Origin of the sequence: Bacteroides stercorirosoris (assembly GCF_900142015.1) — a bacterium.
Classification (GTDB): domain Bacteria; phylum Bacteroidota; class Bacteroidia; order Bacteroidales; family Bacteroidaceae; genus Bacteroides; species Bacteroides stercorirosoris.
Genome location: NZ_FQZN01000002.1, coordinates 115,343 through 173,013, shown reverse-complemented (window position 1 = coordinate 173,013; position 57,671 = coordinate 115,343). Strand labels below are relative to the sequence as shown.

At 44.0% G+C, this 57,671-nt stretch carries 43 protein-coding genes and 1 pseudogene (2 of these 44 running past the window's edge); 18 read left to right on the top strand and 26 right to left on the bottom strand.

What is annotated here, in order from left to right; translation table 11 throughout:
• Positions 1-1,370 carry the 3' portion of a RagB/SusD family nutrient uptake outer membrane protein gene (locus tag BUC01_RS02235; protein WP_073312588.1) on the top strand. It extends 712 nt beyond the left edge of the window, so the window shows 1,370 of its 2,082 coding nt (coding positions 713-2,082); its start codon lies off the left edge, out of view; its stop codon occupies positions 1,368-1,370.
• A 27-nt stretch (positions 1,371-1,397) separates the two neighbouring features.
• Positions 1,398-3,026, top strand: coding sequence for a DUF5123 domain-containing protein (locus BUC01_RS02230; protein WP_073312587.1), 1,629 nt, complete (start codon positions 1,398-1,400; stop codon positions 3,024-3,026).
• A 662-nt stretch (positions 3,027-3,688) separates the two neighbouring features.
• Here BUC01_RS02230 and BUC01_RS02225 read toward each other — a convergent pair.
• Positions 3,689-8,098 carry a hybrid sensor histidine kinase/response regulator transcription factor gene (locus tag BUC01_RS02225; protein WP_073312585.1) on the bottom strand — a complete coding sequence of 1,470 codons (4,410 nt, stop codon included), beginning with the start codon at positions 8,096-8,098 and terminating at the stop codon, positions 3,689-3,691.
• A 491-nt stretch (positions 8,099-8,589) separates the two neighbouring features.
• Here BUC01_RS02225 and BUC01_RS02220 point away from each other — a divergent pair, with 491 nt between their 5' ends.
• The 4 genes from BUC01_RS02220 (at position 8,590) to BUC01_RS02205 (ending at position 17,055) form a co-directional block, all read left to right on the top strand.
• A complete protein-coding gene (locus tag BUC01_RS02220; RefSeq protein ID WP_025830892.1) occupies positions 8,590-9,303 on the top strand; it encodes a hypothetical protein in 714 nt (237 codons plus the stop codon).
• Positions 9,304-9,367: 64 nt separating this feature from the next.
• Positions 9,368-12,679, top strand: a complete 3,312-nt coding sequence (locus BUC01_RS02215) for a SusC/RagA family TonB-linked outer membrane protein (RefSeq protein WP_244895725.1) — start codon at positions 9,368-9,370, stop codon at positions 12,677-12,679.
• Positions 12,680-12,693: 14 nt separating this feature from the next.
• Positions 12,694-14,730 carry a RagB/SusD family nutrient uptake outer membrane protein gene (locus BUC01_RS02210; RefSeq protein WP_025830893.1) on the top strand — a complete coding sequence of 679 codons (2,037 nt, stop codon included), beginning with the start codon at positions 12,694-12,696 and terminating at the stop codon, positions 14,728-14,730.
• A 21-nt stretch (positions 14,731-14,751) separates the two neighbouring features.
• Positions 14,752-17,055, top strand: coding sequence for a hypothetical protein (locus BUC01_RS02205; protein ID WP_025830894.1), 2,304 nt, complete (start codon positions 14,752-14,754; stop codon positions 17,053-17,055).
• Between the two features lie 1,452 nt (positions 17,056-18,507).
• On the opposite strand, the pseudogene BUC01_RS02200 reads toward BUC01_RS02205, so the two are convergent.
• The 3 genes and pseudogenes from BUC01_RS02200 to BUC01_RS02190 form a co-directional block, all read right to left on the bottom strand.
• A pseudogene (locus BUC01_RS02200) lies at positions 18,508-19,170 on the bottom strand (nucleoside hydrolase-like domain-containing protein); the annotation flags it as partial.
• 86 nt (positions 19,171-19,256) lie between these two features.
• Complete coding sequence (locus BUC01_RS02195) at positions 19,257-19,574, bottom strand: two-component regulator propeller domain-containing protein (protein ID WP_139261785.1); 318 nt, start codon at positions 19,572-19,574, stop codon at positions 19,257-19,259.
• Positions 19,575-19,667: 93 nt separating this feature from the next.
• Positions 19,668-24,032 carry a hybrid sensor histidine kinase/response regulator transcription factor gene (locus tag BUC01_RS02190; protein WP_073312581.1) on the bottom strand — a complete coding sequence of 1,455 codons (4,365 nt, stop codon included), beginning with the start codon at positions 24,030-24,032 and terminating at the stop codon, positions 19,668-19,670.
• 172 nt (positions 24,033-24,204) lie between these two features.
• Here BUC01_RS02190 and BUC01_RS02185 point away from each other — a divergent pair, with 172 nt between their 5' ends.
• From BUC01_RS02185 to BUC01_RS02170, 4 genes are read left to right on the top strand one after another with little or no spacing between them, the layout of a single operon-like run.
• Positions 24,205-25,161, top strand: a complete 957-nt coding sequence (locus BUC01_RS02185) for an SPFH domain-containing protein (RefSeq protein WP_073312579.1) — start codon at positions 24,205-24,207, stop codon at positions 25,159-25,161.
• Between the two features lie 10 nt (positions 25,162-25,171).
• Positions 25,172-26,512: an alpha/beta hydrolase gene (locus BUC01_RS02180; protein ID WP_025830897.1), complete on the top strand. Its 1,341-nt coding sequence runs from the start codon at positions 25,172-25,174 to the stop codon at positions 26,510-26,512.
• A 48-nt stretch (positions 26,513-26,560) separates the two neighbouring features.
• The gene (locus BUC01_RS02175) at positions 26,561-26,761 is read left to right on the top strand and encodes a type II toxin-antitoxin system antitoxin (RefSeq protein ID WP_025830898.1); all 201 of its coding nucleotides are present in this window, start codon (positions 26,561-26,563) and stop codon (positions 26,759-26,761) included.
• A 25-nt stretch (positions 26,762-26,786) separates the two neighbouring features.
• Positions 26,787-27,269, top strand: a complete 483-nt coding sequence (locus tag BUC01_RS02170; RefSeq protein ID WP_025830899.1) for a hypothetical protein — start codon at positions 26,787-26,789, stop codon at positions 27,267-27,269.
• Between the two features lie 530 nt (positions 27,270-27,799).
• Here BUC01_RS02170 and BUC01_RS02165 read toward each other — a convergent pair.
• Entirely contained in the window at positions 27,800-28,417 is a 618-nt protein-coding gene (locus tag BUC01_RS02165) for a response regulator transcription factor (protein ID WP_025830900.1), read from the bottom strand.
• Positions 28,407-29,117 (bottom strand): hemerythrin domain-containing protein, encoded by a 711-nt coding sequence (locus BUC01_RS02160; RefSeq protein WP_073312577.1) that lies wholly within the window; start codon positions 29,115-29,117, stop codon positions 28,407-28,409. Before BUC01_RS02160 ends, BUC01_RS02165 begins: the two co-directional genes overlap by 11 nt.
• 167 nt (positions 29,118-29,284) lie before the next feature.
• Here BUC01_RS02160 and BUC01_RS02155 point away from each other — a divergent pair, with 167 nt between their 5' ends.
• From BUC01_RS02155 to BUC01_RS02130, 6 genes are all read left to right on the top strand, one after another.
• Positions 29,285-29,647 carry a BlaI/MecI/CopY family transcriptional regulator gene (locus tag BUC01_RS02155; protein WP_025830901.1) on the top strand — a complete coding sequence of 121 codons (363 nt, stop codon included), beginning with the start codon at positions 29,285-29,287 and terminating at the stop codon, positions 29,645-29,647.
• A 21-nt stretch (positions 29,648-29,668) separates the two neighbouring features.
• Positions 29,669-31,513 carry a TlpA family protein disulfide reductase gene (locus tag BUC01_RS02150; RefSeq protein WP_073312661.1) on the top strand — a complete coding sequence of 615 codons (1,845 nt, stop codon included), beginning with the start codon at positions 29,669-29,671 and terminating at the stop codon, positions 31,511-31,513.
• A gap of 14 nt (positions 31,514-31,527) precedes the next feature.
• On the top strand, positions 31,528-33,720 hold the full coding sequence (locus BUC01_RS02145; RefSeq protein ID WP_073312575.1) for a M56 family metallopeptidase: 2,193 nt from the start codon (positions 31,528-31,530) through the stop codon (positions 33,718-33,720).
• 15 nt (positions 33,721-33,735) lie between these two features.
• The gene (locus tag BUC01_RS02140) at positions 33,736-34,503 is read left to right on the top strand and encodes a TlpA family protein disulfide reductase (protein ID WP_025832314.1); all 768 of its coding nucleotides are present in this window, start codon (positions 33,736-33,738) and stop codon (positions 34,501-34,503) included.
• 92 nt (positions 34,504-34,595) lie between these two features.
• On the top strand, positions 34,596-35,201 hold the full coding sequence (locus BUC01_RS02135; RefSeq protein ID WP_025832315.1) for a TonB-dependent receptor plug domain-containing protein: 606 nt from the start codon (positions 34,596-34,598) through the stop codon (positions 35,199-35,201).
• A gap of 20 nt (positions 35,202-35,221) precedes the next feature.
• Complete coding sequence (locus BUC01_RS02130) at positions 35,222-36,466, top strand: carcinine hydrolase/isopenicillin-N N-acyltransferase family protein (RefSeq protein ID WP_025832316.1); 1,245 nt, start codon at positions 35,222-35,224, stop codon at positions 36,464-36,466.
• 3 nt (positions 36,467-36,469) lie between these two features.
• Here the strand turns inward: BUC01_RS02130 and miaA are convergent, their stop codons facing one another.
• The 10 genes from miaA to BUC01_RS02080 all read right to left on the bottom strand — a co-directional run bounded on the left by miaA (position 36,470) and on the right by BUC01_RS02080 (position 47,774).
• Positions 36,470-37,366: a tRNA (adenosine(37)-N6)-dimethylallyltransferase MiaA gene (gene miaA / locus BUC01_RS02125; RefSeq protein ID WP_025832318.1), complete on the bottom strand. Its 897-nt coding sequence runs from the start codon at positions 37,364-37,366 to the stop codon at positions 36,470-36,472.
• A gap of 166 nt (positions 37,367-37,532) precedes the next feature.
• Positions 37,533-38,093 (bottom strand): IS1096 element passenger TnpR family protein, encoded by a 561-nt coding sequence (locus tag BUC01_RS02120; protein WP_025832320.1) that lies wholly within the window; start codon positions 38,091-38,093, stop codon positions 37,533-37,535.
• A gap of 70 nt (positions 38,094-38,163) precedes the next feature.
• Positions 38,164-38,931, bottom strand: a complete 768-nt coding sequence (lpxA, locus tag BUC01_RS02115) for an acyl-ACP--UDP-N-acetylglucosamine O-acyltransferase (protein WP_073312573.1) — start codon at positions 38,929-38,931, stop codon at positions 38,164-38,166.
• A gap of 98 nt (positions 38,932-39,029) precedes the next feature.
• Positions 39,030-40,415, bottom strand: a complete 1,386-nt coding sequence (locus BUC01_RS02110; RefSeq protein WP_025832322.1) for a bifunctional UDP-3-O-[3-hydroxymyristoyl] N-acetylglucosamine deacetylase/3-hydroxyacyl-ACP dehydratase — start codon at positions 40,413-40,415, stop codon at positions 39,030-39,032.
• A gap of 3 nt (positions 40,416-40,418) precedes the next feature.
• Entirely contained in the window at positions 40,419-41,459 is a 1,041-nt protein-coding gene (gene lpxD / locus BUC01_RS02105) for a UDP-3-O-(3-hydroxymyristoyl)glucosamine N-acyltransferase (protein WP_025832324.1), read from the bottom strand.
• Positions 41,460-41,544: 85 nt separating this feature from the next.
• Positions 41,545-42,771, bottom strand: coding sequence for an HD domain-containing protein (locus BUC01_RS02100; RefSeq protein ID WP_025832325.1), 1,227 nt, complete (start codon positions 42,769-42,771; stop codon positions 41,545-41,547).
• Between the two features lie 31 nt (positions 42,772-42,802).
• Positions 42,803-43,624 (bottom strand): orotidine-5'-phosphate decarboxylase, encoded by an 822-nt coding sequence (pyrF, locus tag BUC01_RS02095; protein WP_073312571.1) that lies wholly within the window; start codon positions 43,622-43,624, stop codon positions 42,803-42,805.
• Positions 43,625-43,656: 32 nt separating this feature from the next.
• Complete coding sequence (locus BUC01_RS02090; RefSeq protein WP_073312569.1) at positions 43,657-45,441, bottom strand: DUF4153 domain-containing protein; 1,785 nt, start codon at positions 45,439-45,441, stop codon at positions 43,657-43,659.
• Positions 45,442-45,487: 46 nt separating this feature from the next.
• Positions 45,488-46,600: a peptide chain release factor 1 gene (prfA, locus tag BUC01_RS02085; RefSeq protein WP_025832327.1), complete on the bottom strand. Its 1,113-nt coding sequence runs from the start codon at positions 46,598-46,600 to the stop codon at positions 45,488-45,490.
• A gap of 4 nt (positions 46,601-46,604) precedes the next feature.
• Positions 46,605-47,774, bottom strand: coding sequence for an AIR synthase-related protein (locus BUC01_RS02080; RefSeq protein WP_073312567.1), 1,170 nt, complete (start codon positions 47,772-47,774; stop codon positions 46,605-46,607).
• Between the two features lie 1,006 nt (positions 47,775-48,780).
• Between BUC01_RS02080 and BUC01_RS02075 the strand changes: the two genes are divergently transcribed.
• Together BUC01_RS02075 and BUC01_RS02070 are read left to right on the top strand one after the other, a co-directional pair.
• Positions 48,781-49,269 carry an RNA polymerase sigma factor gene (locus tag BUC01_RS02075; RefSeq protein WP_025832329.1) on the top strand — a complete coding sequence of 163 codons (489 nt, stop codon included), beginning with the start codon at positions 48,781-48,783 and terminating at the stop codon, positions 49,267-49,269.
• Positions 49,270-49,281: 12 nt separating this feature from the next.
• Complete coding sequence (locus tag BUC01_RS02070) at positions 49,282-49,842, top strand: hypothetical protein (RefSeq protein ID WP_025832331.1); 561 nt, start codon at positions 49,282-49,284, stop codon at positions 49,840-49,842.
• 91 nt (positions 49,843-49,933) lie between these two features.
• Here BUC01_RS02070 and BUC01_RS02065 read toward each other — a convergent pair whose 3' ends face one another.
• The 10 genes from BUC01_RS02065 to pgeF all read right to left on the bottom strand — a co-directional run.
• A complete protein-coding gene (locus BUC01_RS02065; protein WP_025832333.1) occupies positions 49,934-50,515 on the bottom strand; it encodes a LemA family protein in 582 nt (193 codons plus the stop codon).
• 26 nt (positions 50,516-50,541) lie between these two features.
• Positions 50,542-51,450 carry a TPM domain-containing protein gene (locus BUC01_RS02060; RefSeq protein ID WP_073312565.1) on the bottom strand — a complete coding sequence of 303 codons (909 nt, stop codon included), beginning with the start codon at positions 51,448-51,450 and terminating at the stop codon, positions 50,542-50,544.
• A gap of 38 nt (positions 51,451-51,488) precedes the next feature.
• A complete protein-coding gene (locus BUC01_RS02055; RefSeq protein ID WP_025832335.1) occupies positions 51,489-52,439 on the bottom strand; it encodes an alpha/beta hydrolase in 951 nt (316 codons plus the stop codon).
• Positions 52,440-52,456: 17 nt separating this feature from the next.
• On the bottom strand, positions 52,457-53,203 hold the full coding sequence (locus BUC01_RS02050) for a shikimate dehydrogenase family protein (protein WP_025832337.1): 747 nt from the start codon (positions 53,201-53,203) through the stop codon (positions 52,457-52,459).
• Positions 53,204-53,243: 40 nt separating this feature from the next.
• A complete protein-coding gene (ubiE, locus tag BUC01_RS02045) occupies positions 53,244-53,981 on the bottom strand; it encodes a bifunctional demethylmenaquinone methyltransferase/2-methoxy-6-polyprenyl-1,4-benzoquinol methylase UbiE (RefSeq protein ID WP_073312562.1) in 738 nt (245 codons plus the stop codon).
• 15 nt (positions 53,982-53,996) lie between these two features.
• The gene (locus BUC01_RS02040) at positions 53,997-54,941 is read right to left on the bottom strand and encodes a phosphoribosylaminoimidazolesuccinocarboxamide synthase (protein WP_025832339.1); all 945 of its coding nucleotides are present in this window, start codon (positions 54,939-54,941) and stop codon (positions 53,997-53,999) included.
• A gap of 96 nt (positions 54,942-55,037) precedes the next feature.
• Positions 55,038-56,015, bottom strand: a complete 978-nt coding sequence (locus tag BUC01_RS02035; protein ID WP_025832340.1) for a PhoH family protein — start codon at positions 56,013-56,015, stop codon at positions 55,038-55,040.
• 69 nt (positions 56,016-56,084) lie between these two features.
• A complete protein-coding gene (locus BUC01_RS02030; protein ID WP_034524344.1) occupies positions 56,085-56,711 on the bottom strand; it encodes a M23 family metallopeptidase in 627 nt (208 codons plus the stop codon).
• Between the two features lie 17 nt (positions 56,712-56,728).
• Entirely contained in the window at positions 56,729-57,394 is a 666-nt protein-coding gene (locus BUC01_RS02025) for a B3/B4 domain-containing protein (RefSeq protein WP_073312560.1), read from the bottom strand.
• Between the two features lie 13 nt (positions 57,395-57,407).
• Positions 57,408-57,671: the end of a peptidoglycan editing factor PgeF gene (gene pgeF, locus BUC01_RS02020; protein WP_073312557.1), read on the bottom strand. The gene runs 546 nt beyond the window's last position; only the last 264 of its 810 coding nucleotides appear in the window; its start codon lies beyond the right edge, outside the window; it ends in the stop codon at positions 57,408-57,410.

Sequence of the window (57,671 nt, the reverse complement as noted above, 5' to 3'; positions counted from 1 at the left end):
TGCGTGATGGCAAAGAGTTTCCCGCCGGTGCTAATGTAGAACGCTATCCCAATACGGAACAGAATCCGGGTATGGAAGAAGTCGGAGAATATTATATAGGCCGTCCAAGCAACTGGAGGGACTATTACGAGATTGCCGAACAACAATGCGCCGAAATAATCGGTGATCCGGAGAACCCTCATAAGTTAGACCCTGATTACGGAGATATCTGGGAATCTGTATGTGGACTGAAAGCCAATACTTATAATGAGAATTTGTTTGAGGTGGCTAATGGTGTAGGTTATAGCGGTGACATCGGTACCTTGATGGGACGTGCTATGGACGGTAACCTGGGCTATGGACAGCGTGGTTTCGGCGGTACTTATGTAAGTACTAACGCTTACTATTTCTATTCGTTCGATCAGAATGACAAACGTCGTGACTATGCTTGCTACTGGCCGGTTTATAAGAAGGACGGTACGGTAAAAGAAGTGATGCAGAATGATATCATGTCCGTGAGACTGGGCAAATGGTCTTTCTTCTGGACTGCCGAATCTTATCGTTCCATTGCACTGACGGCTACAGCCCGTACTCCGACAGGCATCAACTGGATTGTGATGCGTTATCCTGATATCCTTCTGATGTTTGCTGAGGCCCGTTATATGCTGGGTAAAGGTGAGAATTCAGTAAACGAAAAAGCCGGTATAAGTGCAGCCAAGGCTTTGGAAATGGTTCGCGAACGTGCATTCGGTTCAGGTTCGGAAGCTGTTATGGATTATAAAAAGGTAGATTTCTTTGATGCTATCGTAAACGAACGTGCATGGGAGTTTGGCGGTGAAGGCATCCGTAAACTTGATTTGATACGTTGGGGATTGCTCGACTCTAAAATAGAAGAGATGAAAGTAGCCATGCTCTATATGTTGGATGGCACTCATCCCATACAAATATTCGATAAGACGTATCAACCGGAAGACTTCCCCAACAAGCTTTATTTTAAATATGACAATAATGGGGAATTCATGGATTTCTCTTCTATTAACTTCTATACGAAGAGAGCCGCCAATCCGGACGAGAAAGTATATACGGAAGTGAAGTGGTTCCCCGAAATCTATTGGAATGTGAAGGAAACCGATGTAAACAAGGATCACAACTTGATAAAGAATGCCACCAAAATATTGGTTTGTGCTTCAGGTTTGAGAAAGTCTTATGATTATAGCCAATTATTGAGTACATTGAAGTATGGCTCTCTGATTCAGGATAGATTGAATGGTTATAAGATAGGCAACGGGGTTTGTAATTATCGTCACTTGTTCTCTATCTATTATGATGATATCTATAAGTCCAAAGGATATTTGTCCAACTCTTACGGATATGATAATAGTGCTCAATAATATGCTAATTATTAAAAGAATAAACTTATGAAAATTAGAAATTTCTATTATATCCTGCTGGGAATTCTTACGTTCTCGGTAGTGGCATGCGAAGAAGCTAACGAGTGGGGGGTAGATACCAGTCATGACAGACTGTTCCGTTCTACAAAGTTCGAAGTGAAAGAAACGAATCCTACTTCCGCTCTTCTGAGTTTCAGAGGGGTGACAAACGCTACAAAGTATGTGTTTGATTTCAGTGAAGGGGACAGCTTGCTCTTTAACAATATAGTATTTACCACAAATATTTTAGCAGACACGCTGACTGCCTACAACAAGGAGACTTCTGAGGTAAAGACGGAGTATCACGTTCTCTTTTTGAACTTGAATGGAACTACACGTTATTCAGTGCGTTTGAAGGCTGTTGATGAAAATACAGGAATGGAGTCGGGTTATGTGCAGTTGTGCTTTGACACTACGGACGAGCAGATCTTTACTACAGTCACTCCGGGAACCACCAATGTCTCTCTGAACTGGCAAGCTGATAAGAAGGCTACGCGTATTGAGTATGGCGAGCTGGTGAAGACAGAGATAGAGGGCGAAGAAGCTAAGACAGATACCATCTGGGCTACTCCGCATGAGCTTACGTCAGCGGAGCAACAAGCCGGAGAATTGGTGATCAATGATCTTAAACCGGGAACTAATTATATTACGTATATCCTGAATGAAAAGGTTCGTAGAGGCTCCTATAAATTCAAGACGTTAGGTTCATCTAAAGGTACAACTATTTCTGTAGGTGTAAGCGATGATATCAATGCCTTGCTGGCAGCCGCTCCGGCTGGTGACGTTACATTGTCGTTCACTGGCGGACAGACTTATGAGGTTGGTGAATTTACAATTCCCGAGACAGTTACAAACCTGTATGTATCCGGTAATGTTGTAAGTGGCAGAATGCCAAAATTGAATATGACCAAGTTCGTATTCTCTGCTCTTATGGATAACTTCTATGTACAGTATATGGATGTTGTGAGTGATGGTAAATCACAGTTCCTGATTGAACTTGGCGGTAAGACCGGGTTTAAGAACGTGAGCTTTGAAGGATGCAATATCAGCGAGATTCCAAGAAGCCTTATCCGGACAAACTCCGGTGACCTTGAAGTTGGGGCAATTGCCATCAGCAACTGTTTCATCAAGAATGTAGGCTTGAGCGGATACGGACTTTTGAACATCGGTAAGTTGAAGTCACTGAGCACTATTTCCATTACCAATACTACCATGTTGAATATCGGCGACCAGATTATGGATTTGCGTGTACAGACAGATAAGGTTACATTTACTCAATCTATCTTCTGTAACTATGACATCAATATGCCTAAGTTACTGCGTCTGGATAAGCAGCCGAAAGAAATTACCGTAACAGGGGTGATTTTTACAGGAGACAACAAAGGTGGTAAGATGAATTCCGGTAATAGTGACTATTCCAAGTATCTGAGTTTTGCCGGATGTTACCTGACTTCCGACTTCCAGGAGAATGATAAGAAGTTTACCGATGCCCAAATATTGAAAATCTCATCTGAAGAACTATTTGTAGATCCTAAGAACGGTGACTTCCACTTCAAACCGGAAGCTAAGTTTGAGGGTGACGGTAAAGTAGGAGACCCAAGATGGTGGACAAAATAACTTGATAGGTATTATTAGTTTCAGGATCAACGATCCTTTCTGAAGAGAAGAGGCTGTCTCCAATAAAATGAGAGACGGCCTTTTCTCATTTTGACACTTTGCTTTTTATGCATAACGAGAATGTGGTATTTCCGTCCCGGTGCAGGGAAGTACGAAAAGAAACGAATGAAATTTGGTATTTTGTTAATTGATAGCGTGATACATAAATACGTACAACTCTAATAAAAGAAAAACAGATGGTCTGTGCAGTGAAAACAGATGGTCTGTTTCCCATCTATAGACCGTTTGTTTCCCATCTATAGATGGTTCGTCTTCCATATGTAGATCTTTCGCGTCCCATCTATAGATCTTTCGCGTCAGATATAGAGTTCCTTGGTGAAAGAACTATAGCTCCCTTGCATAAGTATTGCATATGCTGTCTGCCTTATGCAGAAATCATGCATTTATATTCCGTAGATTATGCAACCGGACTCTGTTTCGAGTGTTTTAAGAAAAGCTTCTGTTAGTAAAAGACTTGTTTTGGTGGCTTTCTGCTCAAAATCAGGCCTCTTTTTTTGTACACTTCTTTTTTGTAAAGCATTGCTTGATAAATGGTTGCAAAAAATAAGTGTACAAAAATTGATTTGCCATTCTGATACTTTTTACTGATTTCCCCCTGCTTTTCAATGCTGGGTCTTTTCTTTATATTCCGAAGGAGTCATTCCCATCTGCCTCTTGAAGCACTTGCCGAAGTATTTAGGGTCATTGAATCCTGTCATATAAGCCACTTGTGAGAAATTGTATTCTCCGCTGTCTATCAACTGTACGGCACGCTTTATCCTTATCTCGCGTATGAAATCTACGGGAGACAAACCGATAATGGATTTCAGCTTTTGGTAGAATATGCTGCGCCCTAAATTCATTAACCGGGCAAATTCTTCAATCGTCAGTTCAGAGTTCTCCATTTGCTCTTCCATAACCTGCATCACTTGTTGCATGAACAACTCGTCTTGTGAAACGATTTTAGGTTGTGAAGGAATCAGTTCTGTTGTAGCCTTCGGAGTCTTTTCTTGTTTTTCCGACCACTTCTTCCAGAAAATGGCTTGTAGTTCTTTGCGCTGTTGCAGCAAAGATTTGATGCGGGTTTTCAAGTATGTCGCACTGAAAGGCTTGGTTATATAATCGTCGATACCTTGCTCCAAGCCCGAAATTCGGTCGTCCAACGACGATTTGGCCGAAAGCAATATGATTGGAATATGGCATATCTCCCAATTCTCCTTGATGTTTTTCACCATATCGAGACCGTCCATAACGGGCATCATGATATCACTGATAATCAAGTCCGGAGCATACTCTTGCGCACGTTCCAGTCCCTCTTGCCCGTTTGTCGCTTCAATGATCCGATAACTGCTTGATAAAATGTCCGACAGGAAGCTCCTTAATTCTATATTATCTTCTACAATTAAGATCGATACAGGCTCTTCCTCATCCGGGGGAGTACTATCTTCCTCATCGGTAGTTTCAACAATGACTGTTTCATCTGCCGGACCGGTTTGAGATGCTTTATCTGTCTCACTTTCCGCAGAAGCGGAATTGCCGTCATCCAAAATGAACTCAGCGTCTTCCCTTCCTTCATATACCTTTTGGTTCATGGGCAATATGACGGTAAATTCACTGCCATACCCAGGTTGGCTGTTTACTTCGATGCTTCCGGAATGTAGTTCGATCAGCTCTTTGGCAAGCGACAATCCGATGCCCGACGAAGGTTGCAGGATGTTGGATTTTACTAAAGTTTCGAAGCGCTGGAAGAGCGTTTGCTGCTTTACCGGATCAATGCCGATACCTTCATCTTTCACCGAAACGAAAAGTTTTTCACTTTCCACCTTGACACTAACCGTAATCGATTTATTGTTCGGGGTATATTTGAAGGCGTTGGACAGCAGGTTGAAGACAATCTTCTCAAATTTGTCCTGATCTATCCAGGCGCATATCGCTTCCTGACTGGTTTGTAATTGATAAGTAATGTTTTTCTCTTCAGCGATAAGCCGGAAGTTATCCATTACTTTCTGTAACAGACTGAGTATGTCTGTCTTTTCCAGCAACACCTTCATCTTCTTATTCTCTATTTTCCGGAAATCGAGTATCTGGTTGACCAGATGCAACATCCGCTCCGTATTTTTGTGCACCAGCGTCAGGTGTTTGCGGACGTTGGCTGAGATTGCTTCGTGCTCCAATACTTCAGTCACCGGACTGGTGATGAGTGTCAACGGAGTGCGCAGCTCGTGCGAGATATCCGTAAAGAAGCGCAACTTGATATTGGTCAGTTGCTGTTCGAGGTTTATCCGGTGGCGCAATCGGTAGATATAAAGAATGATGTAGACAATGGTTGCCGTAGATAAAATGAATAATATGGTGTAAAGCATCCATGCCCAGTAAGTCTCCCAAAAAGTGGGAAGTACGGTGATAGTCAGGACGCGCGCTTTCTCCATCCACACTCCGTCGCTGTTGGTGGAGCGTATCTGAAGTTCGTATTCTCCCGGCGGAAGATTGATGTAACTGGCCGAACGGCTATTGTCCACTTCATTCCAATTCTCTTCCAACCCCTTCAGACGATAGGCGTAACTGATAGATTCCGAATCTACGTAATCCAAAGCGGCAAACTGGAAGGTTACATTCCGTTCGGATGGCTTCAACCGTAATTCATCCAGGTCATTGATATGCAAGTCTTGTGAAGCTCCCTGTATCTTGAATCCGGTGAATACGATAGGCGGGGCATAACTGCTCTTTTTAAAATGTTCGGGAGTGATTCTGAGAATGCCAATGTCTGTTCCTAACATCAGTTGATGATTTTGATCTTGGACAGGAGCGGCCTCTGTGAAATAGAGTTCCTGTCGCGTATATTTCTTGTCATAGTATTCGAATGTCTCTTTTTCCGGGTCGAAGCGGGTAAGTGCATTCTCTGAAACAACCCATAAGCTGCTATCATTACCTTCTATCATGGATAGCACAAGATCGGATGGCAAACCATCCTTTGTTGTATAAGGTTTAAATTCAATGTGATCGCTCAGCATACTCTCAGAAAGAACCTTGTTGACTCCTCCGGTAAAGGTGAGCACATAAGTTGTCTTTCTGCTGTCTGTATATGCATAGGTCACATCATTGCTGCTGAGGCTGGACACAGTGTCGGGCGTACGTTGATTCTGATAAAAATGAATTTTCTCCGGCTGGTTGAATTCGCTGGCGAATGTTAGCAGACCTTCGGTAGTGCAAACCAAGATGGCCTGGTTTACTTCCGTAATATGGCGTACTTTTGAGAAATGTTCTTTAGGATATCCCTTGAGTTGATTACCTGTGTGTATGAAGCGGATTTCTCCCTCAGAGGTTTTCTCTAATAGATTCAGTCCTCCACCGTAACAGCCTATCCAGATATGTTTCATCTGATCTTGATAGATGCTGTAGATACTGTTGTGACTTAAACTGTACGCGTCGTCTGGCTGGTGAGTAAATTGCCGTATCTGGAAACGGTCATCACCGATTTTTTCCATTTGGAATAGTCCGTCCAGCTTACTCCCCATCCAAATGATACCATCCGCATCTTCCATAAAACAATAAATGTTCTTTTGGAAAGGGACAGGCTCCCGGCTGATTGTGCCCTCGGGGGCCAGATATCCTTTTAAGCTACCGTCCGGCAGATAAATGCGCACATATCCTTTTTTGCTGGCTGTCCAAAGGTTATTCTCTTTGTCTATAAACAGGGAGCGTGTTTCAAAACCGCTTCCGGTATCCATTGCTTGCAGGGAACATGCAGATGAAAAGAACGAAATTCTGGTAACATCCCAGTGATTACACGTCCAGAGGTTTCCCTGCTGGTCTAAGAAAGAGTTCAAGATCACAGGGCTGAACTTACTGTCGGGATTATTGTAGTTTGTATAATATGGCTTTAACTGACGGCTTCTCCGGTCGTAATAGCAAAAACCACCTTTATGGGGAATCATCCATAGGGTTCCATGCTGGTCTTCGAATATGAGATCACGGTTTGCACGTTCTGCTTTCGGAAGGTCTTCTTTGGGAGTCATGTAATGTTGTTTATCTTCTGTTGCCAGATTATAGCGTACTACTCCTAAAGCATTGGAGTACAACCATAATTCTCCGAAGCTGTCTTTGAACACGGACAGTACTTCAGGAGATGGATGGGTTGGAGTACGGGGGTCTATCAGTCTGTACTTCTTCTCATTCGCAAGGTAAATATATAATCCCTCGTTGCTACAAAGTCCTATGCTGTCCTTTCCGAGGATATGGACGGAATTAATGTTATTAGAGGATGGAAAAGGCATTTCATGGAATTGAAGCTGCTGCGTTTTGGGCAGATAGATTACCATCTGATTATTATTGGATAGCAGATATATATTGCCGTTATTCTCTTTGATGTTTTTGAATGGAATGTCCGATTCGATTTTCTTCTTGCCTATAATAGATATGCCTTTATCCGTCAATACCCATTCATCACCGTCACTATCTTGATGTACAGCGATGATTCGGTCGCCTTTCAGGTTCTTTTCTTTAAGACTGTAGAAGGTTATGCCTTCTCCTTCTTGTTTCTTATACGCGAGTTCGTCAATACGGAATGCTTCATGCTCGCATACAATCCAGCTTACACCTTTGGGTAAGGTATAAACGGTACGTACAATGTAAGTTTGTTGTCTTTCCGCTTCGCAAGGACTGAGAATGTCTATAAATTTCTCTCTGCGGCTGTCAAACAGGTAAATCCGTTCATCATAGGTCTGGCACCAGATGTCACCGTCCTGTGTTTGCGCTATCTTTCCTAAGCGGTTGCTGGTCAGTGTGCATCCGTCTCCGGGAAATGCCTTGTAGTTTTTAAAGGTATACCCATCGAACTTATTTAAACCATTCCAGGTGGAAAACCACATGAATCCTTTGGAGTCTTGCAGGATATCGGTGACGGACCTTTGTGCCAATCCGTTGTAAGCGGAAAAACGCTGGATTTGACAAATGGGCTGCGCAGTAGCTATGCAGGGGATAAACAAGAAAAGCAACAATAAATAATTGATTGGCGCTATAATGTACTTTTTCATGGTATGGACTGATTTGTTACTGTTGCGCAAAGATACGAATTATCCATTTTATCACTATGCATTCCGGAAGGAAATATGGATGTGGAATTATTAGGCAGCTATGTGGAATATTTGTTTTTCCACCCTGGTTTATGTGGGCTACAGTTGATTAGAAAGCTGTTTTTAAGCATTGTGGACACTCGTTTCCACCTATTGCGATAAAAATTCCCCCTTTTATCATATGATATTTTTGAATTTTGCAAAAACATTTTAAAGATGTTGTTGATATGAAAAACATGATGTTTTATTGCTCTATTGTTTTGATTACCGAAATGATAGATAAATCATTTTTTTTATTTCGGAAAATATAAAGGAGATTACTCTGGCTTTTGCATTGGAGAATCTTAAAAGTTATATATGAACATGAAAAATGCATCGGTCAATTGAAATGAGTATTTTACTATATATAAAGAGGGTACGCCTATTATTAACCATTATAAATTAATATTTTTATGAAAAACAAAAAATTAAACTTTTGGGGCTTAAAGCAAATATGTTGCTATACTCTATCTTTGGTTTGTTTTGCATTTTGGGGATGTTCTAATGAACTTCTTCTGATTGAGGAGGATAATTCCACAACAGGTGGAGTAAATACTCGTACTGAAGTATCGGATACTATAACAGTTGGAGGCAAACAATATGAAGTTCTTGATTATTTTAGCTTTATAACCACTATCGGATGTGTCTATGCTACTACTACATCGCATTTGGACATTAGAATAAGCTATCCTACTGTAAATTCGCAAGGTTTAATGGTTTATAAGGAATCTCAAGATTACTATAATTACAATTTTAGCGGTACTAATATTTATGAATGGTGTAATCCCATTGTATCTATAGTGGAGGATCAATTAGATATAGATGATAAGATATGTGTACCTGTTGATGGGTCTGATACTTGTTTATATCTAGATATAACGGCAAATGATGGTCCCTATACTTGGGGAGGAGAAAAAGAACATATTTGGATTAGGTATTATTTTACACATAAAGATTACAAATATAAATATCTTATGTTAGAAAATAGCAAAGATGACCCACAGCATTACAAGGCTCGTCTTGCTGTACCATTCAATTCTGCTGACGCTTGTGGGTATATATATTTAGGTGATGTTCGGATTTCAGACAGCTATGGAAATTGGGGACCTATGTATTTAGATTATTGAAAAAAGAGGAAATTAATTTTATTGTTTAACCAAATATTCTATTATGAAACAAAATTTTAGAAGTATGAAAAGCAAATTAATCCTTTTGCTGGCACTACTTTCGTTTGTGCCGATTGGAGTGTTTGCTCAATCTGTTACTGTGAAAGGCACTGTACTCGATGGAACGGGTGAAACGATTATCGGTGCTACGGTAGTGGAAAAGGGTAATACCTCCAATGGTGTTACTACTAATTTGGACGGTCAGTTTACATTGACTCTTCCTAAAGGAAAGAAATTAGTGATTTCTTATGTCGGCATGGAAACTCAGGAGGTGGACGCTGTTGCCGGAAAAGACTTGAAAATTGTATTGAAAGATGATTCACAGGCACTTGAAGAGGTGGTGGTTATCGGTTACGGTGGCAGTAAGGCAAGAAAGGATTTGACAGGTTCTGTTGGATCTATTTCGGGTGCCAAGTTGGCGGCTGTTCCTGTTACATCTGCTGCAGTAGCTTTGCAGGGTAAAATTGCCGGTGTACAAGTAACTTCAGTCGATGGTGCACCGGGTGCGGATATCAACATCCGTGTCAGGGGAGGTACGTCGGTAACACAGAGTAACGAACCGCTTTATATTGTCGATGGTTTCCAAGTGGATAATATCAACGATATTCCTCCTACGGATATCGCCTCCATCGATGTATTGAAGGATGCCTCTATTACAGCTATTTATGGCGCTAAAGGTGGTAATGGTGTAGTCGTTGTAACTACTAAATCTGCTAAAGCCGGTAAGATACAGGTAAGTTTCAACGCGAATCTTTCAACAAGCCATTTATCTAAAAAACTTGATTTGATGGATTCTTACGATTTTGCACGCTATCAGTATGAATGGTCAGCATGTAACGGTAGCCGTTCTTCCCGTGCGAAATTTTTCCGTGCAAACTTTGGTAATCCGCAGGATCTTGACATGTATAGCACTTTGCCTACCCATGATTGGCAGGACGAAGTAATGGGCGAAAATCCTCTTAACTACTCTACTAACGTTACTGTTGGTGGTGGTACTGAAAAAATGCGTTTTAATCTTTCTCTTACTCAAAGTGAAGATAAAGGTATTATTATGGGTTCAGGGGTACGTCGTACTAACTTGAACATTAAAACCGCTATTGACATTACCAAGAATCTGACTTTGCAGATTAATCCCAAGTTCTCATTCCGTCGTGATGAAGGTGCAGGTGGAGACAACATCGGTACAGGTGGTATCATTGACGTGCTTCGTTATCGTCCTACTAATGGTTTGCGCGAATACGGATATGTTGATCCCTCGTATGCTGACCCGGATGAAGAGGAACTTTTCACATATACTAATCCTAAGAGTGACATCAGCATTAATCAACAGAATAAGTATTCGTACAATTATACCAATGCGTTCTCTTTGGAATGGAAACCTATTAAGGGGCTTGTACTTCGTACGGAAGCTACCATCGGTTTGCAATGGAAAGACCAATATCGTTTCTGGGGTGCACTGACAGGTGAAGGACAGAAAAATAATTCTTTGCCATTGGCAAAGATTCAAAAGGAGAAAGCATTTAAATACATTTGGACAAATACCGCTTCTTATGGCTTTGCGTTGAATGAACATGATTTCTCATTCCTTTTAGGACAGGAAGTCTATCATAGTCAAAACGAAAAGAGTGTTCAGGAAAACCGTTACTTCCCACGGGCTTTTGAAGCTGACCAAGCTTGGGCGAACATGGGATTTGGTACTCCGAAGGAGTCTACCACTTCGCTTTCTACACCTGACCGTACGGCGTCTTTCTTCGGACAGTTTAGTTATAACTATAGTCATAGGTATCTGCTTTCTTTAACCATGCGCGCTGACGGTTCCACAAAATTTGCTCCGGGTAATCAATGGGGGTATTTCCCATCTGTGGCGGGAGCATGGGTTCTTTCGGAAGAAAACTTCTTGGATGATATTGAATGGTTGGAACAGTTGAAGATTCGTGCTGCTGTAGGTTTGGCTGGTAACAACCGCATTGATAACGACATGTGGCGTTACCTGTACTCGATTAACTCAACAGGTGGTCCGGGCTTCGGTGAAGCAACACAATTTGGTGAACAATGGTATGGCAATCAAGGTGGTGACAAATTTGCCAATAAAGGTATCAAATGGGAAACTACATTGACCCGTAACATTGCTGCTGATATTGTTCTTTTCGACGGTCGCTTGACGATTACTCCGGAATTCTATTGGAACACAACCAAAGATTTGCTTTATAGATCGGACATTCCATCGGCAACCGGTTACGTAAGCCAGATGCAAAATATCGGTCAGGTAACCAATAAAGGTATTGAATTGAGTATATCAGGTGATATTCTTAGAGGAAAAGACTATGTACTCTCTGCAAACTTCTCTATGGGTATGAACAAGAGAAAGGTCGACAAGCTGAATGGTACGGATAATGTTATTTGGGACCAAAATAATCGTTGGAAGTCCTCCTATAGTGATTATTGTTTGAAAGTAGGCGACGAGGTAGGTTTGATCTACGGCTTTGTGTACGATGGCCTCTATTCGATGGATGAATTCTATTTTGATGCACCCCTTAACTATCAGGCACTTCCTTGGGGATCTTCCGCGGCTTATAACGGAAGCTCAAAAGACCAGCCTTTGGTTGACGCAAACGGTGTGGAACATCCCAGAACTGTAATTAATTTGGTTTCCGGTGATTCAAACTCTGGTATCGCAACACTTCCTGGTAAGGTTAAGTTTAAAGATTTGAATGGTGACGGATTTATTACAGAAGAAGACCGTACTGTTATTGGTAATACCAATCCTAAATTGCAGGGAGGTTTTGGATTGAGTGGACAATGGAAGAATCTGGACTTTGCCATGAACTTCAACTTTATGCTTGATTTCGATGTGAATAATGCTACGGCTTATCAGCTTTCATCTTCAGAAAGTAACAATAATAAGTTCTACAATGCTCTTTCCAAGTATGCTGATGCAGGGTGGCGTTATACCCGTGACGGTGATGGAGAATGTATGTATAAATGCTACTTCATTGACGGTTCGGTGGATATGTACCGCCAGTTGAACGAAGGGCGTACACTTTGGAATCCGACAGATGTAACCAAGAAGATAACCCACTCCTATTTCATTGAAGATGGTTCATTCTTGCGTTGCCAGGATTTGACGATTGGTTACACTTTACCAACACAATTGACTTCCAAATGGGGCATCTCAAAGGCTCGTTTCTATGTGTCTGCCTCCAATTTGTTCATCATCACAGGATATTCAGGTTACGACCCGGAAGTCGATGTTCAGACTGGCTTGACTTGCGGAATGGACTACAACCGTTATCCGCGTAGCCGTAGCTTTGTATTTGGTACTAATATCACATTCTAAAAAACTGAAAGAAAATGAAATTAAGAAATATCCTATTAACAGGCTTGGCTGCCATAACTTTGGCATCGTGCAACGACTTTCTCGATGTGGAGGCTCCGTCAAGCTATAGCGAGGACTTCGTATTTAGTCAAAAGACGGAGATAAATCGTGCGTTGAATGGCGTTTACGCTTCTATATTGGTAGGCGATCTCTATGGTAATGCTTATCAGAGAACCTTTATTCTCAATAGCGATGTCGATATGCAAGTAAATAGCAGTAATACAGCCTCTCACAATAGCTATGCGCGTTTTGATTGTGATGATCAAGGCGGTGAAATCGACAAATTCTGGAAAGCGGCTTACAAAGCTATCGAAGATGCCAATCGATTTCTGTACGGTATGGAAACCAGCCCGCTCTACGATGAGGACGATGCTGAATTTATGCAAATGATCGGTGAGGCTAAATGTCTTCGTGCTATGGTTTATCATGACTTGGTAGTGATGTTTGGTGATATTCCTTTCACCTTTACGGCAGCTGCACAGTTGGGTGATGGCTATGTGATTCCTGTAGTTAAACGTGAAGAGATCCAGAACCAATTGATTGAGGATTTGAAAGCTATTGCTCCAATGATGAGTTCTTCTTCCAATACAACGGTAGAGCGTGCGTCTAAAGAGTTCGCTTGGGCATTGATAGCCCGTATCGCTTTGACTGCAGGAGGATATTCTCTTCATCCGGAAGAGGGTAATGGTGCCAGTTATGGTGTGATGAAGCGTCCGCAGGATTATCAAAAATACTATCGTATCACGAAAACTTATGCTGACTCAGTCATCAGTCACAGTTCGCATGTCTTGGGAAATTCCTATCAAGATGTATTTATAAAGGAAAGTAATTTTGAATTGATAGCCAACGGTGATCCTATCTTTGAGATTCCTTTTGCAAAAGAGTCTACGGGTAATACCGGATATATTCAGGGACCTACGTCGACGGCTAACGAAGGACTGACTTTGGGAAAAAACGTTTGGGGAGCATCAAGCGGTAACGGTCGTTTAAGTGCTTTCTATCGCTACTCATTCGACGAGAACGACAAACGCCGTGATTTTATTAATGGACTCTGGTACTACGGTAACTCTTCAGGAAATGCAACGCAAGATTCTTGTTTAATCCGTGCCGATTATACCGTACACAATAATAAATGGTCGAAACTATGGTCTAATGCCGGGCAGTTTACCAATTTGAGTAGTGGTAGTACAGGTATTAATTATCCGTACATGCGTTTAGCTGACGTGCTGTTGATGCATGCGGAAGCGGTAAATGAGTTGGAAGGTCCCACAAGTGAAGCGCAAGAATCGCTCCGTAAAGTCCGCGTTCGTGCGTTTGATAACCAAGGTGCTGTTGATACATACATAGCCAATGCGGCTTCTTCTAAAGATGCATTCTTAAAAGCTGTGCTCGATGAACGCAAATGGGAATTTGCCGGCGAGAATATGCGTTGGCGTGATCTTGTCCGCAATAACCTTTACGGGCGTGAAGTGCTGTATAGCTTTCTTCGTTATTTGGCGACTGCGTTGGGGAATGCAGGCCTGAGCACAGGTTTTGAAGATGACATTGCCGCGCATGATGGCAGTGACTATTTGGATAATTTGCCTGAAGAAATGTATTACCATGTCCTGCCTCAAAATGCAGAGTGGAAAGTAGAGGCGGAGGACGTTTACGGTTATCCTTATCCTAATAAAACGCTCGACATGCTCTATATTTATAATCCTTACGAAAGCAAGTCTAAGCCAGCGACTGCTTCTGCGGGTATCGAAGGAAAAACATGGGAAACGGCAAATTTCTATCAGTGGCAAAGTGACTCTGAGCCGACTAATCAATGCAAATATTCGTTTTTTGGCTATGTTCGTCGTAACGATAGCGGTGTGATTGTATTAGTGAGAAATGGTGCTGAGGTTCCACTTGGCGAGACTATTCCGGAAGTTAGTGCTTTGCCTGTTGTACGCTACATTTTGCCTTATCCTAATTCGGCTATCCTGCGTTCGGCAGGTGCATACAAGAACTATTATGGTTACAAATAATTATAAGAAAGGAACTGACTTATGAAAAAATATTTTTTATATGCTCTGATGTTGTTGTCAGGATTTTCGTTCAGCTCATGTAGTGATGATGAGGATTCTGTAGCGGGGACAAACAGGGAATGGATGACGATGTTCATCTGCGATAACAATAGAGGCAAGGGGGATGATTATCCCTACAATTGCAAAAATGAAGGAGTGAATGGCAATGATATCCATCTCTATTGGTATGGTGTGGATGACTGTGCCGGTTACCAGATTCGCCAGGCGCTTCAACCGAACGTGTCAGGTGGAGCTGAGGCATGGGGATCATCGGCTGAAAAAGGCCTTTTGCTATTAGATACGATTGTAGGACCGGATGTGCTTGACTTGGTAATCAAAGATCAGCAGTATTCTACTGACTTCCGTTTCGCCATCCGCGTACTTTCAAAAAAGGATGATAATGTGACTGATTTTTCCCATGCTTCCAAATGGTATGGACATGGTGATGGCAGACAGTGGGCGGAATGGTTGGGTATAACTACAGCTGACCGTTACGCTACTCCGTTCTGTGTGTATGTGGATGCTTCCAAAACTACGGAAACCACTATGCGCGTAATGTTGAAACGTAATTTCAATGATGTCATCGAAGGTGTTTCGGATGAAGACAAAGTCGTCTATCGTGAAAGATTTGAGATGAATGGCGATAACTTCGTTTACCAATGGCTGGAAGTTGAGGCTTCGCCTAACAACCCGACGTCGACTGTTGGTGATAAATGGAAGAAATATAAGTTGACTGAAGAAGATTTCAATAGAGGCTATGTGGATATTGATGGTCTTCAAAAGAATTCTGTTTATGTGATTAACGTCCGTAATGAAAATGTGAAGATAAAATGGGATTCCTATTACAACACCTGTTCTGCTCGTTCGGACGGTGAACCGGGTGAACCTGTGCTTATCGAACACAAATTAGCGACCGCTCCTCCTGCAAAATTGGATGATGAGACAGACGAAAACTATGCCGCAGTGGTGAGCTCGCATGAGGCTGCGATATCAAAATATAATGCTATGCAGATTGATGATATTCTGACCGATTTTATTTCAGACGTGAACTTTGCGGAAGGGCAGGAATTCTATCTTGAAGGTGGAAAAACATACTGCATGTATCGCAACCTGACAACGTGTAAAGGTTTTGTTCTGCGCACGCGACCGGAGGATGTTGCTGCTGGAAAACGTGCCAAAGTTTTGCTTGGTGGTATGAGTGTGACCGGTGCGAATGTCAATTCTATGAACTTGATGTTTGGTCGTCAGCCACAATCCGGTGAAGGTGGTGAAATCTATATGAAGATGCTTGAGTTCCACGATATAGACTTTGATTGTCCTCTGGCGCGTACTTATGGAGATCAAGAAGCTGGTGTAGGTGGTGCTACTGGTAACTACTTTATTAACATGTACCCTAATGGCATGGCGGTGCATTTGGAGAATTTTGTAATTAAGAATTGTACTTTCAAACGTATGGTTCGTGGCTTTATCCGTGAACAAGGTTCAAACTACAAGATCTGGGATAATGTATTGATTGAAGATTGCCAATTCTTTGATTGTGGTTACTACAGCAATGGTGCCGGAGGTTATAACTGGGTGGCCGGTTCGGGTAACAATGCAAACTCTAACCTTTACAAGAATTTTGTGGTTCGTAATAATACATTCTTTGATTGCCCGTTCCCGTCATTCTTTAATGAAACCAAACAGAGTGCTTGGAAGAGTGGAGCATGGAATATAACGTTCTCGAACAACACTTTGGTTAACTGGAATACTCGTGCTGCCGGAAACATTTTCAATATGCGTAATATTCCTGATGGAAGTACATTTACTGTTAAAAATAACTTGATTGTCTTGACAAAGCAGGATGGTGATACACGTAAGATGACAATGGGTGGTGCTGATATCCGTAAAACAATGACCATGCCGGACGGTACGAATGGACATGTTACATTGAATTTTGAGAACAACTATTCAACTAATACATTCTTGACTAACGGACAGATATTCAGTACGAATGCATGGACTGCCACCAAGAATAACTTTGGTACTTTGGTAAATAACGGTTCTGCTACGCTGAATGGAACTTTGGAGGTTGTTACAGATGATATTTCACCTTTAGAATTGATGACAAGTCCCAATCCTCCGCACAAAGCCAAGAGTGATAGCGATCAATTTATGCACCGTGCAGATGCGCTCGATGGTACAGGTGGCGAACATGGTGCTAATCTTTTCTATAATAAAAACGACAAGGTGCTTAATTCTCAGATTTATAAACTGGGTATTGGCGACTCGCGTTGGAGAAAATAATGCTATGATGGGTTTTCAATAGAATATATATGTCGCTATGAGGCCGTGAGGTTTTGTTAGACATTCTTTGCAGGAAGGGCGTTCCATTCGGAGGAACGCCCTTTATGTATTATGTATATAGCAACTTATGAGCTTTATATTCTCTTCTTCTGTTTTTTTCTATTATAGCAAAAGAAAAAATGCCTCTTTGTAGGATCCACATCCTTTAAGTGGTTTGAGTCTTCAACTAAAAGTTTCTCCCATTTTGCTCTCACTACCCTCACTTTTAAGGGTAAATCATTAATAACAAAGGATTTAATAGTGAGTGAGAGCAGAAAAAAGAGTGATAGCAACGGGTTTGCTCTCACTGCTGCTTGCCTTAATTATAAGGCATTCATTTGTCTTGCATGAGGCATTGTTTTGTCCGGGACTAATGAATATGCCATTCTCGCTTAGGAAGAATCGGGTGTTGACCTTGGTTAACAGGCTTGTCAACGGAGCTTGACGAGCCTGTTAGCCAAGGTGGACAGGCTTGCTGGTATACGTTAACACCCGGTTGAACCTATTATCAAGATACTGAATGAACCGGGTAAAATACTATGATTGCCTGTCTGTTTGTACCGGTATCATTGAAGTTTTTGCAGCAAACTACGCGGGGGAGGAATGCTGATTCACCGCGTGAACGAAAGATTCGTTTCGGTAAGAAAACGAAGTGATTGAGAAATCGGAAATATGACGGCAAAGAGTCAGCGAAATGGATTATAAACTGACAGCCGCTCTCTCCGGGAAGTATAAAATAGGAGACTTTCCAAGCGGATAACCGCATATAAATGCAGTATATTCACATTTCTCTTGCAGAATATGCAGAGTTGAGCCGCAGGATCTATATATCCTGTAGCTCAGTTCTCTATTTCCAACGCGCAGGATCTATATGTCCGGCACATTGGAGATAGAGCTCTTGCACATTGCTTGTTAATGTCCGGCAGATAGTATCTTAATTCCCGGCACATTGCTTGTTCCGGTGCGGCACATTGCTTGTTGTTTGCTGTAGAATAATTGTACATATTTCTATATTTGTCTGTTGGACAGTAGAATGCGTTTTTTTCTTCCCGTATTTCCTTTGCAACGCACTCACGGACGTAAAGGAACGATTCTCGGAAGGTTGATAATGCAAAATGTCAGAATGATATTTAGCGCCAATCTGATAAGAAATGAATTATTTCACCACAGATTACACAGATTAGCACAGATTTAATTTATTAATAATCAGAGATATCTTCCCTAATCTGTGTAAATCGGTGTAATCTGTGGTGCATCAAAACCCATCAGAAAGGAATAAAATTACGAACTACGGGCTACAAGCTATAAGTAATTGTGCTAAAGCAGGCGGGACGTTCTGTTTCCCGGCGTAGCTTTTTTACATACACCTTGGGTAGGTTCATGTCTCTCTATTCAACTTCTGATTCGCATCATTTATTTTATATTAAAAATAACCCGTTTGTATGATTTCAGCTCTGGAATTCCATTATCGGTAACCTCAAGAATCACATGCAGTTGTTTTCCGGGTTCATTAGGGATTGTAAATGTACATTTCTTGCCATTCGTTTTAACCTTAAAATCAATTTTGCTTGTTGCGGTTCCGGCTTCCCGGTATTGCCACCAATGGTGAGACAATGAATTGTTATCTGGGTCGGAAGAGCCGGATGCATTCAACGTTATTTTTTCTCCTGCACTCACTGTACGGATAGATGCTCCCTCTATCCAAGCTATAGGATTATGATTCGCTTTTGAAAACTCATCAGCTACACACCAGTCAGCACGCGCCGCCCAATCATTCTGTGCGGCAATAAGCCAGCGTTGGAAGGTGTAATGCGAATCAGGCGTTCCGCTTTTGTTATAGTCATTCCCATCTTGCAGATGGTTTCCGGATACGTAAACCGGGCGTCCGCCCCATCCGCCAAGAGTGTAATCAGTATGCTGTTCCAAACCATTATTGATGAGCGGCATATAAGAAGGTGTATCTCCTTCGCTGGTATAATCTTGAGGGTAGGCAGCACAAAGCGGGCCATGTCCGGTGGTTATATGTTTTCTGAGCCAAGGTTTGTCCATAACTTCTTGCAGTTCTGCCGGATTCCTATGCGTGCCTCTATGCTATTTGGAAAATGATTTATCAAACTTTCAAACTTGTCTGTCCGGCGGTTTAAGCGGAAAAACTTCCCGTCTTACATCATCATCCATATATTACCGGATTTGTCTTCATAAATACGGTCAATCCGATTGTGAAGGTATGGGATGTTGCTATCGGCCCCGGTTTTATAATTCACAAAATCAAATCCGTCAAAACGGCTTAGCCCTTCCCAGGTGGAACCCCACATATAGCCGCGACTATCTGATAATATATCCGAGATAGCATTACCAGGCAATCCATCTTGCCTTGTGTAATGCACTCTTTTTATTTCCGGTTGTGAGGACAGTTCACCCAACACCACCCAAAGAGACAATACAATTATTGTTATAGTATGATTTTTTATAGTCTGCATAAATGGCTCAGAGCAATATAGCTATAGTCGATCTTAGTGCAAAGGTATGAAAAATCAAATATATTTTGGTAAGGCTAAACATAAAATAGACATCTATTGGTTCTGGAATTCCGAAGGACTTACTCCATATTTCTTCTTAAAGCATTTACTGAAATATTTCGGGTCATTGAAGCCTGTCATGTAAGCTATTGTAGAAACATTGTATTCTCCGGTTTCAAGCAATTGCATGGCGCGCTTAATGCGCATCTCACGAATAAAATCGACGGGTGAAAGGCCTACAATGCTTTTTAGTTTTTGGTAGAATACTGTGCGTCCCATGCCCAGTTTCTGGGTAAATTCGTCGACAGTCAGTTCTGAATTGTCCATCTGATTATGCATTATTTCCATTACCTGTTTCATGAATAGCTCGTCAAAAGGAATTATTTGCGGTTTTTCCGGTGTTATTTCCATAAAAGGTATGGGGGAAGCTTTTTCCTTTTCCGACCATTGTTTCAGATAAAGTTCTTGCAATTGTTTGCGCTGTTGCAGCAATGATCTGATACGTATCTTTAGGTAAGTGGAACTGAAAGGCTTCGTAATATAATCGTCGATGCCTTGTTCCAGGCCCGAAATCCGGTCGTCCAAAGAAGATTTGGATGAAAGCAGGATAATGGGAATGTGGCAAATATCCCGGTGCTCTTTGATTGCTTTTACCATATCCAGCCCGTCCATGACCGGCATCATGATATCGCTGATGATAAAGTCCGGTACATGAGACAAGGCCTGTTCCAGTCCTTCTTGCCCGTTAGTGGCTTCAATGACTTTATAGGTTCCCGATAAAATATTGTTCAGGAAGTCCCTCAGTTCGATATTGTCTTCCACAATCAGTACCGAAATTAACTCTTCATCCGTGTGGTTATCGGTAGGAGAGGGGATATCTTCTGTCTTTTCTACATTCTTTCTTTCATCAACAGGTTGGGAGGCTGGCTTCTGATTGTCTGTGGGCGGAACATCATTCAGAATGAATTCTGTATTCTCTTTCTTTTCATAACTTTTCTGGTCAAGCGGTAATGAAACGATGAATTCACTGCCTATTCCGGTTGCGGTATTTACTTGGATGCTACCTTGGTGCAATTCAATCATTTCTTTGACTAATGACAGACCAATGCCGGAAGAAGGTTGCAGAATATTATTATTCACCAGTGTCTCAAAACGCTGGAATAAGGATTGCTGCTTCTTGGCGTCGATTCCGATACCTTCGTCTTTAACAGATATTACCAGTCTATTTTCGTTTGTGGAAACGTATACCGTGATAGACTTGTTGTCAGGGGTGTACTTGAACGCATTGGACAGTAAATTGAAAACAATCTTCTCAAGTTTGTCTTGGTCAATCCAGCTATAGAGGCATTCTTGATCGGTTTGCAGGCGAAAGTTGATATTCTTTTCTTCAGCCATAATTTTGAAGTTGTCCATCACTTTTCGTAATAGACCGATAACCTCTGTCTTTTCCAGCAATAGTTTCATCTTCTTATTTTCTATTTTGCGGAAATCAAGTATTTGATTGACGAGCCGCAGCATACGCTCCGTATTGGAGTGTACCACCGTAAGAAGTTTGCGGGCATTATGAGATATCTTTTCATTCTCCAAAACTTCACCCACCGGACTTGAAATGAGAGTTAATGGGGTACGTAACTCATGGGATATATCCGTGAAGAAACGTAGTTTTATATTTGCTAATTGCTGTTCGAGGTATATCTGGTGGCGTAATTTGTATATATAAAATATGATATACATAATAGTTCCTGTGAATATAATGAATAGAATTGTATAAAGTAACAAAGCCCAATGCGTTTCCCAAAAAGTAGGTATGACAATAACTGAAAGTTTCCGCACGTTATCTGTCCATACCCCGTCGCTATTGGTCGAACGTATCTGAAGTTCATATTCTCCTGGTGAAAGATTAATGTAACTGGCTGTACGGCTGTTGTCTACCTCGTTCCATTTTTCTTCCAATCCTTTCAGGCGGTAGGCATAATTGATGGAGGCCGGCTCAATATAGTCTAATGCGGCAAACTGGAAAGAGACATTTCGTTCATCGGGTTTCAGACTTAGTTCTTTTAAGTCATCAATGTCGATGTTTAGTTTCGTTCCTTGTATTTTCAGCCCGGTGAAAACGATAGGAGGGGAATAAGCGCTTTTGCTGAGTAACTTGGGGTTGATTCTTAAAAGACCTGCATCTGTGCCCAATATCAACTGGTCTTGCATGATGACAGGCGAAGCTTCGCTAAAATATATTTCCTTTTGGAGGTATTTCTCGTTGTAGTGGTCGAAAGTGCCGCTCTCAGGAGCAAATTTGGCTATTGTGTTCTCTGATATAATCCATAAATTATTTTGATAGTCTTCAATCATTGACAGAACGAGGTCAGATATCAATCCGTTTTGCTTTGTATAGGTTTTAAATTGGATATGATCAGTTTGCAGATTATCTGAAATGATCTGATTGATTCCGCCTGTGAATGTAAGTACGTACGTATTTTTCTGGCTATCCGTGTAAATATAAATAACATCGTTACTGCTCAGGCTGGATGCTGTGTCAGGTACACGTACATTGGAGTGGAATTTGATATCTTCCGGTCGTTTGAAGTCACAGCCAAAAGTAATTAGTCCTTCTGTTGTGCCGACAAGTATTGTGTTGCCAACCTCTTTGATGATGCGTACTTTGGTGAATTTGTCTTGTGAATAATCTTTCAGCAAATTGCCGCTATGCAAGAAACGGGTTTTTCCTTCCGGTGTTTCCTGAAGCAGGTTTAGGCCTCCACCGTGTGTTGCTATCCAAATACGTTTTTTGCAGTCCTGATAAATGCAATAAACACTGTTGTTGCTTAAACTGTAAGGGTCATTTTCATTATGGGCGTATTCTTGTATCTGGAAATCTCCGTTTCCCTTTTTTCTCAGTCGAAAGATGCCGTCCCATTTGCTGCCTAACCAGATATCTCCTTGCTCATCTTCCATGAAGCAATAGATGTTTTTGGAAAACGATACGGCTTGCTTACTGATTTTTCCATCTGGTGTCAGATAGCCTTTGAGGGATCTGTCCGGATTGAAAATTCGGATAAAACCTTTTTTATTTGCTGTCCATAGATTTTTTTGCTTGTCGGTCAGGAGGGCACGGGTTTCATGGCCATTATCAAATATTGTTAGCTGGCTGGCATTGGGAAAGAATGAAACTTTGTCCATCCAAAAGTTATTGGTAAACCATAGGTTTTTTTGATTGTCCAGATAAAAGTTGGTGATGACAGGAGTAAATTTAGATTCGGGCTTGCTGTAGTCGGTGTAATAGGGCTTGAGCTCTTTGCTTTCCCGGTCATAATAACTCAAACATCCCAAGTGTGGCACTATCCATAATGTACCTTGATTGTCCTCAAAAATCACATCACGGCTTTTTAATTCAGCTTTTGGCATGTTTTGCGGTGGAGTTTCATAGTGTTGCTTTTCGCCGGTTATTAGATTATATCGTGTGACTCCACGTTCACGATTGAATATCCATAATTCATTATAACTATCCTTGAATATTCTCACAGTGTTTGAAGAAGTTTTAGTCAGCGTATCTATAAACTTGAATTGTTTGGTTTGTGCAAAGAAAAGCATGATACCATTGTCAGTACCCACCCCTATAGTATCTTTACCCAAGCTTTGTATACAGTTTAACTGACCGGAGATGGAAGGTATTATTTCATTCCGGAGTTGTCCGTTTTGCTGATCGTAAATTGCTAAACGATCAGTGGATATCAGATATATTTTTTCATGGTTCTCGCAAAGACTTGTAAATTTGGTGGTATCAGATAAAGCTTTTTGACCGATTATGCAGACTCCTTTATTCGTAAATATCCATTCGTCTCCACTGCTATCTTGCTGGACGTTCGTTACTTTTTTACCTGGCAAATTATTAACAGTCGGGCTATAGTATGTAATACTGCCTTTATCTCCATTTTTAAGCATCCGTTCGTCTATTCGAAAAGCTCCTTTTTTGCATACAACCCAACTGACACCTTTGGGAAGAGTATAGATTTTCTGTACTACAAATGATTTTTTTTCCTTTTTCTCGATAGGCTGGAGGATATCAACAAATTTTTCGTGTTGACTGTCGAACAAATATACCCGGCCGTCATAAGTTTGACACCATATATTATTATACTGGTTGGGGATGATTTTCAGTATGCGGTTGCTGGTAAGCGTACATCCGTCTCCAGGGTATGCTTTGTAGTTTTTAAAAGTATAGCCATCGAACTTATTCAATCCGTTCCATGTAGCAAACCAAATGAAACCTTTGGAATCTTGCACGATATCTGTAACCGTTCTTTGTACCAGTCCATTGTATATTGAGAAATGCTGTATTTGGCATATGGGTTGTGCGCAAAGCATAATTGGAAATAGTAATACTATACAAAGTGATAGAATGATTTTAGACTTAGTGTTCATGTGTATATTGGTGTGTTTTTTGGGGTTAATGATTTAATTTGTATGGAACAAAGATACGAAAAAACTAATGTTTTTCTTAATCTTATTTAAAATAGCTGTCGCTATTATCAAAATTCTTGAGATTTATGATAGATTTGTGATATCAAAATGATATCAATTAAATCTATTAAGTATGGAAACTAAAGAAAAGAATTTCAGTGGTTTTAAGATGAATGGCTTCTTAGGCTTATTTATTCATCTTATTGTGTTGCCTGCGCTTATTTATTTTGGTTTTGTCACCTGTGTCCCGACGGCAGTTGTGGCAGGTATTCTCTGTCTTGTCTGGCTGGTTATGTTTGCCGGATATATGCAATTGGAACCCAATGAAGCCCGGGCTATGGTTTTCTTTGGTAAATACAAGGGCACATTTAAGGAAACGGGTTTCTTTTGGGTAAATCCGTTTTTGGATAAGAAAAAACTTTCTCTTCGTGCACGTAATCTGGATGTAGAACCTATCAAGGTGAACGATAAGATCGGCAATCCGATTCTGATTGGTTTGGTGTTGGTGTGGAAACTCAAAGACACTTATAAGGCTATGTTTGAGATTGATTCACAGACGATGGCTTCTTCGGCTCACACAACGGGAAATGCCAACCAGATTACTATAGGCAATGCTGTTGCCAGCCGGATGAATGCTTTTGAAAATTTTGTAAAGATACAGAGCGATGCGGCATTGCGCCAGGTAGCAGGACAATATGCCTATGATGATAATGAAGCAGATACTGAAGAACTGACACTTCGTTCCGGCGGTGAGGAAATCAATGAACAACTGGAACAGAAGCTGAATGAGCGTCTTGCCATGGCAGGTATGGAGGTAGTGGAAGCGCGTATCAATTATCTGGCTTATGCACCCGAAATTGCAGCGGTGATGCTTCGCCGTCAACAAGCTTCGGCCATTATCACTGCCCGTGAAAAGATTGTGGAAGGTGCTGTTTCTATGGTAAAAATGGCTTTGCATAAACTTTCTGAAGAGGAGATTGTTGAACTGGACGAAGAAAAAAAGGCGGCTATGGTCAGCAACTTATTGGTGGTGCTTTGTGCTGATGAAGCTGCACAGCCGGTTATTAATGCAGGTACATTAAATCATTAATCAGAATAATATGAACTTTTCTTTTCTATATAAGTGGGCATTAGTGCTCGGCTTACTGCTGGGGCATGTGGTGGCGGTTTTTGCGCAAGATGTAAATATGGACCGTGCCAGGCATGTATACGAATTGTTTATTGCAGACCAAGGCGACAGTATTCATGCACTGTTGTCCAAAGAGTTGCAGGAGAAATTATCTCCGGAGGTTTTCAAGGATATGTTCAGACAGTCGGAAAAGCAATTCGGCAAACTCCAGTCTAAAGGCGAGTGGCAGAAAGAGAGTGCGCAAGGCATCACACTCTATTATTCCGATTTGAAGTTTGAGCGTTACAGTCTTCGGCTTTTGTTATCATTTGATGCTGACGGTGGAATGAATACAATTCGTTTGATGCCTGTGCCTGCTGCTTCTACTGCGCAGCCGGTGGCTTATAATAAGGAAAAGATGCTTGAACGGGATATAACAGTCGGTGCTGACGGGTTCAAACTACCCGGAACCCTGACGTTACCTGTAGGAAAAAAGAAAGTACCCGTGGTCATTCTTGTGCATGGTTCCGGTTCGCAGGATCGTGATGAAACTGTCGGTCCCAATAAGCCTTTCCGTGATTTGGCTTGGGCACTGGCGGACCGTGGCATTGCGACGGTACGCTATGAGAAACGTACAAAAGTTTATGGTGCGGCTTGTGTGCCCGAAGGTCGGGAGATGGATTATGATACCGAAAGTGTCGATGATGCTGTAGCCATTGCTGCTTGGGCAAAGACGTTGCCGGAGATTGATGCGGACAGTATTTATGTATTAGGGCATAGTTTGGGTGCCACACTTGCTCCGCGCATAGCAGAACGGACTGACGGATTGGCGGGTATTATTCTTGTTGCTGCTTTGGCCCGCCCGTTTGAAGATGCTATTGTCGAACAAATGACTTATATATCTTCTCTAAAGGATTCTTCCGACAATGCTAAGAAACAGATTGCAGAAATAAAGAAGCAGGCGGATAATACCAAGAAACTGGGTACACCGGAATTTGATGATAAGATTCCTTTGTTGCTGGATATTCCTCGTTCTTACTGGGAATTAGCCAACGCCTATAAACCTGTGGAAGTAGCTGCCAAGCTTACCTTGCCCATGCTTATATTGCAAGGCGAACGTGATTATCAGGTCACTATGGAAGATTTTGGATTATGGCGTTTTGGGTTACTGCGTAATAAGAATGCATTCTTTAAGTCTTACCCCAAGCTTAATCACATGTTGCAGGAGGGCAGTGGTAAGGCTACCCCGTTCGAGTATGAGCGTGAGTCGCCCGTAGCCGGTTATGTGATGGATGATATTGCATCATTTATTCGCAACGGGAGTTTGTTGTAATATAAATTCAAACTTAATTTGTAAATCATTAAATTATAAAATAGAATCGTGGCTAAAAAAGAAACTTCAACCAAAAGCTTTGTCCTACGCGTAGATGCTGCGACTATGGATGCCCTTGAGAAGTGGGCAGCCGATGAGTTCCGCAGTACTAACGGACAGCTTCAGTGGATCATCGCTGAAGCGTTGAGGAAAAGCGGGCGGATGAAGAAAACTAAAAATCCTCCTTCGCCTCAAGAAACTGAAACGTAATTTATAATTCATAATTCATAGTCTTATGTTAAATCTTGGACCTTATTCAGCCAGAGAATTTTCTGATATCCGTATTCATCCTACTGCTGTGGATCGTATAATGGAAGGTGTTGCTGCTTTGCTGGCAATTGTTGCGTGGGTGTGTGCGATATGGGTTTATCTCCATGTGGATGACAGAGTAACGGTGAATTTTTCACTTCTTTCTGCCGGACTGGGCACTTTTAGTCTTCTTGCCATAGGCGCTACAGCCTACTTGCCTATCCGCTTTGTGCATTTTCCGGTACGCATTACCAAACATAATGTGGTGACACAGTTTTTCTTGGCGATCCGTTTTGCCCGGGTACTGAATGTCTTTATAGTTCTGCTTTTCCTTGTTCTTGTATTCAATAAGGTGGAAGAAGAATATGGCATTCCACAAGGATTGTGTGATATGTTCACTGCCGGTGTCGGTTGTCTGTTGGCAATAGTGCTGATTGGATATTATATATTGGCTTTCAAGTATAGATAAGGCTATGGTCTCTATATTGTCATTAGAAAATAAGGCCTTCTGTCCGGTAAATACCTAATTATGGCTATTAATATCTTTCATTATACCTTGTTTTAGGGATTGTGGTATCTCCGCAAATGCCCTACTTTTGCATCATCAGATTTAATGAATTAGTTAGTCATAATTACGTAACAACTTTTATTAAGGAAAAAGCTTCCCGTCTTCCCCGATGCGATATCGTGAAAGAACGGGAATTTTTTCGTTTAATACCTTGCCAAATTTAAATTCGCTGCCCCATTTCTGTGTGTGGCATGACAAAATGCAAATAATCTTCTAATTGACGAATTTAGTAGAAAAATCGTCAACAGACTGACGATTTTATCAAACTGACAAGCCTATATAGAAGTAGTATAATCGGTCGTAATGTCAAAGTATCAATACCTTGTTGACAAGAAGTTAGGAGTTTGTCAACAAGAAGTTAACTCCTTGTTGGTAGGAAGTTAACTTCTTGTAAAAGGTTGATAATCAGTATCCGTTAATGTACCCTCTTTTTATAGATTATCCTTGATATCCTGCAATTCCACCAGCTTATTCACAATAGCGTAAATGGTGAGACCTGCCGGAGAATGTATTTGCAGTTTACGGGCGATGTTCCTACGGTGGGTGATAACGGTGTGGATGGAGAGGTAAAGTTGGTCGGCGATGGCTTTATTGGTCATGCCTTTCACAACGCAGGTTATTATTTCTTTTTCACGCTGGCTGAGTGTTTCCTGCTCGTTTTCTTTCTCTTCTTCTTCGTCGGTGCAAAGCAATTGGTTTATTTTAGTGGAGATTATTTCTGTATCATCGCAGATAGAGAGGTGGTCATCGTACTCTTTTAGTGAATTATTGTCGATGACCGAGCATACAAGTGCCAGATATTTAGTTTCTACCTTTCCGTTTTCTATTTTGAATGTAGCAATGTCAAACCAACCGCCGAAGGTTGGATTGACAATGAGAATATCCGGCGTGTTCAGGTGGATGTAACTCTGCAGAGATTCCGGGGAAGAGATTTCTATCGGGTGTACGTTCAGGTTGGGCAAACGCTTTAGTACTGCTGTAAGCCCACTACGAATAATAACTGAAGTCTCCGCAACTGCAATTTTTATAGAAGAAGCATTATTGTTCATTTTTCAATCTCCTTTCCAATTGTGCCACAGCAGGAACAAACATGTAGTCTTCTACCTGACAGTGTGAAGCAAGGTCATGTTCGCAATTGAAGATATCGAAAAGAACAGCGTTGAGCTTGTTGTTATTCTCTTTTTCCGGATAATATTTAATGATGATATTTTTCAGCTCTGTCAATTTGGTCTCTATCTGATTATGTTTACTGGCAAAGGTTGCTATGTCATAATTTTCGGCAAGCTTGCCTTCCAGCAGTTTTTCTACATAAGTGAATACAGCTTCGTTTTCATACTCCATATGACGGTGTACCTCTTTGGCATATTCATCGAAGAATTTCAAAATAAGATAGGCTATGTTGTCGGTGCCTGAGCAGTCGATGGACTCGATAAGTTTACGGCGAATGACCGGCAACTTGAAATCGAGAAAATAGGTGTGTGCCTGTTTCAGATAGTCCATGAGTGCAGGGATGGAAAAAGCGTCTTCATCTTCACTATAAGTATAAGCATACTGTTCTTCACTGATGAAATTGGCTACTGCGAGAAAGGTGCGGTAGTCTACGCCTTGAGCTTCACAAACGTCCTTCACGCTTTTATCTCCAAAACCCAGGGAGAGGCCAAAACGGCTCATAACCATTAATAAGGAGTAGTTATCACAGATAAGGTCGCTCATTTTGTCTGTGGCGCGATACTTATGCGGTTCATTCATTGCAGATTATCCTTTCTTTCTTAAGTTTATTCGTGCGCAAAGGAACGGATTTTTCCTGAAAGTAGCAATCGCTATTTGTAGGTATTTTGTGTGTTAGCCTTATTTAACGAGAAAAATTAGTTTATAAACTAAATATTTTAGTTATTTGCAGAAAACAAATAAGAACTATGAAAGGATTGACTGCGAAAGAAGAAGAAATCATGGGATTTTTCTGGGAGAAAGGTCCGTTGTTTGTGAAGGAGATGCTGGCTTTCTATGAAGAACCGAAGCCACATTTCAATACTTTGTCTACGATTGTGAGAGGTCTGGAGGATAAAGGTTTCCTGGCTCATAAGACGTATGGTAACACCTATCAGTATTATGCAGTGGTGAATAAGGAAGACTTCAGTAAAGGGACCTTGAAGAAGGTGATCAGCAAATATTTTAATAACTCTTACCTTAGCGCAGTGTCGTCGTTGGTGAAGGAAGAGGATATCTCGCTGGATGACCTGAAACAACTGATTGCTGAAGTGGAGAAAGGAACAAAATAAAAACTTTAAATGCCGGGGATTATGAAAAACATTGCAATAACTTGTTTCGTTCTGGTGGCTGTTTGCGTAGGTTTACAGGCAAAGAGAACAGTGAAAGCTCCTTATTTCATGGCAACCAGTGGCAGTCAGCTTGAAATAGAGAAAGTGACGTTGGGGAAGGATACGACGTGGGTGGATGCCAAAATATATACGATCTCGGGCGATGATGTGAGAATAGATTCGACAACGGTTTTGCAGGTTGCCGGAAAAAGGTATGCATATTTAGGTGGCGATGGCTTCTCTGAAGGATTATGGACACGAGTGCCGGCTTCGGGTGAGTTGGCCGTGACGCTGAAATTTGAACCGCTTCCTATGGATGCGGAAAGTTTTGATTTCATGGAAATGCCGGACAATGATGACAAGGGCTGGTGCATATATGGGGTACGTCTGGACGGGAAGAAACCTGAGATAGGAATACCTGAGAGGCTCCTGAAACAGCAGTTGGATTACTCCCTGCCTTTGCCTGAACCTGAATTGAAAAATGGAAAGACGGTGATACGCGGGCAGATATTAGGATATAATCCAGGATATGGAACCACTTTGAATTTTAATTGTACGGACTGGTTGTTCTTTGACATATTCGGACAATCAATCCCAATAGCGGAAGACGGTAGTTTTCGCTATGAGACTAATCTGATGTTGCCCGGTGATGCAACTTTGCGGGTCGGAAAAAAGCGTTTTGAATTATTTCTTGTCCCGGGTGGTGAACTTGTAGTGACTTTGAATTTACCGGCGATTTTTTGGTCGGAGACACGTCTGTTCAAAAAGAAAGAGAATGGACAACTTGTCTGGTTTGAAGGGACTTATGCCGGATTGAATACGGAACTGGCTAAATATGGCTCACTGATGAATGTCTACAGTGCCGATAATTTCTATGAAAATATCTGTGGAGTCACTCCTAACCAGTATAAGAAGTATGTGACTAAGATTTACGAAAAATATCGTGAGGACATATTAAGGAATAAGTCGTTGAGCGATGCTGCGCATACTTTCCTGATAACTAAACTGGAAATGTCGTATTTCTTTGCCATTAAGGGATATAAAGGCAATATCAGTTATGCCCCGATGATTAGCGGAAAGAAAGGGGTGAAGCGGGCAGATATGACAGTGGATGAAAACTATTATGATGAAATCCTGAAATTGGATTTTATTCATTCACCTAATATCCGTTATGGCAGTTATCCGGACTTTGTTCGTGTGGCTACCGGAGATTTCAAAGGAAAGTTTGAACCGGAACCTATCTGGGAGGATGTTTTGCGTGCAAAACCTTTAGGGGATGCTCTTGCCCGGGTGAAGCCGCTGAGCGAGGAGCAATTGTTGACTTTGGATAGCATTGTCGAACCGGAAATAAAAAAAGCTTTGAACATCCGGAACCAAAAAATAGTAGATTTGCTTGCGGAAAGTGCAAAGAAAACCGGTTATACCATTTGCCAGCTGGATACCGCAGTTACGGCAGAGAACCTTATAGCTACTATCACCCGCTCGTATCGTGGGAAAGTGGTATTGATAGATATGTGGAATACTTGGTGTGGCCCCTGTATAAGGGCAATGAAGAGCTTACAGCCGGTTAAGGAAGAATTGAAGGATGTGGTGTATGTTTATGTGGCGGATGAATCTTCGCCCGAAGGAAAGTGGAAAATCACGATACCTGATATTCATGGTATACACTACCGGATTACCAATAAACAGAGTTCCGCTATGGGAAAACTGTATGAATACCCCGGAATACCTACTTATTTCATAGTGGATCGGGAAGGAAATATTGCATACAAAGTTACCGGTTTCCCCGGTGCGGATGTGATAAAAGAAGAATTGAACAAATTATAAAATAGTACATCTATATGGGAATTTTCTTTGTCTATATATTGAAGTCATCGGTTTGTCTGGCGGTGTTCTACCTGTTTTACCGCTTACTGCTGAGTCGCGAAACGTTTCATCGTTTCAACCGGGTGGCATTGCTGAGCATATTGTTGCTGTCGTGCCTTTTGCCACTGGTGGAAGTGACTGTGGAGAAACAGACGGAAGTACATCAGACGATGATGACCCTGGAACAATGGCTGATGCTGGCAGATATGATGAATACGGCAGATGCTACAGGGGGGCAGGCGGAAGAAGTGACGGTGACATGGATACAGGTCGCATTGTTGGTGTATTTGGTTGGCATTTTGTTTTTTGCTTTTCGCAATGGACATTCTTTGCTGAAATTGGGTTCTCTGTTAAGGTCGGGCAGGAAGGAACATCTTGAAAAGTATGCCGATGGTAAAGAGAAAGTAACTTTGATTGTACATGATCATGATATAGCTCCGTTCAGTTGGATGAAGTATATCGTCATCTCGCAGAAGGATTTGGATGAAAACGGGCGGGAGATACTCATCCATGAGTTAGCCCATATTCAGAACCGGCATTCATGGGATTTGCTGGTGGCAGATATCTGCATCTTTTTCCAATGGTTCAATCCAGCTTCGTGGTTACTGAAGCAGGAACTGCAGAATATCCATGAGTATGAAGCAGATGAAACGGTGATTGAGAAAGGCGTTGACGCGAAACAATACCAATTATTATTAATTAAAAAAGCTGTCGGCACAAGGCTCTACTCTATGGCCAACAGCTTTAATCACAGTAAACTTAAAAAACGTATCACTATGATGTTGAAAGAAAAATCGAATCCGTGGGCAAAGTTGAAGTATCTGTATGTACTTCCGGTAGCCGCTATTGCAGTTACTGCTTTTGCCCGTCCTGAAATCTCGGAAACCGCAGAAGAGATTGCAGCCGTCAAAGTTAATGATTTGACAGCAATTGTGGAAACAAAAGCCGCAAAAACTATCGAAGAAGCCGTGCAGGTGAGCACAGTATTGAAAGATACGGCGAAGCCGGTAGAGGTGAAGTACATACCTGTGGAGGTGAGTGACAAACTGAAAGGTACTCCGCTTTACGAGGTAGTTGAACAGATGCCGGAATTTCCCGGTGGCGGAATGGCTGCTGCGTTGGAATATATCCAAAAGAATATGCAATACCCTGAATCAGCAAAGAAAAACGGTACGCAAGGGCGTGTCATGGTACAGTTCGTTATTGATAAAGAAGGAAATGTAACGGAGCCCAAAGTTATCCGTTCGGTGGATAAAGAACTGGATGCCGAGGCTATCCGGTTGGTGAAGTCGATGCCGAAGTGGAAACCGGGTATGCAGAAGGGAGAGGTAGTAGCGGTAAAATATACAATGCCCGTGTTATTTAAACTGGAAGGGGGAAAGGTGGTGAACTCTCCGATAGTGGTGAGGTCAAAATCTTCTGATTTGTTTGCTCAAGGTGAGAATACGCCTTTGTTTATCGTGGATGGTAAAGAAGTTACTTCATCAATAATGTCTGCTTTGGATGCTAATAAAATAGAGAGTATGACTGTGCTGAAAGGTAAAGATGCTACTGATATATATAGCGAAAAAGGAAAGAATGGCGTTATCCTGATTACCTTGAAGGGGAGTGAGCAAAAGTCTATTACTTTATCAACCAAGAGTTCGGCAGTCAGTGTACCTGGAGTGAATGCGGTTTATCTGAATAATAGAAGGGCGGATTGGGCAGATGTGGATGTGTTTGTTGACGGAGAAAAAATTGAATTGTCCGGTAAAGCATTGGATGAAGTTGTATCTCCCAATGAGATAGAGAGCATCAATGTTGAGAAAAATGCGGAGGATGCAAGTAGGGGGAAGATTTATATCACTACCAAGAAAAGCAAAGGAAAATACACTATGGTTACTGGTGAAGGCAAGGAGAATGTTTATTTTACCGTCAAAGGTGGTGAGAAAGCTTCTGCCAAAGGTGAAATGAGAGTTGAAGGCGTTGTTCAGGATAAAGATGGAGAACCTGTCATTGGTGCCACCGTTCTGCTTGAAGGAACAAATATGGGAACAGTTACTGATGTGGATGGGCATTTTGTCATACCTGCTGCAAAGGGGGACAAGTTGATAGTTTCTTATGTGAGTATGAAGACTGCTAAGGTGAAAGTCGCACCGAAGGTAACAGTTACTTTAAAAGATGAATAATCAGTATATTTTAATATGAAAATAAATTCTCTCTTTTTGTTTCTCTCTATGATGTTTGTGTGGGCGGGGCTTTGCTCTGCCCAGACTACCAGTGATAAATATTACCTGATAGACGGATATTTCTTCAAGGGTATGCCGCCGGGAATAAGAACGGATGTAGGAGCCAAGTTAATCATATTGACAGATAAAGATGGAAATACTGCACTGGAAATGCAGTTGAATAAGGGGAAATCTTTACCGGAATATGCGATGAAATACCGTATTAGCGCAGAGGAAGTGCCCGGAGGAGAAGAATTGTTGAGACTTTCTCGTTCGGGAACACAGAAACCAATGGCGATTTCCGCCTCTAATACGGTCACTCTTGATGAATGGGTGGGAAAACCATTTCCGGACTTTAAAGTAACGGATACTGCAGGGCGTGTCTGGACAAAAGCTGATATACTCGGGAAGCCTTTTGTGCTGAACTATTGGCATACCGGTTGCAGACCTTGTATCAAAGAAATGCCGGACTTGAACGAATGGATGAAAATCTGTCCGGATGTAACTTATTTCTCTACCACCTGGAACACGGCGGAGCAGATAAAGAAGATTGTGGAAAACCGCCCTTTCCTCTTTACCCATATTGCTGACGAACTGTTCTTCTTCAACCTATTTAAGGTGCAGGTGACTCCGACTACTTTACTGGTTGATAAAAAAGGTATGATCCGCTATTGGGAAGAAGGCACGAGCACGAGTAAGCGGGAGTTCCTGCTTGATAAATTGAAGGAATTGTCTGCCGAATAGTTACTTTGTTTCTTATTTCTTTGTTTAAGTCATTACTTTTAAGTAATTTTGTTTGAGACGGTTTAGAATTTAATCACTTAAAAGATAATGCTATGGGACAAGGAAAACAAATTCACCAGGGATATAGCTTCTTTTGGGGAGTATTTCTATTAGTAGTGATATCTGCCGCTATATCTGCACATGCTGAAACTCCTTCCATGAAGGGGATTGTACTTTTCAAAGATACTTTGAAAAATGAGACTCTCGTGACGCAGTCTCCAAAGAGAGACAGCACTTTGGTAATCAGAGATAGTGCCCCTATCAGAGGCAATGAACCCCTGTTTATCGTGAATAAAATGGAACTTCCTTCTGAAATCTTCGCTGCATTGAATCCTGAATATATTGAGCAGATTGAGATTTTGAAAGATGCTTCGGCCACTGCAATCTATGGAACACGCGGTATAAATGGGGTTATAATTGTTACATTGAAGTCACGGGAACAGATAAAGGAAGAAAAGGCAACCAAGCAAATTGACAATCTCCTGAAGTCGAAAGGCGTGGACAAGCGAAATGTGCGTTACTATATTGATGGTAAGGAAGTCCCCGCAAGAACCGCCTACCAGACGGACATTGAACAGATGGAAGTGAAGACCGGAGCGGACGGAATATTGGAAGTATATATCAAGCCGATAATCTTCATCAGGGGAGAATATGAATAAGAAATAAAGAACACTCATCTATGAAACCAATTTTGAAACTTGCCTGTACGCTGGCAATAACTCTTTGTCTGGCTGACCCTTTGTCAGCCTGTACCTCTGCTGTTGTGTCGGGTAAGGTAACTCCCGACGGGCGTCCTTTGCTCTGGAAGAACCGTGACACGGACTTCATGCGAAATCATATTGACTATGTGAAAGGTGAGAAGTACGACTTTATCGCCGTGGTGAATAGTGACAATGCATATCTGAAAGAAGCGTGGATGGGAACCAATTCCGCCGGATTTGCTTTGATGAATACGCAGTCTTATAATCTGGTGGATGTAAAAGACGGTGAGGAACGGGGAGCGGCCAACGGGCGCATTATTTATCGGGCGCTTGAAGTCTGTGCAACGGTAGAAGATTTCTGCCATTTCCTGGATACCATCTCCAAACCCAGCTATATTGAGGCCAATTTGGGTGTGATTGATGCGAAAGGTGGTGCGGTTATGTTCGAAGTGGATTATCAGACGTATATAATGTATGATGCCAATAATCCTAAAGATGCTCCTTACGGCTATATCGCTCGTACCAACTTCTCTTTTGCGGGCAAAGTGAACGAAGGGGCGGGCTATGTCCGCTATATGGAAGCCGACCAGGTGCTGATGAAGGCTTCGGCTACAGGTAGCATTACACCGCGGTTTATCTTCAATGAACTGTCCCGTTCATTCCGTAACCGTATGCTCGATATTGATTTGCGTAGCGGTGCTTATAATCGTCCGCAGGCGTCAGGCTGGTTTGTTGACCAGGATTTCATTCCGCGTAGCAGTACATCGTGTTCCGTGGTGGTGCAAGGTGTGAAGCCGGATGAGAAAGCGGAACTTACAACGATGTGGACTTTGCTGGGGTATCCTCCTACCGGGGTAGCCGTTCCGCTTTGGGTGAAAGATGCCGATAAACTTCTTCCCGGAATGGTTCGTTTTGATAAGGAATGCAAGGCTGCGCCACTTAGCGACTGCTCGCTTCGTCTGGCCGACAAGGTTTTCAGTTATAAACAGGGGATGGGAACCGGGCGTTATCTGAATTGGGAACGATTGTACAGTCCGGAAAAAGGCGATGGGTATATGACGGCGTTTGTTTCTGTGGAAGACGAAGTGTTCCGTACCGCAACGCCTTTGTTGGACGAATGGCGCAGAAAAGGAAGGCTTGATACCCAAGCGATACCGAAACTTTACGATGAACTGGATGCGTCGATAAAAATGATTTATCAGAGTCTGCTTGAATCAGAGTAGATATTATATCACCGAACGGAGGTACTCCAGTATCTCCGTTTCTTGTTCCGGGTGGAACCAACGGATCTCTTCATCCCTCTTGAACCATGTCATTTGCTTGCGTGAATAAATACGGGAGTTCTGCTTGATTTTCTCTATGGCAAAGGGCAGAGTCCACTCCCCGTCAAGATACTTGAATATCTCTTTATAGCCTACTGTATTCAAGGAGTTGAGTGTCCGGTAAGGATATACTTGTTTGGCTTCTTCTATCAGCCCATCTTCTATCATCATATCCACCCGTCGGTTGATGCGCTCGTAGAGTTCTTCACGGTCACGCGTCAAGCCTATTTTAACAATGTGGAAAGGACGTTCTTTCTTCTGTTGGGTACGGAAAGAGGTGTAGGTCTTTCCCGTCATGTAGCATATCTCCAGGGCATGAACCACACGCTTCGGATTCTTTAAGTCCACTACCTTATAATACTCCGGGTCGAGCAGTTTCAGTTCTGCGCAAAGCCTTTCCAGACCTTCGGTTTCATATTTGTGCAGCATCAGCTGGCGTGTTTCAGCATCTACGGTCGGAATGTCATCAATGCCTTTGCATACGGCATCTACGTACATCATTGAGCCGCCTGTAAGCACTATGGTGTCTTGTTTGGTGAACAGAGTGTCCAGAAGTTTCAGTACCTCTGTTTCGTACTGGGCGGCACTGTAATAGTCGGTGAGTTGCAACGTACCTACGAGGTGGTGTTTTACACGTTGCAGTTGTTCGGGGGTGGGGGCTGCCGTTCCTATTTTCAGGTCGGCATAGAGCTGCCGCGAGTCGGCAGAAACTATACAACTGTGGTAATGCTCTGCCAGCCGCAGGCTGAGTTCGGTTTTTCCGACTCCGGTCGGTCCAATAAGCACTATCAGGGTTTTCATACAGATATTATGTAAAACGGTTTCAAAGATAAAATAGAGATTATCCTTTAGACACAGATTACGCAGATAACACGGATTCTAAACTAAAAAAATCTGTGTAATCCGCGTAATCTGCGTCTAAAAATATACTATAAAGAGTATGATTCCTCTCTTGGTATATTCAAATTTAGAATTTTTCTTCCTCAAACGATGCAGCGCCACCTTCGCCGCCTCCCATATCGAATCCTTCCTGGTCAAATTCTTCCAGATCGAAATCCTGGTCGCCATAGAAGTTTTCGTCTAAGTCGAGTGAGCCGCTGTTGGCTGCCATTTCTTCGAAGTCGATTGTCTGTTTCGGGGCGTCGCCTTCTTTCTTGGTGCACTTGGCACCCTTCATTTCCTTTCCGGTAATGATTTCGGAGAGTTCGATAAAGAAACAACGTTCCGTCATGTAGTCGAATACATAGAGCAACTTCTGTTTCTCATCTTCCACCAGTTCGCTGATGGTCGTATCTTTCATTACCCAGCTGTCCATTTCCGGATTGTCATCCATTTCTTCCAGCGTGATTTCTTTTTCTTTTTCCCAATCGTCATCGCAGATGAAGAAAGAAGTCATCTGGTCATTGGTGTAACCCACTGACTTCACGATGGTTTCGTGAAAGTCGTAGAATGTAGCTTCCGGGTCAATTTGTATTTCTCTTACGAAGTCGTCTACTTCATCGGAGATAAGTGTAAATCTGTAAATCATACTCTAAAGTTATAATGTTGTAATGTGATAGTGTGGTAACACGGTTATCACTTATCACTTTATCGTTTTATTACCTGATGATACCGCGTTCGGAGTTCTGGATGAAGCTGACAATGTATTCAATCTCCGGACCTGTCGGAATTTCTTCCTCTATCTTCTTCAGTGCGTCCGAAGTGTTCAGGCCACTCTGATAGATGATACGGTATGCATTATGAATATTTTCAATTGTTTCGTTGGAGAATCCGCGGCGGCGCAGACCGATGACATTGATACCACTGTAAGCGATAGGTTCCCGACCGGCAATAATATAAGGCGGAATATCCTTGCTGAAACGGCATCCTCCCTGTATCATACCGAATCCGCCTACGCGACAGAACTGGTGCATCAACACATTGGCGCTGATGATGGAATAATCGTCTATCACGATTTCTCCTGCCATCTTGGTTGAGTTGCCGATGATGCAATAATTGCCGACAAGGGCATCGTGCGCTACGTGTACTCCTTCCATCAACAGGTTGTTGTTGCCTATGATGGTTCTGCCTTTGGCAGCCGTACCGCGGTTGATGGTCACATTTTCACGAATCGTGTTGTTGTCACCGATTTCAGCGGTACTTTCTTCTCCCTGAAACTTCAAGTCCTGGGGGATGGCACCGATTACGGCTCCCGGAAAGATGGTGTTTCCATTACCGATACGCGAACCGTACAAAATGTTGGCGTTTGCCATAATTTTATTGTTATCGCCGATTACCACATTCTTGTCGATGAATACAAAAGGAGCAATCTCTACGTTTTCCCCGATTTTTGCCTCGGGATGAATATACGCTAAGGGACTTATCATGCTGAATTATGATTTATGATTTAAGATTTAAGATTTATGAGATATTTACGTTGATTATTAGCCGCGAATAATTCATAAATCTTAAATCATAAATCCTTTTACTTGTTCTTAACTATTTGCGCCATAAACTCTGCCTCGCAAACTACTTTCTCGCCTACAAATGCGTATCCTTTCATGGTGGAAATTCCACGGCGGATAGGAGCAAGCAACTCTACGCGGAAAACGAGGGTGTCACCCGGCACTACTTTCTGCCGGAACTTCACACCGTCTATTTTCATGAAATAGGTGGAGTAACGTTCGGGCTCGTCTACCGAGTTCAGTACGAGTAAGCCCCCCACCTGCGCCATAGCCTCAATCTGCAATACGCCCGGCATTACCGGCTCCTGCGGGAAGTGACCCTGGAAGAAAGGTTCGTTAGCGGTTATGTTCTTTACGCCTACAATATAGTTGGCTCCGATTTCAATGACTTTATCCACCAGTTGGAACGGATAACGGTGCGGCAGCAGTTCGCGGATGCGGTTTACGTCCATCACGGGTTCGCGGTTGCAGTCGTAAGTCGGTGCCTGAATGTCGTGCAGGCGGATTTCCTTACGCATCTGGCGGGCAAACTTATTGTTGATGGTGTGTCCCGGACGGGTAGCGATGATACGTCCCTTGATGGGCTTGCCTATCAGAGCCAGGTCGCCGATCACATCGAGCAGTTTGTGGCGTGCACATTCATTGGCCCATACCAGCGGTTTGTGGTTGATATATCCGAGTTGTTCGGCATCCATGTGGGGAACACCCATCACGTCAGCCAGCTTGTCGAAGTCTTCCTGAGACATCTTACGTTCGTAAATCACGATAGCATTGTCCAGGTCGCCACCCTTGATGAGACCGGCTTGCAACAGCGGCTCAATTTCGCGTACGAATACGAACGTGCGGCTGGCGGCTACTTCCTCTTTGAACTTCGACATATCTTCCAACGTTGCAAACTGGTTGGGGATGATGTGTGAATCATAGGATACCAATACGTTCAGACTGAAATTTTCGTCGGGTAACACGATAATGGAAGAACCTGTCTTCTCATCGCGGAACTCGATTTTCGACTTGATGATATAGAAATCTTTAACTGCGTTTTGTTCTTCTGTACCTACGCGCTCTATTTCTTGTGCATAATATTGGGCGCTGCCGTCCAGAATAGGAAACTCAGGACCATTGACTTGTATCAGGCAGTTGTCGATGCCCAGGGCATAAAGTGCTGCCATGCCGTGCTCTACAGTGCTAACCTTCACGCCATTCTTGGAAAGAACAGTGCCGCGTGTGGTTTCAGTCACGTTGTCCGCAACCGCATCGATGATAGGTTGCCCTTCCAGGTCGATACGCTGGATTTTATATCCGTGATTGTCCGGAGCCGGATTGAAAGTAACGGTCAGGTCAAGTCCCGTATGAAGACCTTTACCACTGAGGGAAAAACTGTCTTTCAGAGTCTTTTGTTTCAACATTTGTTACTTGTTTATTTGTTGTTTTAATTCATTCAGTTCTTTGCGGAGCTGACGGATTTCAGTTAACATTTCCGGTAAGCTCCGTTGTGCAACAGCAGTCTTGAAATATTGTTTCGGGTCCATAGGCGGGGTACCGATTAGCTGGCTGCCATCCTTGATGCTGCTGGGAACGCCGGACTGTGCGCCCAGATTCACCTTGTCTCCGATGTGGATGTGTCCGGCAATACCTACTTGTCCGCCAAACATACACCATTCGCCCACTTTGGTGGAACCTGCTATGCCCACTTGTGCAGCCATCACGGTGTGCGAACCAATTTCATCGTTGTGTGCCACCTGAATCAGATTGTCCAGTTTCACACCTTTATGTACGATAGTCGCACCCATCGTGGCACGGTCTACGCAAGTGTTGGCACCGATTTCCACATTATCCTCTAATATCACGATACCGATTTGAGGAATCTTCTCGTAACCTTCGGGAGTGGGGGCGAAGCCAAAACCGTCTGCACCGATCACACTGCCGGAATGCAGAACGCAATGATTGCCTACCCGGCAGTCATGATAAATGGTTGCGCTGGCATAGATGATACAGTCGCTGCCAACTTTGGCACCACTGCCGACGGTAGCGTGCGGATGAATCATAGTGTTGTCTCCCACCTCAGCATATTCGCCGATGCAAGCATAGGGTGCAATGTAAACATCCTTGCCGATTTTCGCAGTCTCGGCAACGAAAGCCAGCGGATGGATTCCTACCCGTTTGGGCTTACTCTGTTCGTAAAGATTGAGCAGTTTGGCAAGACTTTCGTAGGCATTATCCACTTTGATTAAAGTGGCTTTTACTTCCTGTTCGGGTACGAAGTATTTGTTTACCAGTACTATACTGGATTGAGTGTTGTATATATAAGAGGTATATTTGGGATTGGATAGAAACGAGATAGCACCGGGGATACCTTCTTCTATCTTAGCAAAAGTATGTACAGTTGCATTCTCGTCTCCAACGATTTCTCCTTGGATAAATGTTGCAATTTGTTTAGCAGAGAACTCCATTGTCTTATTCTTGTTAGATGGTTTCAAATCACAAATAACGGACTTTTTTTTTATATTTCCTTGTCCTTGGGTGAATATTTTATACTTACCTATGCAAACGTTGGTAGCAAAGATAGTATTTTTTTACCTTTTTTGATAAGAGGGAAATATTGAGCATGTCCGATGCTTCAGCAATATTTTTGATACTTCCGTCTTTGTAGAGGATATCAATACTATCGTCTGCCGGGTCGTACATATTCTTCTCGATGCTGGGGGTAGAGACGAAATAGCTCGCTTCAGAGAGGGGTATGCCCAGTTGCTGACTGATTTGCAAAGTTAATTCTTTTTTTCTTTTTTCACATATTGGTTCAGTAGAAATTTCCACTTTAAAGATATTACGGTTGATCATGCCGAGGCTCAACGTAGACAAAACTTTGTCGCTGTGGGTGCTCCATACTTTCAGGGCAGTCCATATGTCATTGTCATCCAACTGGATAAAGTTCTCCAGACATTCGGGCTTGGCATAGAACGTTTCCTTATTGATGTCGTTGTAAAGGAAAAAACGCAATGCCGGTGAAGCGAATAATTCCACACCCCGGTTTGCCAGTTCCTTGGCGCGGAGCAAGGCGCTGATAAGCATCTTCTCGTAGGCCACGGACGTTTTATGCAAATACACCTGCCAGTACATCAGGCGGCGGGCGGTGAGGAAGTTCTCGATGGAATAGATTCCTTTGGATTCTATAACGAGATGGTCTTCTTTCACGTCGAGCATTTTGATGATACGTGCCGAGCCGATGTTGCCCTCCGTCACGCCGGTGTAGAAACTGTCGCGGCGCAGGTAGTCCATGCGATCCATGTCGAGCTGGCCGCTGACGAGTTGGTGAAGGAACTTCTTGGGGTATTCGTCTTTGAATATCTGGATGGCAAGGGTGAGTTGCCCGTTCATCTCTTTGTTGATGCGTTCCATCAACAGGAGGGAGATGTCTTCGTGGGATACACCTTGCACGATGGTATCTTCCAGCACGTGGGAGAACGGTCCGTGTCCGATGTCGTGCATCAATATAGCCGCTTGCACCGCTTCCGCTTCACTGTCGAAGATAAAGTTGCCCTTGCTGGTGAGTTGCTGGATGGCTTCGCTCATCAGATGGAAAGCCCCCAGCGAGTGCTGAAAACGGGTGTGCTGTGCACCGGGGTAAACCACGGACGACAACCCCAGTTGCTTGATGCGGCTTAAGCGTTGCAAAAGAGGATGCCGTACGATGTCGTACAGCAACCCTTTGGGAATATTGATGAACCCGAATACCGGGTCGTTGATGATTTTCCGTTCGAACATGAGATTCTTTTAGTTGCGGGCAATGAGTTGGTTATAACTGTTTCAGTTGTTCCGCCATCTGCTGTTGCACTTCTTTTGCGGCATTGCGGGCAGCTTCGGCAAACTTTTCAGTCTTGTCCACGTAGATGATGCCACGGCTGGAGTTCACAATCAGTCCGCAAGTGGAGTTCATGCCATATTTGCAAACTTCTTCCAGTGAACCGCCTTGCGCTCCTACGCCCGGTACAAGCAGGAAGTGGTTGGGGACAATCTTGCGGATGTCTTCGAAAGCACGGCCCTGGGTAGCGCCTACCACGTACATCATCTGTTCGTCGTTTGCCCATTCCTGCGATTTACGCAATACTTTTTCGAAGAGACGTTCGCCGTTCGGGTCTTCCGTCAACTGGAAGTCGTGTGAACCTTTGTTACTGGTCAGTGCCAGGAGGATTACCCATTTTCCTTCGTAGGTGAGGAAGGGAGTGACGCTGTCTTCGCCCATGTAGGGGGCTACGGTCACGGAGTCGATGTCCAGTTCGTCGAAGAAAGTGCGGGCATACATGGCGGATGTGTTTCCGATGTCGCCGCGTTTGGCGTCAGCGATGATGAATTGGTCGGGATAGTTCTCCTTGATATACTTCACGGTCTTCTCAAAGGCGATCCAGCCTTTCACGCCCATGCTTTCATAAAAAGCGAGGTTGGGTTTGTAGGCGATGCAAAGGTCGGCTGTTGCATCAATGATGGCTTTGTTAAAAGCGAAAATCGGATCTTCTTCCTTCAACAGGTGTTCGGGAATTTTCTTGATGTCTGTATCCAGACCTACGCAAAGGAATGATTGCTTACGCTTGATATTTTCAAAAAGCTGTTGTTTATTCATATCGGATATATTTAGTCTGTTTATGATTCGTTTTATTGTTTCCTGAATAAGTAGCCATTTATATTTAGCAGGAGGGCTTCGTTTCCTTCTTTTTGATAATCTAAGGAGAAGCCAGTCAGTATGAAAAGGCACTTATCGGAGTTACACTTAAATTGTGCAGGAGGCATTTCACCGTACTTATAACGTTGAAGTGCCTCAATGGTTTTGAGGTCGATGTAGACCGTATCGTTCGTTTTATCTGTCCGGGTGCCGAGGGAGGCGGGCAGTATTCCTGTCTCTAAATACTTGCGCGGAATGTAGAGTTGCCTGCTCGATCTGCCGGGTTCCGGTATGATTACGAAACGGTTGTACCCCTTGGGTATCTCGATATTTGTCCGTGAGGAGGTTTGACCGCTGTATGATATAGGCCGGTTGTTGTCGGCGGCGGCTTTATCATTGCCGGTAGCTTCGTCACTGTCTTGGCCGAAACGGTTTTTGGCATAGTAGAATGATGCGTCTTTATCCACAAGGTCAGCTATGCTTTTCCGTCCGAACCAGTAATGCAGATAACGGAGCCGGTCGTTCACTTGTAATGCGGTCTTTGCCGGAAGCGAATCCAGCCAGTTGTCATACTGGTTGCGTGAGAGGGGCAAATCTGTTACGCCGCTACGTGCCAGTTCCTTCTCTATGCTGTCGTGCATAATGTTCCGGGTGATACTGGCATAATTTACCGGCAATACGGAAGTCAGCAGGAAGATGATGGAGAATGAAATGGGAATCCAACTGATGCGGCGTGCCCGGGTGAGGACCAGTCCGAAGCAGACGATATAACACCAGATGTTGAGTGTGATCAGATAAAGCCGGTTTATGGTGACGCCATAGTCGTTGAAGCGGCGGATGATGCCGACTGTCATCAATATCAGCAGCGGCAACACCAGGGCGGGCAGCCAGCGTGCAATCCATTCGTTCGAGCGCTTCGATTCGCTGACCCGTGCCGGATACAGCCCGAATTCGATGGCGATGCATCCCGCCATAAGTGCTACGACAAGCCAGGAAACCCAGCCCGTAGGCAGTTCCCAACTGATAAGGATGCGGGTGGCATAGATGTAAAGCACAAGCAGATACCCTGCCATGAGCGGGAGGAAAAGGAAATGTATCGTCCCGTTCAGGAATTCCGAAGGTTGTGGTTCCTGGTTGTGCTTTTGCTCGTCTTTGGGCAACATGCCGAGGAAAAGCAGCATCGGAAGCAATACGCTGCATGCGACAAGGATATACAGATAACATTTCCAGCTCACATCCACATCGAAAAGCTGGTGCAGCGAAAAGACAAGCAGACTTATTCCGCCGCTCATGATCAGTCCCACCACGTTTGCCGTGACAAAGGCTCCTACGGTGTAGGAAGCGAAGTTCCAGCTCGGAATGTCATTCTTTTCTTTGATGAACGAGAGGAAAAAGACGGAAAGCCACAATGCCAGGATGGCCGCCCCGTGGGCTATGCTTATTTCGGTGAGCGACCGTTCCGGAGAGAGGCTGTAGAGGTATACGGCATCGGCAATGAGCAATATGTGCATCACGATGTGTACACAGATTCCTTTTATCCGGCTCTCTACCTCTTCGCTCCACAGGTGGAGGGTGAGTGAGAGCAGGGTGCCGACGGAAAAGTAATACCCCAGAACCAGCGTCAGCTTCCTTTCGTCGTCCATTTCGGTAGATACCAGATAGGCCAGGTAGGCAGTAAGTGCAAGGATAAAGCATACTGTGGTCGGAAAACGTTTCAGGCAATTCTGAAATGCTTCCGTCAGAGTGTGAAATGCTTTATTAAAAAACTGTCCTTTCATCTGTTCTGCCGTTGAAGTTTCCGGGGTTACGTTTTTCCTTATAAGGTTACAGTTCGCTTTCTTTCAGCCGCTCTGCATTTTCCGCTACAATCAGGTGGTCGATGCAGTCCTGGATGTCGCCATCCATGAAGGCGACAAGGTTATAAATGGTATAGTTGATGCGATGATCGGTGATACGTCCCTGCGGATAGTTGTAGGTACGGATTTTGGCAGAGCGGTCTCCGGTAGATACCATTGTCTTCCGCTTGGAGGCGATGTCGTCCAGATACTTCTGGTGCTCTTTGTCGTAGATGAATGTACGCAGGCGGGAGAGGGCGCGTTCCTTGTTTTTCGGCTGGTCGCGCGTTTCGGTACATTCTATCAGGATTTCTTCGGAGACACCCGTGTTGGGATTCTTCCAGACGTAGCGCAGACGCACGCCGGATTCCACCTTATTTACGTTCTGTCCGCCGGCACCACCGCTTCGGAAGGTGTCCCACTTGATTTCGCCTTCGTTGATGACCACGTCAAATTCTTCGGCTTCGGGAAGCACTGCCACACTGGCGGCGGAAGTATGCACACGCCCCTGGGTTTCGGTAGCCGGAACGCGCTGCACGCGATGCACGCCGGACTCGTATTTCAGGGTTCCGTACACATTGTCACCCGTCACGCTACAGATTATTTCCTTGAATCCGCCTGCCGCGCCTTCGTTGACGCTGGATATTTCCATTCTCCAGCCTTTCGTTTCGCAGAATTTGGTGTACATACGGAACAGGTCTCCGGCAAAGATGGCGGCTTCGTCGCCACCCGTACCTCCACGGATTTCGAGGATGGCGTTCTTGCTGTCCTGTGGGTCGGCGGGCACGAGCAGGAGTTTGATATGCTCTTCCAGTTCCGGCTGGCGGGCTTGGCAGGCATCCAGTTCTTCACGCGCCATTTCCCGCATTTCCGGGTCAGCTTCGTTGGTGATGATTTCTTTGGCTTCCTCGATGCCGTTCAGCACCTGGATATATTCTTTACGGGCGTTCATCAGGTCGCCCAATTCTTTATACTCTTTGGTGAGCTTCACATAACGCTTTTGGTCGGCAATCACTGCCGGGTCTGTAATCAGCGTCGATACTTCTTCGAAGCGGGCAACGAGGCCTTCCAGCTTTTCTAATATGGTATTGTTGTCTGCCATTTAATTAGTATTTGAATTCTCCGAACTCGCTCTTAATAATCAGCTCCTTCTTATCGCTTTCCTCAATGCGTCCCACAATCTGCGCATCAATACCGAAGCTCTTGCTGATGGCGATTACCTCTTCGGCATGTTCGGGCGACAGGTATACTTCCAAGCGGTGTCCCATGTTGAAAACCTTGTACATTTCTGCCCAGTCCGTGTTACTCTCTTCTTTAATGGTCTTGAACAACGGAGGAACAGGGAACAAATTATCTTTAACCACGCGGCAATTATCACCTATAAAGTGCAATACTTTAGTCTGTGCACCACCCGAGCAGTGCACCATACCGTGAATGTCTGCACGGAGTGCATCCAGCAACTTCTTCACTACCGGCGCATACGTGCGGGTAGGAGAGAGCACCAGCTTACCTGCATCCAGCGGGCTGCCTTCTACGGCATCCGTCAACTTCAGACCACCGCTGTAAACCAGTTCTTCGGGCACTGCCTTGTCATAACTTTCGGGATATTTCTCTGCCAGATACTTGGAGAACACATCATGACGGGCAGAAGTTAGGCCGTTGCTGCCCATGCCACCGTTATATTCTTTCTCATAAGTGGCTTGTCCGTAAGAAGCCATACCTACGATCACGTCGCCCGGACGGATGTTGGCGTTGTCAATCACGTCGCTGCGCTTCATGCGGCAAGTCACGGTGCTGTCTACGATAATGGTGCGCACCAAGTCGCCCACATCGGCTGTTTCACCCCCCGTGGCATATACGCCTACGCCCATCTCGCGGAGTTCGGCAAGCAATTCGTCCGTACCGTTGATGATGGCGGAGATTACTTCGCCCGGAATCAGCAATTTGTTTCGTCCGATGGTGGAGGACACTAGGATGTTATCTACTGCACCTACACAAAGCAGGTCGTCGATGTTCATAATCAGTGCATCCTGTGCGATGCCTTTCCATACGGAGAGGTCACCCGTTTCTTTCCAGTACATGTAGGCCAACGAAGATTTGGTACCTGCACCGTCGGCATGCATGATGTTGCAATACTCCGGGTCGCCGCCCAAAATATCGGGGATGATTTTGCAGAAAGCTTGCGGGAAGATTCCTTTGTCGATGTTCTTGATGGCATTGTGCACATCTTCTTTAGAGGCGCTGACACCGCGCATCATGTATCTTTGGTTACTCATGAGTTGATATGTTTTTTCAATTGAATGCGCAAAAGTAGTGATTATTTTGCTTATAGCCTTGAGTTTGCATAAGAATTTACCCGAAAGAGGCTGCTTCCCTTAGTCCGGACATACTTGCTTTTTATCTTTCTTTCGGCAGAGTAGGAGTATAGAGTATTTCGTTGTATCTTTATTTTTCAATTGTTACTGAATCTGATAAAAAAGGAATCAAATGATAATTTAGCGCAGCCTAAGCCTTTCAGCCTTGAGCTGCGCAATAATCATCTGTTTCATTCATAACCTAATAAGAAAAAAACTGTTTAGACTATTGAGCGGACGCCCTGTGTTTTATAACTTGAACTCAGGGTTTCAACAACGTTTTTTTTAATAAGTTGTCAACACTCCAGCACTGATAGCCATTAAACCATTTACCAATCGGGGTTTGACGGTAGTGACGACAAAGTGTTTGTAAGTGACGACAAACGTTTTGTCAGCACTGACTTTTAGGCTGTTATTTGGAGTATATGGTTGTGAATCAAAAGAGTATTTCATATTTTTCATATATAGAATAATCTCTCTTTATATGTGGTTATGTCTATTTTATCAGCATAATTTCGAAAGAAGTGACTACTGGTTCAGGATACTATTCTAAAGAAACGTCTACTGATATCGGGTATAAACAGAAAAGCGCATAACTAAATTAAATAAGGAAAAGGTATTCTGTTTCACTGCAAAACAGGTGCAGCATCACTGCAAAGCATGTTCAGTATTACTGCAAAGCATGTGCAGCATCACTGCAAAGCATGTGCAGCATCACTGCAAAGCATGTGCAGTATCACTGCAAAGCATATGCAGCGTCACTGCAAAACATATGCAGTATCACTGCAAGGTATATGCTGTAGTATAGCAAAGTATGTGTAGCAACGTTGCAACACAGATGCAACACCACAACTCAGGCTATATTTTTTCTCCCCTCTTGCAACTAATCTCCTAAACCGGCGTCTTATGTACAAAAGACTATCTTAAGATGGAACAGAATACGAAAGAAAAACAGTTCACTTCCCTCATCGAGGAGTACAAGCGGGTGATTTATAAAATCTGCTATATGTATGCCACGGATGGGGACAATTTTAAAGATCTCTATCAGGAAGTTGTGATAAACCTTTGGCGGGGCTTCGACGGATATGAAGGAAAAGGCAAACCTTCCTCGTGGATTTACCGCGTAGGTCTGAACACCTGTATCTCTTTCTATCGCCAGCAGCAGCGCCGCGGTGAACATACTTCACTCGATTCTCTCTACGGTCTCGAAGCGGAGGATAATGAAACCACCCGGCGACTGAAAGAGATGTACCGCCTCATTGCGGGATTGGACAAGTTTGAACGTGCCGTCATCCTGTTGTGGCTGGATGAAAACTCTTACGAAGAGATTGCGGAGATTGTCGGTGTGCCGCGCAATACCGTTGCCTCAAAACTGAAACGAATCAAGGATAAACTAACCAAACAAGCGAATAGCTAAACGATACGGACTATGGAACTGGAAGAATTGAAGAAAAATTGGAATATAATGGAAGAAAGACTGGGACGGTTGGAGATGGAGCAGCGCCAGCAAAAGAATAACACTGTAAACAGTAAACTACAACAGGTGAGAGAACGCATTCTGAAGCGGTTCATGATGCTGGTGATTGTTTTGCCTGTCCTTCTTTGGATCTTAGGACGTCATGATAGTTACGGCTTTAGTCTGCTGACGTGGATATTGCTGTTTGTGTTTGTGGCTGTAATCGTAGCCCGCCAATTCACGTGGTGGCTATTGCTGAAACGGATTGACTGTCTGAAACTGACTGTGCGTGAGATTTGTCTGGCAGAAAACCGCTTTCACATCTCTTTCAAAGTTGGGATAGCCGTAAGTGTGGCGTGCGCTATACCTTTGCTGGTGAGTATGCTTTGGGATATGTCGGAATTCGGTGACCCCTATATGCTGATAGGTGCGTGGACGGGGCTTGGCGTTGGATTGCTGATCGGGCTTCGATTGTTCCTCAGAGCATGGCGTGGTGTAAAGGAATTGCGGGAAGCGATAACGGATTTGCAATAAGACATCGTTCTATACAGAAAACTCCCCCTCCACCCTGTAACGCCTATGAATAGGGCATTGACAAAGGGTGGAGGGGGAGTCTCTTTTTTATTTAAAACTGTACCTGCGGGGCAGTTTCACTACCTTCGGCAGCTTCAAAGTAAGCGCGTTTCTCAAAGCCGAACAGGCTTGCAAGAATATTCTTTGGGAAACGGCGGATAGCTGTATTAAAATCTTTCGCCGCATTGTTGAAGTTAGTGCGTGCTACGTTGATACGGTTTTCCGTTCCTTCCAACTGGGCTTGCAGTTCCAGAAAGTTCTGGTTGGCTTTCAGGTCGGGATAATTCTCGGTGATGGCGAGCAACTTGCCCAGGGCAGAGGTGACGGCACCTTGCGCTTTCTGATATTCGGCCAGCTTTTCGGGTGTCAGGTCGTTGGCGTCCACTTTGATTTGAGTGGCCTGGCTGCGGGCCTGCACTACGCCTTCCAGGGTTTCCTTTTCGTGCGAAGCATATCCTTTTACCGTATTAACCAGGTTCGGTATCAAATCGGCACGGCGCTGATACTGCGTTTCAACGTTCGACCATTGTCCGCTTACGTTTTCATCCATAGTTACCAGTCCGTTATAACCGGTTACGCCCCAAATGACGAGAAGGGCTAAAACAACAAGAATGATAATAGTTGACTTCTTCATACTTTTCTTTATTAAATGATTAAATATTAAAATCGTGAACCGGCGCCTCCGCCGCCTCCCATACCTCCTCCGAAGCTGCCTCCGCTGAATCCTCCTCCGCCTCTGCCGCCGAAGCCTCCGCCCCCTCCGAAGATGACCGGACCGCCTCCGCTGCCTCCACGATAGTTTTCATCGTAAGATTGCTTACGGCGCACGATGCTGTGCCCGCAGTTGCGGCAAGTGTAAGTGACGTCTTCCGTTTTCACCCCGTTGCGGCGTGAAACGACTTTGCTGCCGGTACGTTGCAATTTATGTTGGCCGCAGTTGGGGCATTTGCTTGCAGCACGTGCCGCAATCCAGCCTATCAGTCCGGCTACGACAAAGAAACCGATGACTGCCGCTAGGATACCGAAGAAAGAGAGTTCGTCTTCATCTTCCCCGTCGTTCACCATGCTGCCATCCAGTCTGCCGCATACGGCACGCACACCGGCCACCATGCCGGCATCCCAGTTGCCGTCTTTCAGGTAAGGAATCATATCCCGCATCTGTATGCGTTTACAAATGGCGTCGGGCAGGTCTCCTTCCAGGCCGTAGCCTGTGTAGAACTGGATGCAACGCTGGTCGGTGACCAGGAGAATGACCAGGCCGTTATTCTTTCCTTTCTTTCCCACACCCCATTCATTGAGCAGGCGGTGGGCGAAGTCGAAACAGTCGTCACTGCCGATGGAGGGAACCACGGCAACTACTGTCTCGATTCCCGTCTGTTGTTCAAGCGCATACAGCATACGGTCGATGCTGTCACAGGCAGCCTGCGAGAGGATATCATCCGGATTGCAGACATAGCGCATCTTGTTCTGGAGATGTACTTTGGGGATATTGTCTGTTGTATAGACTTTCTGTGCCTGTACGGATAGGAGCAGGCATAAGAATAAACTTATGGAGATTAATCTTTTCATACTATGGTATTTGTGTGGCGAATATAGGAAAAATCACATCAATGTATATACTTTCCTACGAAATTCTTCACACGTTCGGTATATTCTTCCGGATAGTCCTTGTAGGACATGGCGTGTGTGGCGCCGGGGACAATCCACAGTTCCTTAGGTTCTGACTTCGCTTCGTAGAGGGGGTATACCATCCAGGTGGGCACGTAAGTATCTGCATCGCCGTGGATAAACATCATCGGCTGTTTGCACTTTTTCACCTGGTTCAGCGAAGAAGCCTCCTTGAAGTTCCAGCCGTATTTGGCGTTGCACAGCCAACTGGTGGTGTACATCAACGGGAAAGGTGGCAGGCTGAACTGGCTTTTCAGCTCATGGGAGAATTCATCCCATACGCTGGTATAACCGCAATCTTCTACGAAACACTTCACGTAGTCGGGTAGTTCTTCACCTGATACCATCATGGTAGTGGCGGCTCCCATTGAAATGCCGTGCACCACGATCTGCGTACTGTCACGGAAGATGTTGGAAGCTATGTCCATCCATTGCAACACGTCCAGACGGTCTTTCCATCCCATCTGGATGGCAGGTCCGCCACTCAGTCCCTGGTTTTGCAGGTCGGGCAGCAGGATGTTGTACTTTAAATCTTTGTTGTAGAGGTAACCTATCATCAGCATACGGATGCAATCGTCCGTATAGCCATGTACGATGACGGCGGTCTTGCCGGTAGGTTCGGGGGCAGCCGCATAAATGGCATGCAGTTGCACTCCTTTGGGATTGATGATAAAGGTGTCTCGCAAAGCGCCGGCAGTCTGCAGACTATCCAGCCAGGGCTTTATCTGTGGATATTCGCTGAGCATGTACTCGTAGGAGCCGGGAATATCCTTCCCTTTGTTGTGTTCCGGTCTCAGCGAATAGCCAAGCATATAGAAACTTGCACCTACGAGGGCAACAATGATAACTGCTAACAGTCCCGACAGACCGTATTTGATACCTTTTTTCATTCTTCCTCCTATTTTTCTCATCTGTTCCATATTTCCCAAGCGGCAAATGCTTGCAATAACAGCATTTCCAGTCCGTTTTTAGTAACGGCTCCGCGTGCTTCTCCTTTCTTCATGAAGAGAGTCTCGTTGGGATTATATAACAAATCGTAGAGCAAATGGTTGGAAGTTAACAGGTCATAAGGGATATTCGGACAAAAATCTACCTTAGGATACATGCCGACAGGGGTGCAGTTGACGATAACTGTATACTCCTGCATAATTTCCGGTGTCAGTTCTTCATAAGTGAGAAATTTGTCATCTTTCTTTGTGCGTGATACGAATACGCTTTCGATACTCAGATTGGCCAGCCCGCGATAGACTGCTTTGGATGCGCCGCCTGTACCCAGTATCAATGCTTTCTTATGATGTGGTTGTAGTAAAGGTTCAATGGACTGTGTAAATCCGATGATGTCCGAATTGTAGCCGATGAGTTTGACTTTTCCTTTCGGCTGGCGGATGATTTTGATGACGTTGACTGCGCCGATCTTAGCGGTATCTTTATACAGTTCGTCAAGGAAAGGGATGACTTGTTCCTTGTAGGGGATAGTCACGTTGAGTCCGCAGAGGTTGGGATTTTCCTCTATAACTTCCATGAAATCGTTGATGCTGGGTATTTCAAAGTTCACATATTCAGCATCAATGTTCTCCGACTTGAACTTTTCATTGAAATATCCGATGGAAAACGAATGTCTCAGCGGATAGCCTATTAAACCGTATTTCTGCATAATTCTCTTAGTGTGCTAACGTTAATAATCACTTTACTATTTATTTTGTCGCCGTGTACAAAGTGCATATACCAAACGTCAGCCTCCGGAAGTTTACCTGGCTGAAACCTGCCTTGCGGATTACTCCCTGCATCACTTCGCCTTGCGGGAAAGCACGGATGCTTTGGGGCAGGTAGGTGTAGGCACTGTTATCTTTTGACAGGCATTTGCCGAGCAGGGGGATGACAACTTTGGAGTAGATGGTGAAGAGTTGCTTCATTGGAAAACGGTCCGGTGTGGAGAGTTCCAGGATGACGAGATGTCCTCCGGGTTTCAGCACGCGGCACATTTCCGCCAGCCCTTTGTCCAGTCCTTCAAAGTTGCGGATACCGAACGCTACGGTTACGGCATCAAACATATCATCGGCAAATGAGAGGGAGGTGCAGTCCTCCCGGGCAAAGGATATCTTGTCCGAGAGGTGCGCCTGTTTTACTTTTTTACGTCCCACGTCCATCATTCCCTCCGAAATGTCGGTGCCTATCAGTTGGTCGGGCTGCAATTCTCGGCAGGCAAGGATGGCGAAGTCACCCGTGCCGGTGGCTACGTCCATGATGCACTTTGGCTGGAAAGGCTTCAACCACTTGATTGCTTTGCGGCGCCAACTACGGTCGATGCCCAAAGAAAGGGTGTGGTTCAGTTTATCATAGGCAGGAGCAATGTTGTCGAACATTTCTTCTACCTGTTCACTCTTCTTTCCGTCTTCGCCGTAGGGTTTGATATGTTCCTGGGGGTAGTTCATTCTTTCATTCCTTAATTATTCATTCAAAAACGTAGTAACGTTTTTGTTTATGCGGGCGGCAATGTTGCTCGTATCTTCTTTTACGAACTTCTCACCAGTGATGTGTTCGTACAGTTCGATGTAACGTTCGCTAATAGAAGTTACGATTTCGTCTGTCATTTCAGGAACTTGCTGTCCTTCTTTACCCTGGAAACCGTTGTCCATCAACCATTCGCGTACGAACTCCTTGGAAAGTTGCTTCTGCGCTTCGCCTTTTTCAAAACGTTCCTGGTAACCTTCGGAGTAGAAGTAACGGCTGGAGTCCGGAGTGTGGATTTCGTCCATCAGGTAGATGGTACCGTTGTGCTTACCGAATTCATATTTTGTGTCTACCAGGATCAAGCCGCGTTCCGCTGCGATTTCCGTTCCTCTCTTGAAGAGTGCCATGGTGTATTTTTCCAATACGGCATATTCTTCGGGAGTAGCCAGACCTTTGGCAAGAATTTCCTCTTTGGAGATGTCGGCGTCGTGTTCGCCGATTTCGGCTTTGGTGGTCGGGGTGATGATAGGTTCGGGGAACTTCTGGTTTTCTTTCATTCCTTCTGGAAGTTTCACGCCACAGATTTCGCGTACACCGCTCTTGTAAGTACGCCATGCGCTACCGCAAAGGTAACCGCGTACAATCATTTCGATGGGGAAACCTTCGCACATGACACCTACCGTTACCATCGGGTCGGGCGTAGCTGTTTTCCAGTTGGGGCAAATGTCGGTAGTAGCGTCCAGGAATTTGGCTGCAATCTGATTCAGCATCTGTCCTTTGAAAGGGATGCCTTTCGGCAAAACAACGTCGAATGCAGAGATACGGTCAGTTGCTACCATGACCAGTTTTTCACCATTGATGTTATAAACATCACGTACTTTTCCGTGGTATACACTTTTCTGTCCCGGAAAATTAAAATCTGTTTTTGTTAATGCTTGCATCATTATAATATTTATGATTTGGATATTTCCTATGGTTTTCACCACAGAGTGACACAGAGTCTCACAGAGCAGAAAAAAACTCTGTGAGACTCTGTGTTACCCCGTGGTGAGTTTTCTTTTTTCCCGTTCGGCCTTGGTTTCTTTATCAAATTTCTCGTAGGCATCTACAATGCGGGTCACCAATTGATGGCGTACAATATCTTTCTTATTCAGTTCCACGAAGCTGATACCTTTTACACCTTTCAATATGCGGAGTGCCTGCACCAGCCCCGATGTCTGGGAAGACGGCAAGTCAATCTGCGTCATGTCACCCGTTACAATCATCTTGGTATTCATACCCATACGGGTGAGGAACATCTTGATTTGCTGGGTGGTGGTGTTCTGCGCTTCATCCAGAATAACCACTGCGTCATTCAGTGTGCGTCCGCGCATAAAGGCGAGGGGAGCGATCTGAATAATGTTCAGTTCCATATACTCTTTCAGTTTAGCGGCCGGAATCATATCCTGCAAGGCATCGTAGAGAGGTTGCAGATACGGGTCTATCTTATCCTTCATGTCGCCGGGCAGGAAACCAAGCTTTTCACCGGCCTCTACGGCGGGGCGGCTGAGGATGATTTTCTTTATCTCTTTATTTTTGAGGGCACGCACGGCAAGAGCAATGGCGGTGTACGTCTTTCCCGAACCTGCGGGACCGATGGCAAATACCATGTCATTCTTAGCAAAGCCTTCTACCAGTTTCATCTGGTTTTCACTGCGGGGAATAATCGGCTTTCCCGTCACGCTGAATACGATGACGTTGCCCGACTTTTCCGCTTGCGGTGCATTCCCTTTGATGATATCGATGATGACCTCTTCTTTCAGCGAGTTATATTCGGCGCAGTACTTCTCCAGTTTCGTGATGTTTTCTTCGAATGCGCACATTTCTTCCTCGTCTCCCAATACTTTGATGACATTGCCACGTGCGACAATGCGCAGTTTGGGATACAAGGCTTTTATCAGCTGCATATTGGCGTTGTTCACGCCGTAAAAGATAACCGGGTCGATATCCTCAAGAACAATCAGTTTTTCTATCATTGAATTGTTTATAAGTTCATGTCGTTTTATAGGTAAAACAGTTGCAAATTTAGTGAAACGTTTGGATACTTAGGTAGTTCCGGCTGTTTTTTTTGTTGCAGGCTTCACGATGACGCCTTTTCCATTCTTGGTGCATTGAATACACTCTTTGCGGAGTGTCCTTTCTTTGAAATCGAAAATGAGATTAGGGTTGAAATGCTGTCCGTTGATACGGGTTTCAAAATGAAGATGTTCGGTGCTGGCACGTCCGGTACGTCCGGTCAGTGCAATGGGTTGTCCGGCCTTAACGATGTCACCGCTCTGCACAAGATTCTTGAAGTTATGGCTGTATATGGTTTCCAATCCCGAAGAGTGGCGTACGACGATGACATTTCCGTAAGCACTATACGGCTTTGACATACGCACGACACCATCGAAGGCGCTACGAATGGTGTCTTTGGCACAGGTCTTGATGTCGATGCCGGAATGGCGTCCACCTCCACGTCCATAAGGGGAGATTACTTTTCCTCCGGGAAGCGGAAAACAATAGGCGGTGTCGGGTATTTGTTCCAAATGCAATTCTAATAACTTAGTGTTGGCGAAAAGCTCCGGTGTGGCGACACGGATATGGTTAATTTCCATTTGAGTGAAGCTGGGCTTCTCCTCCGGTGGAGTGATGGACAATAATACAGACAACAACAGGTAGAGTATATTCATGATTTAAGGTTTTGCTTTTATTCGAAATAGATGATTTCCCCTCCATCGGACGAGGCGTACTTTTTGAGTAATTCTTGGATCATTCCGGCAGCTTCCGGCAGTCCTTCCTGCCCGCTATATCCGTTGACGATGGCAAGGATATGTTGGGTACCCAAGTCCATTTTGGTGCGTTCATGGTCGCTGGTAGGAGTACCGATACCACCAATGGCGTCACGGTAAACCGGGAGTCCCTCGATATTCAGCACTCCGCGTCCGATACCTTCGAAAGGCTCCTCGGCACGGCCTACACCCAGTTCGAGGTTGATTCCTTGTATCTTGTCCGCATCGAAACCACCGATGGAATAACCTGTGCGCAGGGAGACCAGGTTGATCAGGTCCACCAATGTATCTATCTGATAAAGGTCTATTCCGCGCATCAGGCGGCGGCGCAGGGCTTCGGCGGAAGGACGGTAACGGCTGGGGTCTTTGCCGCAGCGTTTATAAACCTCGCGGGTGGCGGCAATGGCGGGTTGCTGTTTTATGTCTTCCGGTTGGGTGGTGGAAGTCAGCTCTTTGGCGAAAGCGTTGATTTCTTCCCAAAGTCCTTCGCAGAAAGCGGTATTGGTGACTTTTGCATAAATGGCTGCACCCTTGAAGATGGGGCAGGCGTTTTTTATTTCTTCTGATATGGTAATGTTATACATATATTCAGTTGGATTACATTAGCATTATTCCCGACAATATGCGTCCCGATTTGATACCGAGCCGTCTTGCCGAGAAGAACTCTTCATGTCTCATGTAGGTACAGATACCCGATGTTTCTATCTGTTCGCCGGGTACTCCGAAATCGAGCAACTGCATTCGGTTGGCAGCCCACAAGTCGATGTGGTGTTTATGTGTTTCCGGCTTCCACTCCGAGATGTAGTCCATGGCAAAACCATTCATGCGGAAAGCCTCGTACACTTCTTCTCCCACTTCAAA

Coding starts and splice junctions, on each gene's coding strand:
- BUC01_RS02025 (WP_073312560.1), bottom strand. CDS start 57,394: ATGTATAACATTACCATATCAGAAGAAATAAAAAACGCCTGCCCCATC.
- lpxA (WP_073312573.1), bottom strand. CDS start 38,931: ATGATAAGTCCCTTAGCGTATATTCATCCCGAGGCAAAAATCGGGGAA.
- BUC01_RS02140 (WP_025832314.1), top strand. CDS start 33,736: ATGAAAATAAATTCTCTCTTTTTGTTTCTCTCTATGATGTTTGTGTGG.
- BUC01_RS02030 (WP_034524344.1), bottom strand. CDS start 56,711: ATGAATATACTCTACCTGTTGTTGTCTGTATTATTGTCCATCACTCCA.
- BUC01_RS02130 (WP_025832316.1), top strand. CDS start 35,222: ATGAAACCAATTTTGAAACTTGCCTGTACGCTGGCAATAACTCTTTGT.
- pyrF (WP_073312571.1), bottom strand. CDS start 43,624: ATGAATAAACAACAGCTTTTTGAAAATATCAAGCGTAAGCAATCATTC.
- miaA (WP_025832318.1), bottom strand. CDS start 37,366: ATGAAAACCCTGATAGTGCTTATTGGACCGACCGGAGTCGGAAAAACC.
- BUC01_RS02120 (WP_025832320.1), bottom strand. CDS start 38,093: ATGATTTACAGATTTACACTTATCTCCGATGAAGTAGACGACTTCGTA.
- BUC01_RS02110 (WP_025832322.1), bottom strand. CDS start 40,415: ATGTTGAAACAAAAGACTCTGAAAGACAGTTTTTCCCTCAGTGGTAAA.
- BUC01_RS02150 (WP_073312661.1), top strand. CDS start 29,669: ATGAAAAACATTGCAATAACTTGTTTCGTTCTGGTGGCTGTTTGCGTA.
- BUC01_RS02100 (WP_025832325.1), bottom strand. CDS start 42,771: ATGTTCGAACGGAAAATCATCAACGACCCGGTATTCGGGTTCATCAAT.
- BUC01_RS02040 (WP_025832339.1), bottom strand. CDS start 54,941: ATGCAAGCATTAACAAAAACAGATTTTAATTTTCCGGGACAGAAAAGT.
- BUC01_RS02145 (WP_073312575.1), top strand. CDS start 31,528: ATGGGAATTTTCTTTGTCTATATATTGAAGTCATCGGTTTGTCTGGCG.
- BUC01_RS02160 (WP_073312577.1), bottom strand. CDS start 29,117: ATGAATGAACCGCATAAGTATCGCGCCACAGACAAAATGAGCGACCTT.
- BUC01_RS02075 (WP_025832329.1), top strand. CDS start 48,781: ATGGAACAGAATACGAAAGAAAAACAGTTCACTTCCCTCATCGAGGAG.
- prfA (WP_025832327.1), bottom strand. CDS start 46,600: ATGGCAGACAACAATACCATATTAGAAAAGCTGGAAGGCCTCGTTGCC.
- BUC01_RS02170 (WP_025830899.1), top strand. CDS start 26,787: ATGTTAAATCTTGGACCTTATTCAGCCAGAGAATTTTCTGATATCCGT.
- BUC01_RS02190 (WP_073312581.1), bottom strand. CDS start 24,032: ATGAACACTAAGTCTAAAATCATTCTATCACTTTGTATAGTATTACTA.
- BUC01_RS02185 (WP_073312579.1), top strand. CDS start 24,205: ATGGAAACTAAAGAAAAGAATTTCAGTGGTTTTAAGATGAATGGCTTC.
- BUC01_RS02180 (WP_025830897.1), top strand. CDS start 25,172: ATGAACTTTTCTTTTCTATATAAGTGGGCATTAGTGCTCGGCTTACTG.
- BUC01_RS02165 (WP_025830900.1), bottom strand. CDS start 28,417: ATGAACAATAATGCTTCTTCTATAAAAATTGCAGTTGCGGAGACTTCA.
- BUC01_RS02205 (WP_025830894.1), top strand. CDS start 14,752: ATGAAAAAATATTTTTTATATGCTCTGATGTTGTTGTCAGGATTTTCG.
- BUC01_RS02070 (WP_025832331.1), top strand. CDS start 49,282: ATGGAACTGGAAGAATTGAAGAAAAATTGGAATATAATGGAAGAAAGA.
- BUC01_RS02060 (WP_073312565.1), bottom strand. CDS start 51,450: ATGAAAAGATTAATCTCCATAAGTTTATTCTTATGCCTGCTCCTATCC.
- BUC01_RS02035 (WP_025832340.1), bottom strand. CDS start 56,015: ATGATAGAAAAACTGATTGTTCTTGAGGATATCGACCCGGTTATCTTT.
- BUC01_RS02210 (WP_025830893.1), top strand. CDS start 12,694: ATGAAATTAAGAAATATCCTATTAACAGGCTTGGCTGCCATAACTTTG.
- BUC01_RS02215 (WP_244895725.1), top strand. CDS start 9,368: ATGAAAAGCAAATTAATCCTTTTGCTGGCACTACTTTCGTTTGTGCCG.
- BUC01_RS02050 (WP_025832337.1), bottom strand. CDS start 53,203: ATGCAGAAATACGGTTTAATAGGCTATCCGCTGAGACATTCGTTTTCC.
- BUC01_RS02065 (WP_025832333.1), bottom strand. CDS start 50,515: ATGAAGAAGTCAACTATTATCATTCTTGTTGTTTTAGCCCTTCTCGTC.
- BUC01_RS02225 (WP_073312585.1), bottom strand. CDS start 8,098: ATGAAAAAGTACATTATAGCGCCAATCAATTATTTATTGTTGCTTTTC.
- BUC01_RS02155 (WP_025830901.1), top strand. CDS start 29,285: ATGAAAGGATTGACTGCGAAAGAAGAAGAAATCATGGGATTTTTCTGG.
- BUC01_RS02135 (WP_025832315.1), top strand. CDS start 34,596: ATGGGACAAGGAAAACAAATTCACCAGGGATATAGCTTCTTTTGGGGA.
- BUC01_RS02220 (WP_025830892.1), top strand. CDS start 8,590: ATGAAAAACAAAAAATTAAACTTTTGGGGCTTAAAGCAAATATGTTGC.
- ubiE (WP_073312562.1), bottom strand. CDS start 53,981: ATGAACTACCCCCAGGAACATATCAAACCCTACGGCGAAGACGGAAAG.
- lpxD (WP_025832324.1), bottom strand. CDS start 41,459: ATGGAGTTCTCTGCTAAACAAATTGCAACATTTATCCAAGGAGAAATC.
- BUC01_RS02090 (WP_073312569.1), bottom strand. CDS start 45,441: ATGAAAGGACAGTTTTTTAATAAAGCATTTCACACTCTGACGGAAGCA.
- BUC01_RS02055 (WP_025832335.1), bottom strand. CDS start 52,439: ATGAAAAAAGGTATCAAATACGGTCTGTCGGGACTGTTAGCAGTTATC.
- BUC01_RS02230 (WP_073312587.1), top strand. CDS start 1,398: ATGAAAATTAGAAATTTCTATTATATCCTGCTGGGAATTCTTACGTTC.
- BUC01_RS02080 (WP_073312567.1), bottom strand. CDS start 47,774: ATGAGTAACCAAAGATACATGATGCGCGGTGTCAGCGCCTCTAAAGAA.
- BUC01_RS02195 (WP_139261785.1), bottom strand. CDS start 19,574: ATGCAGACTATAAAAAATCATACTATAACAATAATTGTATTGTCTCTT.